The organism is Clostridium sp. MD294 (assembly GCF_000364165.2).
Taxonomy (GTDB): Bacteria; Bacillota; Clostridia; order Lachnospirales; family Anaerotignaceae; genus Coprocola.
Genome location: NZ_CP097810.1, coordinates 692,058 through 749,728, shown reverse-complemented (window position 1 = coordinate 749,728; position 57,671 = coordinate 692,058). Strand labels below are relative to the sequence as shown.

Here is a 57,671-nt window from a genome sequence, read left to right as displayed (position 1 = left end):
CAAAGTGCTTGTATTTTATCTGAACGTAAAATTGTTGTAACAAAATCTGATATGCAGCAGCGTATCGTTTATGAATTTGACAATCGTCCTTGTGGTGAAGTATATGCTGAAGTGATTGGTGTACCAAAAGAACAAATTCAAAATTATTTTGTGTCAAATCCTTTGGGTATTGTAGCAGAAGGTGAAATCTTTGTTCGTACATTTGATCAAATAAAACAAGATGGTATTACACTTCATTGTGGTCTTCCAGAAGGTGCTGAAATTAATGTTTTAAAAATTGGTGATATTGTAGCAGATACTAAAAAAGCATTAGATAGCACAATTACATATTCTCCAGCAGGTGTTATTAATTTTAATTGTTTATATCGTACATTTGAAATGCTTAATAAAGAATTAACAAAACAGTATTGTTCTTTGTTTGGACGCTATAATAGCATTGGTTTTTCTACTGCTGGTGAAGCATTTTTAGGACATATCAATGAAACATCTACTATATTAGTAATTAAATAATTTTATTTATAGTACAAATAAAAAGTGTCTGAATAAATATATTCAGACACTTTTTATTATTGATTTAATTGTTGTTTTAAAAACTCTATATCTATAGATGGTTTTTGTGACATAATCTGTTGAAATGTCAGTTCTTGAGCACTTGCTTTTTCTTCTTGTTCTTTTATTTTTTGTTCTGTTGTTTTTTCTTCTAATTCTTCTTGTTGTTGCTCTTCTGTTTCTACTTCTTTTGTTTCTACTGCTTCTACTTCCTCTATTTCTTCTGCTTCTACTTCTTCTGTTTCTATTTCTACTGCTTCTACTTCTTCTGCTTCTATTTCTTCTACTCGTACTTCTTCTGTTTCTACTTCTTCTGTTTCTACTTCTTCTGTTTCTACTTCTTCTGTTTCTACTTCCTCTATTTCTACTTCTTCTGTTTCTACTTCCTCTATTTCTATTTCTTCTGTTTCTACTTCTTCTATTTCCTCTAATGCTCTTTGTTCTATAGTTTTCTGTTCTTCTATTACTCTTTGTTCTACTGCTTGCTGCATTGCTTGCTGATGTTTTATAATACTGCGATTTTTGCGAGTCCCTACAGAGAGTACTTGTGCCATACTATTACCTTGTTTTGCTGCTTTTTCAAACCATTGTATCGCCAATGTTTCATCTGGCTCTACACCAATACCGTTTTCATAGCAACAACCTAAATTGATTTGTGCTATATCATCGCCCTGTTCTGCAGCCTTTTGATACCATTCAAATGCTTTTGTATCATCTTTTTCCACACCATTTCCATTTTCATAACAAAATCCTAAACGGTTTTGTGCTTCAGAATTACCTTGCTCTGCGGCTTTTTCATACCATTGTGCTGCATCATTTTGATTTTTTTCTACACCTTCACCATAATAATAACAGCAACCTAAATTAGTTTGTGCCATATCATTACCTTGCTCTGCAGCCTTTTGATACCATTCAAATGCTTTTGTGTCACTTTGTTCTACACCATTTCCATAATAATAGCAACAGCCTAAATTGGTTTGTGCTTTGACATTGCCTTGTTCTGCCGCTTTTTGATACCATTCTACTGCTTTCGCATCATTTTTTTCTACACCTCTACCTTTTTCATAGCAATAAGCTAAATGAAATTGTGGTTCAGGCTGTCCCTGCTCTGCTGCTTTTTCATACCATTCAAATGCTTTTGAAGCATCTTTTTCTATACCAACACCATTTTTATAACATTCTCCTAAACGGTTTTGTGCTTCAGAATTACCTTGTTCTGCTGCTTTTTCATACCATACTACTGCTGTTGCTGCATCTTTTTCTACACCAATACCATTTTCATAACAACAGCCTAAATAATATTGTGCTTTGTCATTGTCTTGTTCTGCCGCTCTTGTATACCATTCTACTGCTTTCATAGCATTTTTTTCTATACCCTCGCCATAGTAATAGCAGCAAGCTAATTCTGTTTGTGCTTCTATTTTATCCTTTTCTGCAGCCTTTTGGTACCATTCAAATGCTTTCTGTTCATTTCTTTCTATACCTATACCATTTTTATAACATTCTGCTAAATTATATTGTGCTTCTATATGGCCATTCTCTGCTGCTTTTTCATACCACTGTACAGCTTTTATATTATTTTGTTCTACACCAATACCATTTTTATAATATTCTGCTAAATTGTATTGTGACTCTGTATGTCCCTGTTCTGCCGCCTTGATATACCATTCTAACGCTTTCGCATTATCTTTTCTTGTGCCTATACCATTTTTATGACATTGAGCTAAACAATATTGTGCTTCCGCATTGCACTGTTCAGCGGCCTTTTGATACCATTTGAATGCTTTTGATTTATCTTTTCTTGTGCCTATACCATTTTCATAGCAATATCCTAAATGATATTGTGATACAACATGACCCTTTTCAGCTACTTTTTGATACCACAAAAACGCATTTTTATCATCTTGTTCTACTCCTATACCCTTTTCATAATAATATGCTAATTTGTGCTGTGCTTCTGTATAGTCTTGTTCTGCAGCTTGTTCATACCATTCAAATGCGTCATTACTATTTTTTAAAACACCAATACCATTTTCATAACAACAAGCTAAACAATATTGTGCTTTGATGTGTCTTTGTTCCGCAGCCTTTTGATACCATTGAAATGCCTCTGTATCATTTTGTTCTACACCCTTGCCATTACTGTAACACTCTGCTAAACAATATTGTGCTTCTATATAATTTTGCTCAGCAGCCTTTTGATACCATTGTGCCGCTTGTACTACATCATTTTCTACAGAAATCGCTTTAATATAATAATATTCTCCTAAATATTTCTGTGCTTCACTTTCTCCATGTTGAGCTGCTTTTTCATACCATTCAAGTGCTTTTTGTTTATCTTGTTCTATTCCAATACCATTATTATAGCACTCTGCTACAATGCTTTGTGATGCACTATCATCTTGCTGAGCTGCTTTTTCATAATATTCAAATGCCTTTTTTTTGTCTTCTTTTACGCCATCGCCATAATAATAGCACTCTCCTAAATATCTTTGTGTATCTACATGGCCTTGTTGAGCTGCTTTTTCATACCATTCAAATGCCTTGTCCCAGTTTTTTCTTACTACAATACCTTTTTCATAATGTCTACCTACAGTATATTGTGCCTGTGCATTTCCTTGTGCTGCTGCTTTCTTATACCAATCCAATGCAATTCTTGCACTTTTTTCTACACCATTACCTTTATCATAACATTCCCCTAAATGATATTGTGCCGCAAGTTCTCCCTGTTCCGCAGCTTTTTGATACCATTCTACTGCCTTTTTGGTATCTTTTTTAACACCTATACCATTATCATAACACAATCCTAAATAATATTGTGCTTCACTATCATACTGTTCTGCTGCTTTTTGGTACCATTGTATTGCTTTTTCTTCGTCTTTTTCAACGCCTCTACCGTTTTCATAACAAAGTCCCATTTTAGTTTGTGCAGAAATTTCTCCTTGTTCCGCAGCCTTTTGATACCATTCTACTGCTTTTGTAAAATCCTGTTCTACACCATTACCATTATAATAGCACCAACCTAAATTGGTTTGTGCAGAAATCTCTCCTTGCTCTGCCGCTTTTTGATACCATTGTATTGCCTGCGTATAATCTTGTTCTATACCATCACCATTATAATAGCATAGTCCTAAATAAAATGCAGCTTTACTATTTCTTTGTTCTGCCGCTTTTAAAAACCATTCTACTGCTAATGTATCATCTTTTTCTGTACCTTCTCCATTATAATAACACAATGCTAAATTAGTTTGTGCTTCAGAATGTCCCTTATCAGCAGCCTTTCGATACCATTCTACTGCTTGTGATTTATCTTGTTCTACACCATTGCCTTTATCATAGCAAACTCCTAAACAATACTCTGCATTTTTATTTCCTTGTTCTGCTGCCTTTTTAAACCACTCTACGGATTGAGCATAGTTCTGAGCAATACCATCTCCTTTATAACAACACAGTCCTAAATAATATTGTGCTGTACTTTCTCCTTGCTTTGCCGCTTTTAAAAACCACTCTACTGCTTTTGTTTTTTCCTTTTCAATACCATCACCTTTATAATAGCATAATCCTAAATAGTATTGTGCAGCACTTTCACATTGTTCTGCGGCTTTTGTCCACCATTCTACCGCTTTTATTTTATCCTTTTCAACACCATTACCTTTATAGTAGCACAATCCTAAATTAGTTTGTGCTTCAGAATGTCCCTGTATTGCAGCCTTTGTCCACCATTCTGCAGCCTTTGTAGGAGATTTTTCTACTCCTTCTCCTTTGTAATAGCATAATCCCATATAATATTGTGCAGAAATTTCCCCCTGTTCTGCAGCCTTTTGATACCACTCCATTGCCTTAGCATAGTCTTGTTCTATACCATTGCCTTTATAGTAGCATATTCCTAAATTGGTCTGAGCTTCTCTATAGTTCTGTTTTGTTGCTTTTTGATACCATTGTATTGCTTGTATGTAATCTTGTTCTACACCATTACCATTATAATAGCAAAGTCCTAAACCATTTTGTGCTTCAAAATTATCTTTCTCTGCCGCCTTTTCAAACCATTCTATGGCTTTTTGATAATCTTGTGTTACACCATTGCCTTTATAATAGCACATAGCTAAACGGCTCTGTGCTTTGTGATAATACTGTTCTGCGGCTTTTGTATACCATTCTACTGCCTTTTCATAGCTTTGTTGTATTCCTTTACCTTGCTCATAGCATAAAGCAATATGATATTGTGCTTTTATATGGTTTTGTTCTGCAGCTTTTTCATACCACTTTGCAGCATTTTCTGCATCATCAATAGAGTTATAATACTTTCCTACAGCATATTGTGCCTCTATGTGGTCTTGTTCTGCAGCTTTTCTGTACCATTCAAATGCTGTTTTATCATTTCCTATAGAAGTATAATGTTTTCCTACAGCATATTGTGCTTCTATATGTCCTTGTTCTGCAGCTTTTTCAAACCACTCTATTGCACTTTTATTATCTTGTTCCACTCCTTCACCGCTGTGATAACATTCTCCTAAACTATATTGTGCTTCCATATGTCCTTGTTCTGCGGCTTTTATCCACCATTGTACTGCTTCTGGTTTATTTTCTTCTATGCCTTCGCCATAGTAGTAGTATTCTCCCAAGTGGTACTGTACTTCACTATCCCCTTGTTCCGCCAGCTTTTTCATCCACTCTACTGTCTTTGTTATGTCCTTTTTCATATATCTGTACCTCCATAAATAACACAGGTCTTATGTACATTACTATCTCTATATTATGTACTGTTACCTTTTCGGTAATTACTTTGATTATCTCCCTCTACAAAATTTTTTTATAAAATAAATTACTACTGTATCAAATATACTTTGCTTATTGTAATATTCCTTTTATTTTTATTTCGGTCTAAAACAAAATATACTTAACCCCCTATTATCGAAAGACGCACATAAGCAGTAAAAATTATTATATGTAAAATACTACCAAATATCCATAAATGTTTTATTTTCTTTATATATATATAACAAAAAAATGCCCCCTCTATTAATACTCCTTTTTTCAGTATAAAAAGATACCCCTTTCCTCATAATAGTATATTGTATTTATTACTGTATATCAATATATTTTATATTTATAAATCAAATTTCATACTTATAAAATACTTTTTGATTATAAATAATGTTAATATTACTATAGTGTTAAAATCTTCCATATATTTTAGTACTTTCATAATTACGTCAATATATACTTATTCTACTATATTATTTAATAAAATTATCCTTCTTTCATTATTATACAAAAATATAAGCCTTAGAAGTGTTACTTTCTAAAGCTTCTTTAAAATTATATTATCTATATTTCATTTAGCTTCATTAAAATGTTAGTATAAAATATTTTACTTTTTTCATCAAATTATTTTAAAAAAACAACTCCATACCACAATGAATTGATACTAATTTCTCTCCCATAATTGGCTTCATTATGTCAATAGCTTTTTGTCCTGTACAATGTCCTGTATAAAAAACAATATCTTTTTGACATAGATGTTGTGCTGTTTGATAAATTATTTCTTTTTCTTGCTTTGTATAATCTGTTTTTTTCATCATATGAAAGCCACTTAATACAATATCTGGATATTCTCCATAATTTTGTTGATATTTATCAAGTATATTTAATATTCCATTATGAGCACAGCCAGAAAGAAGTATTTTTTTCTTTCCTTCTATTACTAAACATTGCTCATGATGAAATTCATCTTGTACTTTATGTCCTCTTTCTATCATAGATAATGCTAAATTACTCTGAGGCCAAAACTTTCTTCCTATGATATTTGTAAAAAGAGATAGTTCTTCGTCAATTTGAAAATCTCCTTCCAATAATTTTATATTTGGCAATTCTGCAATTGTTTTGTCTATTCCAATATAACGCTGCCCATGAAAGTAATCTCCTAAAGCACTCTTCTGCATATAAATAACTGCATTTTGATTGATTTTACGAAAAGCAAGTATTCCTCCAGAATGGTCATAATGTCCATGACTTAATATTACTGTATCTATTTCCAGTAAATTAATACCTAATTTTTTTGCATTGTATAATGTTTTTTCACTCGCACCAGTATCCATAAGTAATTTATGCTTTTCTGTTTTTATATAAATACTTAGCCCATGTTCATATTCATACTGTGAATTATCGCAACTGTCCTCCATTAAGACAATACTTTTCATCACTTTTTCTCCTTTATTATCATAGTATATTTACTTTAATTTAGTATACTCTAGGATTTTTAGAAAAACATACCGTTTTCTACATAATTAAAATATTTTTCAATACATTTATTTTTTATATCTTTATTTATAAAATTATATCATTTACATTAATAAAATTCAATAATCTCCACTTTGTATATCTATTTAAAAATATGATAATATCATTATATTTGTAATCTAATTTATACCAAAAATCATAAATAGTTAAAAAATAATTTGCATAGTACTTTTGGGATAAAAATACAAAAAAAATATTTTATAAAAAAGCTCTAGAATTTTCACATTCTAAAGCTTTTTTCACATTTTAGGGGCTGTATATAAGCTAATAATCTTTTGGTTATGAGTTTAGAAATTTATGTTTTATAATATTTTATTTGCAACACTATATTGTTTTGTTTAAACTTAAATTTTAATTTTTTAATGCAACCTTTTTGAGTTGAACCTAAATTTTAACTTTTTGCAACATTGCAACTTTTTTATTTCTGTTGACACTATTTACCCACTAAATACCCACCGTAAATATTTATAGTTCGCTTTCTTTTTCCATTGCTTGATTGATAGCTCTATTGATAAAGGCGTTTAGGCTTTCCCCTTTAGAAGCTGCATAATTTTGGATATTTTCTTTTAACCCTTTTTGTACTCTAAGAGTTATGTTATTATATGCTTTTTCATTATATTTATCCTTTACTATACTTGATGTTTTGCTCACTATCTCACCGCCTTATATTTAATTATATCACATTTTTCATACTGAAGTCAGTATCCTATAATAAAATCATAAAAGATAGCAGCTATTTAATAAGCCCCTTTTAGTAGACTTTTCCAAAAAAAGGTTCACTCTGAACAATAGCAATCACATCAAACACTTTACTAGTAAAGTTCACTTCTTAAAATACATATTGATGAAAAAGAAAGGAGCTAATGCAATGGTAAAAGCGTGGGTATTAATAAAAATGCAGACAATAGAAACAAAAGCAACTGGTGTAACATATGGTAAAAGACAAAAAGCATTAGAGCATTTAAGACGTTACAAAAATACTGATATTGCATTGCACTTGAAAAGAGAAAAAGACAATATACATGATAACAATGCAATAGCTGTCATTGCTATAGTAAAAAATAAAGGTTCTTACTGTATAGGTTATATTTCCCATATTCTTGCTGGATTTCTTGCACCTTTAATTGATAGTGGGAAAAGCGTACAAAGCATTTTTAAAGAAATTAGAGGGGGCTATGAACCTTATATGAATTATAGTATTGCTATGCAAATAACAATATAAATATTATATTTTCTTATCATGATTTTCAATAAAAAAAGCTCAGTTTATTACAACTGAACTTTTCTTTGTTCTCATTTAGTTTCAAGTGGTACAACTGCAAGTGTTTTCCCTAATGGGAGCAATACCTTTAAAATTGTGTCGATTTGTGGGCTTGTATTACCTTTTTCCATTCTTGCTATAATTGGCTGTTTTACTCCGCTAAGTTCTTCTAGTTTCTTTTGACTAATTCCTTTTTCTTGTCTAGCCTTTATAATTTCCCCTATAATAGCAACTCTTAAATCACTTTCTGCTATTTCTTCTGGTGTAAAAAGTGTATCCATAAATTCTAGTACATCACCTCCAATGGCAGAAGCTCCACGTTCTTTTAAGTCTGTTAAATTTTCTTTTGCCTGTGTGATTGCCTGTTGATATTTCTTATTTTCACTCATTCTCTTTACTCCTTTCCCTATAATCGGTTAAATTTCTTTTCGCTTGCTCTATTTCTCGCTTTGGTGTTTTTTGTGTTTTCTTTACAAAATGGTGTAAGAGTACAAAACTTTTTCCATCCCAAGCTGCAAATAATATTCTGTCTTTTATTGGTCTAATTTCCTATATTTCACCATCAATATGTTTTATATAGGGTTCTCTTGCCTGTGTTCTGTACTCACTTAATGCTTTTAAATAATCTCTTATTTTATTTAATTTTATACGACTGTTTTTGTCTTGTTTATTTGCCAATTCTTGTAAATATTCCTGTATGGAGCTTTTACCGTTTCTGTCCTCATAAAAATATGTATGATACAAATAATTCTCCCACTTTTACTATATAGTATACTTTAAAGTTATTAAAATAGCAATCACTTTTTCAGTATTATTTTTTGATTTTCTATTTACAAATACATCATTTTGCCATAAAATAAATAATGTATCATATTTTCCCCTCACTTTGGTTGGTGGTAGGGGAATTTTTTTTTAATACTAATTGTTTAATTACTTTTTGCTTGAGTTGCTCCATTTGTTTTAAATCCTTTGCCTCAATAAATATTTTTGCTATCAATCTTTTTATTGCTACCACACCATTTTCAAATGGCAATAAATATCCCTTTGCTATCAGTAACTTCAAGTCATCATTACTAGCATTGATTAACTTTGTTATTTTCTTTGGACAAGCAATAAAACCATCATCATCGGCTCTCATTCCCAAATGAAAATATAATCCTTGTGCAGATAGAGGCATATCTAAAAAGTTATCCGTATCTATTACATCAGGGCTAAATATTCTCCTATTTTCCATATACTCACCTCTTTACATCTTGCTTTCTAATTCCTTGTTGCTTTTGTTTTTTCTCTACAACAATACCTGTAACATCTTGTAAAAACTTGTCTACATCATCAAGCTTTAATAATATTCTACTACCTATCGAAAACGTTGGTATTAAACCACCTTTTACAATTCTTCTGAATGCACTTTCTGTTAATGCAGTTTCGCTGTCTTGCTGTTTTATGTACAAGTATGCTTATTTGATATTTCTTACTCTTACCGCCAATATCACACCACCCCTTTTTGGCCTTTTTTTCTAAAGAGAAACTCACTTCTACAGACATAACACATTGAGAGGATAAATTACACCTTAAAGTGTTGTTTACCTTTTTTTATTGAGTTTTTTTGCCAAATAGGATTTTTTTTGCACCTTTCACTTTGTTGCTTTTGGAGCTACACCTTACACCTTATATCAGTAGCCCTCAATTCAAGGGTTAATCTAAAGGCGTTTATATCGCTTTCATCTATTGGCATTACTGACGCCAGTTTAAAAGTCAATAATACTGACTTTTGATTATCTGTACTAAACAATATTGAGTTTAGCTACCGTCGCAAAATACGACGCTATCTAATGGTAATATTGTTCCTATCAGCCTACCACCTGTCAATCCTCTAGTAGCTCCTTGACGTCACAATTTAATACCTTGGCTATTTTGCCTACTGTTGCAGGTTTGCAATTATCACCCTTTGCTACACGTCGGTAAGTCTGATATTGCATACCAATATCTTTGCACAAATCATAAGGATTTTTACATGCTTGTGCTAATGTTATTTCTAGCTTTTGTTTGTTTAAGTTCATATAATCACCTTCTTTTAGTATTATTTTCAATTTTAAGTATGAATATAGCATTATTTTATCATGCTGTAAATATATAAAATTATATTTTTTATATTTACTTTTTTATTTTTATATGTTATTATAAAATTGTATTATATAGTATTAAAATAATATATGTCATTAACATTTTTTATTCTTTTATAGTATACTAATTTAAAACGATAAAAGGTGGTGAGAATTTGGGAGAATTTGAAATACTCGGAACAAGACTAAAACTTTTGCGAAAACGCTTAAAAGTAAATCAAATAGAATTTTCAAAAATGATAGGTATTTCCTCTGCTACACTTTCAGCATATGAAACAGGTGTCAAAAATCCGTCTTTAGCTGTACTAAAAAATATTGCAGAAACTTGTAATGTTTCTATTGACTGGCTTTGCGGTTTAAGTGATAAAGAAAGCCTTTCTAACAATGATAGTATAAAAACATATAGTGACATTATTAAAATGCTAGTTGAAATAGAAAAACATATACGAACTAACTGTAATATTCTTTTTTATGATAATCCTGATGGTAGACATGCTGCTGGTGAAATTATATTCTATGACGAAATAATGGCTCATTTTGTTGAAAATTGGGAAAAAATGATAAATTTGCATTTATCTAATACTATTGATGATAATTTATATTCATTATGGACTAATCAACAATTAGATTTATATAGATTTGATTTACCAAATAGAAATTCTAGTATTTCTAATCACAAAATTGATGATGATGAAATTGATGATGATGATTTACCATTCTAATCCATTCGCCCTACAAGACGAATACCTTTTTCAACATCAATATTGAAAACTTCATCACAATCAAGAAAGGGTTGTTGATATGTTAAGACCAAAACCAATAGAAGTAACACCTTTAAATAACTACAAGCTATCCCTTGTATTTGACAATGGAGAACATAAAATATTTGATGTAAAACCGCTTATTAGTGGGAAATGGTTCGGGGATAAGTATATTTAAAACAGTCAAAATAACAGGCAATACTGTTGAATGGATAAACGGTCAAGATGTTTGCCCTGATGATTTGTATTATTTGAGTAAAGCAACTGTTATGCAGCAATAAAGTTATTAAAGGGTGTCGTATTCTGTTACCCCCTCAAGTAGCAATTAAGCACTCTAAGCAATACTTATACAGCTCTAACAATTTGTTATAGCCCTCAACATCAATGTTGAGCATTAAGGGCTACTGTATTTTAGGGTATCCGTTTCAAACGTAACTCTTTTGCTTCTCCATTTGGAGAAGTTGGAGAAACACTGATTGAATTTAGCGATTTCAAATCGAGAAAATACTTATCCCAAAGTTGAAGCAAGTAAAAACTACAAAAGGGGGCGGTGTTTCATATCCCCCTTAAAGCTAATACAAACAATATTTATTTGTATCAGCCTTGAAAGGTGTCGGTACTTTAACAACCCCTAAAATGTATATTATACATTTCAGCTTCTGCTCAAAAATGAGCAAAAGTCTTTATTCCATTTTTGGAAAAAAGGTTTGTATAAAATCTAAAAGGGTGTAAGCATTATTTACCCTCTTGCAATAATATCACTAGGGTACAAATATTATTTGTATCCGCTTGATAGGCGGAAGGTGTGTCCATTTCAGACATACCTAATATATTTACAAAACACATTAGCTTTTACTTAAAAATAAGTAAAGGGGTATGAACATTATTCACAACTATACTTTTGCGTTTTTAAAACTCATAAGTCAACAAGTAGTTTAGCGATTTCAAATCGCTAAACCTATATTCTATTTTTGGAAAAAAAGGTTTCTCACGAATTTGTTAAAAACTAGAGTTGTAAATGTTGTTTATACTCTTAAATATAATTCGTTGATATTTTTAACGGTAATTTTTAGCGTAAGCACTATTTACGCATTTCAAATACTAAAATAAAAAAATGCCCCTGTATTACAAGTACAAGGACATTTCTATAAACGGGGTATCTGATACACCCAAAAACCAAATATAGTATATCAGAATACCCCTTATTTTTTTATACCTAATTTTGAAAAATAGGAGTTTTTTTTATGGCTACAATCAAAAAAAGAGGGAACAATTATTCTATTAGAGTATCTTGTGGCTACGATATGCAGGGAAAACAAATTATAAAAAGCATGACATGGAAACCAGAAAAAGACATGACAGTAAAACAGATGGAGAAGGAAGTACAAAGACAAGCAATATTGTTTGAAGAAAAATGCAGACAAGGCTTGTGCTTCTCCAATAACATTCGCTTTGCTGATTTTGCTGAAAAGTGGTTTACAGATTATGCAGAAAAACAGCTAAAAGCAAAAACAATCGCACGCTATAAAGATTTACTCAAAAGAGTTAATCAAGCAATAGGACACATTAAACTGAACCAGCTACAGCCTATACATCTCTTACACTTCTATGACAATCTAGCAGAAAACGGAATAAATATAAGCCTACTATACACATTACAGAAGCGATTGACAATGTCAGTATTACTAAAACTGCTTTAGCAAAAAAAGCTAATATTTCTGTTAATACTCTTAATCAAACATACAAGGGTAAAAATATTTCTGCTACATCTGCTAGTACAATATCTAAAGCATTAGGTTATCAAATGGATTTTCTTTTTCAACAAGATACACAACATACAACATTACAAAATATTTTTAAAAAAGTACAGTGATAAAGAACAAATAAAGAACAAATCATAGTAATATCTTTGTAAGTATAAAAAATAAAAGCCCTAGAACTGTTGAATTCTAAGGCTTTTTTAAAATTGCGGGGGCTGGATTTGAACCAACGACCTTCGGGTTATGAGCCCGACGAGCTACCGAACTGCTCCACCCCGCGTTAGAATGAAACTGGATGGGGAAGGATTCGAACCTTCGAAGCTATCGCAACAGATTTACAGTCTGCCCCCTTTGGCCACTCGGGAACCCATCCATATAAAAAATAAGCCGATGAACGGACTCGAACCGTTAACCTGCTGATTACAAGTCAGCTGCTCTGCCAATTGAGCCACATCGGCAAATTTACACCTTCAAAACTGAATACAAGCTATCATCAAAAATCTTTTTCTTACTAGGTCAAGCCCTCGGTCTATTAGTATTGGTCAGCTTAATACATTACTGCACTTACACCTCCAACCTATCTACCTTGTTGTCTTCAAGGGACCTTACTCACTTGCGTTTTGGGATATCTTATCTTGAGGGTGGCTTCACGCTTAGATGCCTTCAGCGTTTATCCAGTCCATACTTAGCTACCCAGCTATGCATTTGGTATGCAACTGGTACACCATTGGTATGTCCATTCCGGTCCTCTCGTACTAAGAACAGCTCCTCTCAAATATCCTTCGCCCACAACGGATAGGGACCGAACTGTCTCACGACGTTCTGAACCCAGCTCGCGTACCGCTTTAATGGGCGAACAGCCCAACCCTTGGGACCTACTTCAGCCCCAGGATGCGATGAGCCGACATCGAGGTGCCAAACCTCCCCGTCGATGTGAACTCTTGGGGGAGATAAGCCTGTTATCCCCAGGGTAGCTTTTATCCGTTGAGCGATGGCATTCCCACTTATTACCACCGGATCACTAAGTCCTACTTTCGTACCTGCTCGAACCGTCGCTCTCGCAGTTAAGCCACCTTTTGCCTTTACACTCTTTGAATGGTTTCCAATCATTCTGAGGTGACCTTCGAGCGCCTCCGTTACTCTTTTGGAGGCGACCGCCCCAGTCAAACTGCCCGCCTGACATTGTCCTTCATCTGGTTCACAGATGCAAGTTAGAAATCCAATGATATAAGAGAGGTATCCCACCAGCGGCTCCACGAATACTAGCGTACTCGCTTCCTAGCCTCCCTCCTATCCTGTACATATATCATCGAATCCCAGTATCAGGCTGCAGTAAAGCTCCATGGGGTCTTTCCGTCCTGTTGCGGGTAACCAGTATCTTCACTGGTTCTTCAATTTCACCGGGCGTGTTGTTGAGACAGTGCTCAAATCGTTACACCTTTCGTGCGGGTCAGAACTTACCTGACAAGGAATTTCGCTACCTTAGGACCGTTATAGTTACGGCCGCCGTTTACTGGGGCTTGAATTCAAAGCTTCAGCTTACGCCTTACCTCTCCTTTTAACCTTCCAGCACCGGGCAGGTGTCAGCCCCTATACTTCACCTCTCGGTTTCGCAGAGACCTGTGTTTTTGCTAAACAGTCGCTTGAGCCTCTTTTCTGCGGCCAGCTCTCACTGGCTCCCCTTCTCCCTAAGTTACGGGGTCTTTTTGCCGAGTTCCTTAACAACACTTCTCCCGTCAGCCTGTGGATTTTCTCCTCATCTACCTGTGTCGGTTTACGGTACGGGTACAAATAATGCTATAGCGGCTTTTCTTGACAGTGTGGATTTAGTAACTTCCTTACTCTTTTTCAGTCCTCATCACATTTCAGCTCAGTCTGACGGTTTTTCCTATCTGACATACCTTTATGCTTGACCGGGTTTTTCCTTTCCCCGGTTTACCTATCCTCCTGCGTCCCCACAGTTCTGATTATTTGTAGTACTGGAATTTCTACCAGTTATCCATCGACTACGACCTTCGTCCTCGCCTTAGGCCCCGACTTACCCTGGGAAGTTTAGCTTTACCCAGGAACCCTTAGATATTCGGCCTAGAAGTTTCTTTCTTCTATCTCGCTACTCATTCCGGCATTCTCTCTACTGCTTCGTCCATCATTGCTCTCGCTTTGACTTCTTCCTTTTGCACTATGCTCCTCTACCACTCCCTACATCCGTAGGAAATCCGTAGCTTCGGTGGTATGTTTTAGCCCCGTTTATTTTCGGCGCAGGTTCTCTCGACTAGTGAGCTGTTACGCACTCTTTTAATGTATGGCTGCTTCTAAGCCAACATCCTAGTTGTCTTTGAAATCCCACATCCTTTCCCACTTAACATACACTTCGGGACCTTAGCTGTCGGTCTGGGCTCTTTCCCTTTTGACCACGAGACTTATCTCACGTAGTCTGACTCCTGAGGATATCTTGACGGCATTCTTAGTTTGATATGAGTTGGTATCCTTTTTGGGACCCGCGTCAGTTCAGTGCTTTACCTCCGTTAGACTTCTCTCAAGGCTAGCCCTAAAGCTATTTCGAGGAGAACCAGCTATCTCCGAGTTCGATTGGAATTTCTCCGCTATCCACACCTCATCACCACCTTTTTCAACAGATGTGTGTTCGGTCCTCCAAAACCTTTTACGGTTCCTTCAACCTGGACATGGATAGGTCACCCGGTTTCGGGTCTACTATCACTAACTATATCGCCCTCTTCAGACTTGGTTTCCCTTCGGCTTCCTGCCTTATTAACAGTTAACCTCGCTAGTAATTGTAACTCGCCGGACCGTTCTACAAAAAGTACGCCATCAGTTTCCCTCTGGCTGTTTGTAAGCACGGGGTTTCAGGTTCTCTTTCACTCCCCTCCCGGGGTCCTTTTCACCTTTCCTTCACAGTACTGCTTCTCTATCGGTCACTGGGGAGTATTTAGGCTTGGGGGGTGGTCCCCCCGGCTTCCTACAGGGTTTCTCGTGTCCCGTAGTACTCTGGATACTGTCGGCTGAATTTCAATTTCGTTTACCGGACTTTCACCTTCTTTGGTGTGCTTTCCCAAAACACTTCAACTATCTCTATTCAATACCTTACACAGTCCTCAACCCCAGAAAACTATGTCTTCTGGTTTGGCCTCTTTCCCTTTCGCTCGCCGCTACTTAGGAAATCGATTTTTCTTTCTCCTCCTACTGCTACTTAGATGTTTCAGTTCGCAGCGTTCCCTTCTGTATGCTATGGATTTACATACAGATACCTAAGGTTTTCTTAGGCAGGTTCCCCCATTCGGACATCTTCGGCTCAATGGCTATGTGCGCCTCCCCGAAGCTTTTCGCAGCTTATCACGTCCTTCATCGGCTCCCAGTGCCAAGGCATTCACCTCGTGCTCTTTCTTGCTTGACCTTAAATGTAATAGCGTTATTACTTTATTTCTTTAAATAGAAGTTTGTTTCAAAAATTTATTATTGCTCGATTTTTGACTCTTTTTTCTTGTATTCAGTTTTCAAGGTGCATTATTTTGAAAGATTTTATCAATCCTTCAAAACTGAACAGTTAATCTATTTCACAACTTTGTCTCCTTAGAAAGGAGGTGATCCAGCCGCACCTTCCGATACGGCTACCTTGTTACGACTTCACCCCAGTCACTGGCTTCACCTTCGGCGACTCCTCCCTCGCGGTTAGGTCATCGACTTCGGGCGCTTCCAACTCCCATGGTGTGACGGGCGGTGTGTACAAGGCCCGGGAACGTATTCACCGCAACATTCTGATTTGCGATTACTAGCGATTCCAGCTTCATGTACTCGAGTTGCAGACTACAATCCGAACTGGGACTAGGTTTTTGTGCTTTGCTTAACGTCACCGTCTCGCTTCACTTTGTTTCTAGCCATTGTAGCACGTGTGTTGCCCAAGACATAAGGGGCATGATGATTTGACGTCATCCCCACCTTCCTCCGTGTTATCCACGGCAGTCTCTCCAGAGTGCCCAGCTCTACCTGCTGGCTACTGAAGATAAGGGTTGCGCTCGTTGCGGGACTTAACCCAACATCTCACGACACGAGCTGACGACAACCATGCACCACCTGTCTCCCTTGTTCCGAAGAAAAAATGTATCTCTACATTCGTCAAGAGGATGTCAAGCCTTGGTAAGGTTCTTCGCGTTGCTTCGAATTAAACCACATGCTCCACCGCTTGTGCGGGCCCCCGTCAATTCCTTTGAGTTTCAACCTTGCGGTCGTACTCCCCAGGTGGAGTGCTTATTGCGTTTGCTCCGGCACCGGGAATTCCTCCCCGACACCTAGCACTCATCGTTTACAGCGTGGACTACCAGGGTATCTAATCCTGTTCGCTCCCCACGCTTTCGAGCCTCAGCGTCAGTTTCAGTCCAGAAAGCCGCCTTCGCCACTGGTGTTCTTCCTAATATCTACGCATTTCACCGCTACACTAGGAATTCCGCTTTCCTCTCCTGTACTCTAGCTAGATAGTTCGTTATGCTATCCTTAAGTTAAGCTTAAGGCTTTCACATATCGCTTACCTTGCCGCCTACTCTCCCTTTACACCCAGTAATTCCGGATAACGCTTGCCCCCTACGTATTACCGCGGCTGCTGGCACGTAGTTAGCCGGGGCTTCTTATTTAGGTACCGTCATTTCTTTCTTCCCTATTGATAGAAGTTTACAATCCGAAAACCGTCTTCCTTCACGCGGCGTTGCTGCATCAGGCTTTCGCCCATTGTGCAATATTCCCCACTGCTGCCTCCCGTAGGAGTTTGGGCCGTGTCTCAGTCCCAATGTGGCCGGTCACCCTCTCAGGTCGGCTACTGATCGTTGCCTTGGTGGGCTATTATCTCACCAACTAGCTAATCAGATGCGGGCCCATCTTTTACCGAATAAATCCTTTCTTTCTTAGAAGATGCCTCCTAAGAACCGTATGCGGTATTAGTCACCGTTTCCAGTGATTATTCCACAGTAAAAGGCAGGTTGCCCACACGTTACTCACCCGTCCGCCGCTAAAATAATTAAAAGCAAGCTCCTAATTATTTTCGCTCGACTTGCATGTGTTAAGCACGCCGCCAGCGTTCATCCTGAGCCAGGATCAAACTCTTATATTAAAATCCTTTTACTCAGATTACTCTGACTTTTTATATTAGATTTTTTTAACTAAAAATCTACAAAAACTTTGAATAGACTTGGGTTGTGTTTATTTCTTAACTGTTCAGTTTTCAAGGATCAATTCTTTCCTTTTTTTTACTTTGTTTTTTATTTCCTTTTTTCGACTTCTTTCGAAATCGACATTAAACATTTTATCATTGATGTTTTGTTTTGTCAAGCACTTTTTTTATTTTTTTTAAATATTTTTCAGTGCTTTTTTACTGCTTTTGTGGCAGTCACAAGTATTTATTATACACTCTTTTTCTTACTTGTCAAGCATTTTTTTACTTTATTTTTAAAATATTTTTTTACTCTCTCAGCAAGAACGTTTTATACTATACCATATCTTTTTTTATTTTGCAACACTTTTTTTCATTTTTTTTATTTTTTTTATTTACTATAATTATTATGCACATTTCTTTCTATTGTAATACATTTTTCTCAAAAAATATCATAAAATCTTTTTCTACTTCCTTCAAAGGCATATCATTTTGATACACTACATCATATTGATATTGTTCTGCCATATCATCTGCTTCATTACCATATACCTTATGTTGTTCTTGTTTTCTTGTAACAAGAAGTGTTTTACACATCACGTCCTTACTAACAACATACTCTAAAAACTTTTTAATTTCTTCTATCTCTCTAATATGTACAAAAAGTATCTCTTGTTCTTTTTGCAAAAATAAATTCATTTCTTCCTTCAAATATTCAAATGGCAAGTCATTATATTCCACAAACAATTTTTTTAAATCTGCTAAAAACTTTCTATCTTTATTTTCTTTTCCACCTTTCCAGCCCCCTATTTGAGCAATTTGCTTTATTGGTGTAATAGAAGATACATTTTTGACACAATATCTTTTAGAAACAATATCGCACAATGTATCTTTTCCTACACCACCCTTTCCATTGATAATCACAACATACTTTTTCATGACACTTTTCCTTTTTCATTTTAATAAAAATATTTCCGCCTCTTTTTCTACATATCTTAAATTTGTTTCTAATTTTTCTACTAATTTAAAATACATACTATCCTTTACTTCTCTTGCCTTTTTAGTACAGCCTTTTACACAAGCAAAACAACTAATACATTTTTTATTATCTGTTAAAAATGTTTTTTCATCAATCGCTCCTACAGGACATTTTCTTACACAGCTTCCACACTGGCTACATCTTTCATTAGGTTGTGGTATAAGTGGTATTGCTTTATGTTCACAATAGTTTTCATTTCCTTTTACTTCTAATTTTTCTCCTTCAAAAACACCTTTTGAAATACCATTTTGAATATATTTTGATAATTCTTCTATTTTTAAATCATCTTGTTCATTTGGTCTATCTGCCCCTACATATTCACTATAAGTATGTTCTCCTATAAAAGCTGCTGCTGCAACTACTTGAAATCCTTTTTGTTCACATATATTTTTTAATTCCAAAAGGGCATCATCATATTCTCTATTTCCATATGTTACAATACAAACAGCATATGCACCATTTCCTTTTACATTATCAAATAAATTAATATCTGGCAACCTTCCTGCATACACTGGTGCAGAAAACAATACAACATTTTCTTTTGAAAACACAATTTCTTTTTTTCTATTTTCTTTTTTTGTAAAATCTAATGTATCAAATGGCATATTCAATTTATCTGCCAACAATGTTACATATTTTTTAGAATTTCCTGTAGGACTAAAATAAACTGTAACCACTTTTTCCATATATCTTTCTCCTTTATAATTTATTTTTTAAGTTTTTTTAATTCCTCTTTTTCTTCTTTTGATACTCTATTTGACTCACAAATTTTTTGTATTGCTTTATTAAATGTCCATTTGTCTAATGTAGATTTCTTAAAATACAACTGCGTTTGTTCTTTACATTTTACATATGCTTCCGCTATCAGCCATGCTTGTGCTATTTTTACATAATAAAAATCGCTTTTTACACTTTCACAACGTTTTAGCACTTTTTTAATATAGTCGTCTTCTAAATAGTATTGCAGCATACTAACTAATGCAACTCTTACTATCCAATCATTTTTAGAACGCAAATACAATGTCATATCATTCCAAAACTCTTTTTTATTTTGTTTGATATGCTTTTTGATACTACTACAAAATGTATCACAAGCTGCCCAATTTTCTATTCTTTTTAAAAAGTCATTCATTTCCATTTTAAAATCATCATATTTCATATCACTTATTGCAATAACAATGCCTAACAGCAACAACTCCTCATGATATATAGGAATACAAGTTTTTATAAATTCTTTAAAATTTCCTTTTGTTATTTCTTTTGCTATTTTTCTTAATATGGGTATTCTAATACCCAACATTTCCAATTTTCCTTTTACAACTTTTTCATTAAATTCTTTATATTTCTGTTCTGCCATTTGTTGTAACACACATCTTAACTCTTTTTGTTCTTTGCTTGTCCAATTTTGTTTTACATAATCCATAATAACATTTACTCCTCATCATTTGTCATATGCAATTTATCAAGCACATGAAACAACAAACTCAATATCATACCTACTATACACGCCAATATCATACCACTTAGCTGTACATTTCCTAAATTTACTATAACGCCAGAAAGTCCTGTTACAAATATAACAGAAGTCAATACTAAATTTCGTGATTTTGAAAAATCTACATGAGAGTCTACTAATATACGTATACCTGATGTACCTATCATACCATACAGTAAAAAAGAAATACCCCCTATTACTGCACCAGGTACTGTACCAATGAGTGCGGACAATTTCCCTATAAATGAGCATACAATAGAAAGTACTGCTGCTCCTGCTATTACATATACACTATATACTCTTGTCACCGCCATAACGCCTATATTTTCTCCATATGTTGTAGTGGGTACAGAGCCTATCAAACCTGAAATCATTGTAGAAAAATTATCTGCAAAAAGAGAACGATGCAATCCAGGTTCTTTGAGTAAATTTCTTCCTATCACTTTTCCTGTTACAATTTGATGTCCTATATGTTCTGAACTAATCACTAACAGCACAGGAAGCATTATCATAATAGCATTAATATCAAATTTTGCTGTAGTAAAATGAGGTAATGCAAATATTGGTGCTTGTTTTACTGCTTCAAAATCTACAATATGTGTTACGACCGCTGCACCATATCCACACAGCATTGCTATCAATATGGGTATTACTGACAAAAACTTTTTAAACATAACAGAACCAAATACTGCTACACCCAATGTTACAAAAAATACTATAACATTACTATAAGAAATGCTTTCTCCCTCTACTGGCAAAAGCCCTGCATTACTCGCTGCTGTAGCTGCCAACTCTAATCCTATCAGTGCTACAACAGGTCCCATTGCTGCCGGAGGTAGCACAACATCTATCCAATCAGAACCAAATTTGTATATAATAAAAGACAATATACAGCCACAAAATCCCACTACTACAAATGCTCCTAAGGCATATGAATAACCAAACTGTTCAATCACTACTGCTCCTGGTGCTAAAAATGCAAAACTTGAACCCAAATAAGCAGGCGATTTTCCTTTTGTTATAAATAGAAAAAGCAATGTTCCTACACCATTCATAAATAATACTATAGCAGAATGAATGCCAAAAAGAAAAGGTACTAACACCGATGCTCCAAACATAGCAAACATATGCTGTATGCTTAATGGTATTAGCAACGATACTGGAACCTTTTGTTCTACCTGAATGATATGTCTTTTTTCCAATTTGATATCCTCCTGTATTTGTTTCGTAAAGAAAGTATAACCACCTTTGGAAAATTATATCATTTCTATTTGTGCTATGCAATGCTTTTTCAATGGCATTTGTGTTTTGTACAGTATCGTTTTGCTTGAAATAAGCAATAAAGTAAAAGTAAAGTAAAGTTATTGTTAGTATAGAAGCAGTAAAGTCTCAAAAAGTCTCATATTCAAAAACACACTCCCAGTCACCCGACTGGGCTTTCTTTTTCTTTTTATATATTTTTCTTTTTCTTTTTTTCTTTTTTCTTTTTGGTTCTTTTTCTTTTTTCTTTTTTTGTTTTTCTCCACACAAAGAGATTTTTATTGTTTATTTTTTGATTGTTTGTATAGCCTCAAAGTGTTGTTTTTTATAGCAATAATGGCATTTTTGTTTTTATTTTGTATTATATTTTGACAATTTTTCTGCATACATTTTTTAAGAAAATGTTTACAGTTTTTCTATTTCTGCGTACATTTTTATCATTTCTGCATACATACTGTTTATCATATTTTATTATTTGACAAATACAATTTTATACTATATTTTTTATATTTTATTTACATAATTACTTTGACTACTTTATTATTTTACTATATATATTACATAAATAAATTATTCAAAATAAAATTTTATTTATATTATATTTCACATAAAAAAAATATTTTTTATTTTATTCTGCTATTTTTTATAAAAAAATAAACAAATTTTCTACAAATATTATCATTTTATTATTTAATATATAGTGCATTTTTAACATATTATAATATTGTTTATGGTAAAAAACAGTTTTCATTTTTATGCAATTTTGAACTTGAAAAATTGTTTTTAGAGTACTATACTTTAGCACGACAGTGAGGTACTTTCTTTCAGTAGTAAAAATAAAGAAATTATATTATAACGTACATAACATTATTTATACTGAAAAATTTCAAAAGGTACTCACTTAATAAAAGAAAGGAGAGTATTTTTATGGTTACATTTTTAATCGGTTTAGTAATACTTTTTGTAGGTGGCTTTTTTTATGGAAAATACTGTGACAAAGTATTCGGACCAGATGACAGAGAAACCCCTGCCATCACTATGAACGATGGTGTGGACTTCGTTCCTATGAACAAATGGAAAAACTCATTGATTGAACTACTCAACATTGCAGGCACAGGTCCAATATTAGGGCCAATACAAGGTATACTATTTGGACCTATTGCATTTTTGCTTATTCCTATTGGTTGTGTACTTTCTGGCTCTTTGCACGATTATATGTGCGGTATGGTATGTTTACGTGAAGACGGAAAACAAATGCCTGCTCTAATACATAAGTATTTAGGCAACAAAACATTCAATGTATACAATATTTTCGTTTGTTTACTTATGCTTTTAGTTGGTGCTGTATTTGTTTATACACCAGGTGATTTAATTGTTGGTTTAATAGGTACAGAAAATGTTGTTACAAATCCTATAGTATGGATAGTATATGCTGTTATTTTTATTTATTATTTAATTGCAACATTATTCCCTATTGATGCCATTATAGGTAGAGTTTATCCTATATTTGGTATTATACTTTTACTTTCTGCTGTAGGTGTATTTTTTGGTATATTTGCACAGGGATATGAATTGACAGCATTAAGCTCAGAAACATTATCATTTTTCTCATTACATGACGGTTCTCCAATATTGCCTATATTCTTTGTAACAGTAGCTTGTGGTATTACTTCTGGTTTTCATGCTACACAGGCAACATTGATTGCACGCTCTGTAACAAGTGAAAGAGAAGGCAGAATGACATTTTACAACATGATGATATTAGAAGGTTTTATTGCTATGATTTGGGCAGCCGCTTCTATGGGTATTTACGCCAAAATACAAAATGGTGTTATTGCTGGTGTAGATATGAGTGTAGCAGGTACTGCTTCTGTTATCACTCTTGTTGCAAGAGATTTACTTGGTTCTATAGGTGGTGTTATTGCTATTGTTGGTATTATTGTATTACCAATTACATCTGGAGATACTGCACTCCGTTCTCTCAGATTAATGGTAGCAGAATATTTACATTATGACCAATCCAAAAAGTCAAATCGTGTTACATTGTCTGGTATTATATTTATTATTTGTGCTGCAATATTGGTATTTGCAAAAGTCAGTGCAAGCGGTTTCAACATTTTATGGAGATATTTTGCATTCGCAAATCAAACAATAGCTATATTTGCATTTGCTATGATAACAGTCTATCTTTATGAAAGAGGTAAAAACTATATTATCAGTTTAATACCAGGTATGTTTTATGCTTTCATTATATCTACATTCATCATTAATGCTAAAATTGGTTTGAATGTACCTATTAACATCGCCTATGTTTGTGGAATTATATTTACAATCGTTTGGGCTATATTAACACTAAAATGTGCTAAAAATAGAAAAGCGAAAGCAGAAAACGGCACAGCTAACAATGTTGGCAACAGTGTCGCATAACAATTTTTCGTCATATTGTCTAAAAAAACTGTTTCTTATTTTCAAAAAGAAGCAGTTTTTTTCTATTTTTTATAAAAAAATCAGTGTGGAAAAAAATGTCATATTTCTATTTGCAAAAGTGTGCAATATATAGTAGAATGTATATAAAATTTTTGTTTTATCTATCATACTGTCGAAAAACAATCACAATAAAAAGGGTCAAATACTATAATTCCCTAATTTTTATTTACAAAAATAATTATCTGTTTTCGACTTATCGTTCTAAATAATACAGAACGTTTAAACGATTTCAACTGAAAAATCTACAAATCAAAAGGTGGGGATTATCATGCAAAAAGACATATTATTAGAAAACGTAGATTTCTTGAAATCAGATTTAGGGAAAAACATCTCTCAAAATCTTTTTCAAAAATTTAAAGAATTAATTTTAACTGGAAAATTACCAGAAGGATATATGTTACCTAATGAAAATGTCGTCAGCAGTGCATTAGGTATAGGACGTAGTACATTAAGAGAAGCCTATACTGCACTAGCTGTATTTGGTTTTATTAGACGTTCTAAAGCAGGTACTTTTATAAATAATATTGATAATATTGATAATATTGTTAACATTGCACCTTTTAGCATTACAGTAGAAAATTCAGACTTAAACGATTTATTAGAATTTCGTTTTATGTTAGAAGCTGAAACAGCAAGCTATGCTGCAAAACGTGCTACACCAGAAGATATAGAAAAAATATCTGAAAGTTATCAGCACATGATAGAATATAAAGATGATGTCAATTTATTTGTAGATTATGACTCTCAATTTCATATGTTTCTTTCTGATGCCACACATAATAAATTACTTATTAGCACAATGATTGCAGCAAAAGAGTCTTTTGAACGTTGTATTCGTGTTGCTATGCGTCAGTCTTTAACAAAAAATCCTCGTGTTATTGATGTTACTATAGACTTACATGGTAAAATATTAGAAGCAATTAAAAGACAAGATTACCAAACAGCTTATTCTACTATGAGAGAACACATTTCCTATGTTAATTTAACTGTAAAATATGGCTAATATTATCTATTCCACTCCCCTTCTTTATTTTATACGAGAAGGGGAGTTCTATATTGATAACAGTTGTTATTTTATTTCATTTTTTGTATAATGGTATTAAGAGGTGCAAAACTTATGAAAACAAATAAAAAATACAAAGACTCTCTATTTACAACTTTTTTTTCGGAGGAACATAAATTACGTTCCCTTTATAATGCACTAGAAGGTACAAATTACAATGAACAAACAGAAGTACATATTATTACACTGGAAGATGTACTTTTTATGAATTTAAAAAATGATATTTGTTTTACAATAGATAATAAATTTATTATATTGATAGAACATCAAAGCACTATAAACAACAATATGCCTTTACGTTGTTTACTTTATATTGCCAGAGAATACGAAAAACTAATTGACAAAAATATCATTTACAGAAGTACCCTTTTTAAAATACCTACTCCTTATTGTTATGTATTATACAATGGTACTGCAAAATATCCTAAAGAAAAAATATTAAAATTATCTGACGCTTTTTTAGTGCAAAACCATTCCACAGAATTGGAATTGAATGTCAAAGTTATCAACATTAATTATGAACAAAATCATAATATTGTAATGCAATGTCAATATTTAAAAGAGTACAGTTATTTTATATCTGTTGTAAGAACTTATTTAAAAAAGGGCTTTAATAATAATGATGCTATTGTTAATGCAGTAAAAACTTGTGTGAATGAAAACATTATGAGGGATTTTTTAGAAAAAAATTCAAGTGAGGTGCTTAATATGTTATTTACTGAATTTGATATTAATACTGCAAAAAAAATTTGGAAAGAAGAAGCAAAAGAAGAAGGTCGAGAGGAAGGCAGAAAAGAAGGTCGAAAAGAAGGCAGAAAAGAAGAAAAATTTAAACTTGCTCAAAATTTAATTAATGTATTAAATATTAGCGATATTGGCACAATATCTAAAGTTACTGGGCTTTCTTATGATGAAATTGAAAAATTGCTATAGACAAAACAAAAGAGCCACAAATACAAACAGTGGCTCTTTTTATATTTATTCTTTATTATATTTCGCAGGTTCCGTTTCATACAAATTGTTTCCTTCACTATCTATAATGACAATAACTGGAAAATCCTTTACAACCAATTTTCTAATGGCTTCTGCTCCCAAATCTTCATAAGCAATTATTTCTACACTTTCAATATGTTTTGCAAGTAATGCACCAGCTCCTCCTGTTGCACCAAAATATACTCCTGTATACTGTTTCATTGCCTGTATTACGTCATTATTTCGTATACCTTTACCAATCATACCTCTCAATCCAAAACGTAGTAATACAGGGGAATATGCGTCCATACGATATGACGTAGTAGGACCTACAGAGCCTATTATTTCATTTGGTTTTGCAGGTGCTGGTCCTGCATAATATACTATTTGATTTTGTATATCAAAAGGAAATTTTCCCGTTTTATCATATTCTTCTAACATTCTTTTATGTGCTGCATCTCTTGCTGTATATATTACACCGCTAATTGTTACAACATCACCTGCTTTTAATTTTTTTGCCTGTTCGGCTGTAAATGGCACTGAAACATTCAATTTTATTTTCCCCTTTCATATTACTTTATGGCAATGTCTTGTTACATGACAGCTAATATTGATTGCAATAGGCATACCTGCAATATGTGTTGCATAACTTTCTATATTGACACCTAATACTGTGGTATTTCCTCCCAAACCTTGAGGACCTATACCTGTATTATTCATTTTCTGTAATAGTTCTTGTTCCATTTGTCTAATATGTTCTTTATCAGAGTGGCTTCCAATGGGGCGAAGAAGTGCTTTTTTTGCCAAATATGCACTATATTCAAAACTACCTCCACACCCTACACCTACTACCATAGGAGGGCAAGGGTTTGCTCCTGCCTGTTTTACTGTTTCTAATATTGCCTTTTTTGCTCCTTCTATGCCATCAGAAGGCTTGAGCATATAGATACGACTCATATTTTCGCTACCAAAGCCCTTTGGTGCTACTGTAATATCTATGTTATCTCCTGCTACTATTTTTGTATACAATATAGCAGGTGTATTATCTTTTGTATTTACTCTTAAAAAGGGGTCTTCTACTACTGACTTCCTCAAATATCCCTTTTCATATCCCCTTCTAACACCTTCATTTACTGCCTCTTCTAAAAGCCCTCCTGTAATATGTACTTCTTGTCCTATTTCTAAAAATACAATTGCCATACCTGTATCTTGACAAATAGGCATATTCTTTTGCAATGCAATATCTGCATTTTCTGTTAGTTGACAAAGTATTTCTTTACCTATAGGGGAACTTTCTTTGTGTTTTGCTTTTTCTAATGCAGTATATACATCTTTATTTAAATGACAATTTGCTTCTATACACATCTCTGCAATACTATTTGCAATCAATTCTGTTGATATTTCTCTCATTTTTATTTTCTCCTATATTTTTGATAAAACTCATTGCAATTTTATTATATATCTCAACTATTATATCTATTGGTTCTGTTATAATACTTATTTTTTATCACCACACTATTTATAAAAAGGGTATATAAAAATATAGTTTATAATTGATTTCAAAAGATATATTTTAATGTTAATTATTTGGTAAAGAGAATGCTATTTCAAAAAAGTCTTTTTCACCAAAAAAACGCTTTCTAATACTTTTTATTTCATCTGATTTTAATAATAATTTTAACTGTTCTGATACTTTATACAAGTATTCAAATAATTCTTCTTCTGTATCAGCTTTTTGTTTTACTTCTAATTTTTTACACCTATCTAATATATCTCCTAATTCTACAAATAATTGCAGTTCTTTATTTGTAAGAATGTTTTCAACTACAAGATCATCACGAGAATGTTCTTTACTAAATGCCCAATCAGCACATATTATCATATAATTATAATACTTGTTTAAATAGTCTTCTGCAATTAAAATATTTTTTGCATAATCATAGCTTGTAATCAAGTGGAAATGTAATACTAAATCAAATCTAGTAATCATTTTTCTATGTTGTTCTATGAAAGAAACAAATTTCTCATTGTTTTTACCTACTTTACATTTATCTATTTCAGGTAATTTTGAAAATAGGTGAATAAACACATCATTACGATATATTTTTATACATTCTGTAACTATAATTTCTAATGAAATTCCTAAATTTAAAAAATAATATAATGTATTTACAACATCAGCACCATATCCACTTTGTAAAGTTTTTAAATACAAATAAAACAAATGTTTTATTTCTATATCTTTTATTTCAAATTCATTTTCATATATAACACCTGCTAAAAAACTTATAATATCAGCTTTTTCATAAATGTCCTCTATAAAATCTACTTTGCTTAACATATATTCAATCCAAGTTATATCAATATATTGATATAAATATCTATTATTTTTTGAATTATTTATTAAACTAAAAAATAATATTTTTTTAGTATCTTCATCACCATTTTCCAAAATATTGTATAAAAAATCAAAATTTAAAATATCCATATTTTTTAATCCTCCATTATACAAACAGTGAAATAGTAAAATTCATTACAATATTTTTATGTTTTTCAAAACAATTAAAAATCTTACAGTATATTGATATTTTTAGTAATGTCTAAAAAAGTAGATTAAAAAATGTTTATTCAACTACTTCCTATTTATAAATAATATTGACAACACATTTAAAAAGTGCTTTACTTAGTCTAATAATATAGAAAGGAGTTATATATATGTTAACACATTTTTTACCTGTTATTATAGTTGTTTTATCAAACACTTTTTATCACATTTCATCTAAATCTACAGCACAAGAGGCAAATCCTTTTGCTTCTCTTTTTGTAACTTATTCTGTAGCTGCTATTATTACATTTTTATTATTACTTATCAACACCCATTTTAAATCTGTTTTACACACATTTACTCAGCTTAACTGGGCTAGTTTTATATTAGGTATTGCAATTATTGGTTTAGAATTTGGTTATATACAAGCCTATCGTTTTGGTTGGAATATTAGTATTTGTTCTCTTATTTGTAGTATATTATTAGGCATCATACTCTTGTTTATTGGTGTTTTGGTTTATCGTGAGCAAGTGACAAAGCAACAGTTCCTCGGTATTATTTTGTGTTTGGTTGGTATCTTTTTTATTAACAAAAAATAAACTTGTATTTACTTGTCCACAATTTCCACAATTTTGTCCACAAATGTGTTTTTTTTTGGGGATAACTGCTCCCATTCTTCCACAACACCTCTTATAGATTGCATTTCTATATCTGTTGCAGCAATAATATCAGCACACTTTTTCAATCTTTCTGTAATTTCTTCTGATGTGACATCTGTTTCTTTATAATACAATTTATGCTCTAAACTTGCCCAAAAATCCATTGCAATCGTTCTAATTTGCACCTCTACTTTTACATACTGCTTTTTTTGAGAAAAAAACACAGGTATTTCCAAAACCATATGGTAACTCCTATATCCATTTGGTTTTGGATTTTTAATATAGTCTTTTTCTAATATTACTGTAATATCATCTTGTTTTTTTAACATATTTGCTACACTATAAATATCATCTATAAAAGAACATATTACTCTAATTCCTGCAATGTCATGTAGATGTTTCATAGCATTTTCTACAGAAAGTGCATACCCTTTTTTATGTAATTTCATAACAATACTTTCTAACGATTTTACACGGCTTTTTAAATATTCAATAGGATTTCTTTCTTTCTGTATTTGAAATTCATTATTTAATATTTCTAATTTTGTTTTTACTTCTTTTATGCCACAATCATACATTAACATCATTTCTTTTGTTTCTCTAACATGACTGTTTATAATTTCTGGATTTAATTTTTTGAAGTCAAAAGGAAGGTTTTCTCCTATTGTTAAGTCTTTCATAAAACATCTCCTTTCCATACATTACCATATATAAATTATTTTTTATACTATATTATTTATAACGCAAAAGCAAGTAACAAAGTCTTAAAAAGTATTAAAATTATTTTAATATAAAATATCCCTCAGTAAAATATACTGAGGGACAATTTATAAACAAATTTTTGTTTATAGCTTAAAAAATTTACTTTGATTTTAATGCGTTATTTTATTATTGTTCTACTTGTTCTGTTTCTTCTATTTGTTCTTCTTCCATTTGTATATCTTGTTCTGAAATTTTTGCTACACCTACAACACTCACATTTTCATTCAGATTAATCAGTTTTACACCTTGTGATACTCTACCAAGTGATGAAATTTCATTTCCTCTCAAACGTATTATAACACCTTCAGAAGTAATCAACATTAATTCCTCTTTTTCGTCTATCACTAAAACACCTGTCAAAAGTCCTGTTTTTTCTGTCAGTTGATGTATTTTGACGCCTTTTCCACCTCTATATTGTACATTAAAATCTTCTGAATTTGTTCTTTTACCATACCCTTTTTCTGTGACATTTAAAACTTGTGTACCTTCTGTAATTTTAACAGAAGAAACAACATAGTCATTTTGTTTGAGTGTAATTGCTTTTACCCCCATTGCCTGTCTACTCATAGGGCGAACATCTTTTTCATGGAACTTAATTCCCATACCATTTTTTGTAGCAACAAGTATTTCATCATTACCATTTGTTACAAGTACTGCAATTAAATTATCTTCTTCTTTTAAGCTAAGTGCTGTTAAACCACCTTTTCTAATATTGCTAAAACTCATCATATCTGTTTTCTTTATAATACCCTCTTTTGTTATCATTACTAAATAACTATCTTGTGTAAACTCTTTTACAGGTATCATAGCAGTAATAGTTTCTTCATTCGAAATTTCAATTAAATTTACAATAGCATTACCTCTTGCAGTCCTTCCTGCTTCTGGTACTTCATATCCTTTTAAGCGATACACTCTGCCTTTATTTGTAAAAAACAATATATAATCATGTGTAGAACCTAAAAACAAGTCTTTTACAAAGTCTTCTTCTCTTGTATTCATACCCATAATACCTCTGCCACCTCTTTTTTGACTTTTATATGTCATAAGAGGCGTTCTTTTAATGTAATTCAAATGAGATAATGTAAATACACTTGTTTCTTCATCAATTAAATCTTCATCTTCTATAACTTCTACGTGCTGCATAATTTGAGTACGTCTTACATCACCATATTTTGCTTTTACTATCAATATTTCTTCTTTTATAACACCATATAAAAGTGTTTCATCTGACAATATAGCTTTATACTCTTTTATTTTTTCTGTCAATTCTCTATATTCTTTATCAATTTTTTCATATTCTAATCCTTGCAAACGACGTAGCTGCATTTCTAATATTGCCTGTGTCTGTATTTCAGATAGTCCAAATTTCTCCATCAGTTTTGACTTTGCATCATCATAACTACTTCGAATAATACGTATCACTTCATCAATATTATCTAATGCAATGCGTAAGCCTTCTAGTAAATGTGCTCTTTTTTCTGCTTTATCTAATTCAAATTGTGTACGTCTTGTAACAACTTCTTTTTGATGTTTTAAGTATTGTTCTAGTACCTGTTTTAAATTTAATACTTCAGGCTTATTATTCACTAGTGCAATCATAATAACACCAAAACTGTCTTCTAATTGTGTATATTTATACAAATTATTTAATACTACACCTGTGTTTGCATCTTTTTTTAATTCAATGACAATTCTCATACCTTTTCGGTTGGACTCATCTCTTATATCACTAATACCATCTACTCTTTTTTCTTTTACTAAATCAGCAATTTTTTCTATCAATCTTGCTTTATTGACTTGATAAGGAATTTCTGTTACAACAATACGTTCTCTACCATTTGGCATAGCTTCTATTTCAGAAACTGCTCTTACACGTATTTTGCCTCTACCTGTACGATAAGCAGAACGTATACCATTTTTCCCCATAATAATACCACCTGTTGGAAAATCAGGTGCTTTTATTACTTCCATCAATTCTTCTACAGAAGTTTCTCTCTTTTGCTGTACATAGTTGTCAATCATTTTCACAACACCATCAATTACTTCTGATAAATTGTGAGGTGGTATATTTGTTGCCATACCTACAGCAATACCAGAAGAACCATTGATTAAAAGATTGGGCACTCTTGCAGGCAATACAGTAGGTTCTTTGACTTCTTCGCTATAATTTGGTATAAAATCCACTGTATTTTTATCAATGTCTGCAAGCATCTCCAATGAAATACGTGACATTCTTGCCTCTGTATAACGCTGTGCTGCTGCTCCGTCGCCATCTACAGAACCAAAATTTCCATGACCGTCTACTAATACATATCGCATAGAAAAGTTTTGAGCCATACGAACCATTGCTTGATAAATAGAACTATCGCCATGAGGATGATATTTACCCATAGTATCCCCTACAATACGTGCTGACTTTTTATAGGGTTTATTAGGTTCTAAGTTCATCTCTTCCATAGAATACAATATTCTTCTTTGCACTGGCTTCAATCCATCACGAACATCTGGCAAAGCTCGAGATACGATAACACTCATAGCATAGTCGATATAACAATTTTTCATTTCATCTTCTATGTTAATGCCAACTATTTTATCCATTTTATTTGCATTATCCATAACAATATTAACGTCCTTTCTGCATTATGTTACAAAATTTAAGTCATTAAAAATAGAGAACCATTCTATTCCATTTTATTATTGTCGTCTTTTTTACAATAAAACAATTATATATCTAAATTTTGTACTTTTTCTGCATATTCCTGTATAAATTCTCGTCTTGGCTCTACTTTATCGCCCATTAGTCTTGTAAATATTTCATCAGCAGAAACAGCATCTTCTAAATCAACACGTTTCAATATTCTATGTTCTGGGTCCATTGTAGTATCCCAAAGTTGTTCTGCGTCCATTTCTCCTAAACCCTTATAACGTTGTACTTCTTTTATACCTTCTCGTCCTATTCTGGTATAAAGATTTTCTAGTTCTTTATCATCATATACATAATAATGCTCTTTATTCTTCTCTACACGATACAAAGGGGGTTGAGCGATATAAATATGCCCTGCTTTGATTAATTGGGGCATATGGCGGTAAAACAGCGTTAAAAGTAGTGTTCTAATATGGGCACCGTCTACGTCAGCATCTGTCATAATAACTATTTTGTGGTACCTTAATTTTGTAATATCAAAATCGGTATCTACTCCTGTGCCAAATGCTGTAATCATATTTTTAATTTCATCACTGTTTAATATTTTATCCATACGTGCTTTTTCTACATTGAGTATTTTTCCTCTTAGCGGTAATATTGCCTGTATTCTCTGGTCTCTTGCTCCTTTTGCAGAGCCACCAGCAGAATCTCCTTCTACAATGTATATTTCACAATTTACAGGGTCTTTATCAGAACAATCTGCTAATTTTCCAGGCAGTCGTGAAGTTTCTAAAACACTCTTTCTTCTCACCAATTCTCTTGCTCTTTTTGCTGCTTCTCTCGCCCTGGAAGCAAGTATTCCTTTTTCTACAATCAGTCTTCCTATTGCTGGATTTTCTTCTAAAAAATAACTTAAATACTCATTAACAATACTTTCTACAGCACCTTTTGCTTCACTGTTTCCTAGTTTTGATTTTGTTTGTCCTTCAAATTGAGGCTCTGCAACTTTAATACTCACAATAGCTGCTAAACCTTCTCTTACATCATCACCAGTTAAGTTTTTATCACTTTCTTTCAATATACCTGCTTTTCTACTATAATCATTTATTGTTTTTGTCATACCAGACTTAAAACCTATTAAGTGTGTACCACCATCTGAAGTATTGATGTTATTTACAAATGTGTGTATATTTTCATCAGCACTATCATTATGCTGAAATGCTACTTCTATCAATATACCATCTTTTTCTCCTTCTGCATAAAAAATATTGTCATAAAGTGTATCTCTATATTGATTGATATAAGCAACAAATTCTTTAATACCACCTTCATAGTGAAATGATTTTTGTTGTTTTTTTCCTTCTCTTTGGTCTGTTATACTAATTTTTAGTCCCTTTGTTAAAAAAGCTGTTTCTCTCAATCTTTTTTTCAAAATATCAAATTGGAAAACAGTATCCTCAAATATTTCTGTATCTGGCTTAAAACGAATATAAGTTCCATGTTCTTGTGTTTTTCCAATTTCCTGTAATTTTGTTACAACATGACCTCTAGCATATTTTTGCTCATATATTTTACCATCTATATAAATTTGCACTTCTAGCCATTCAGACAAAGCATTTACAACAGAAGCACCAACACCATGTAAACCGCCAGAAACTTTATATCCTCCTCCACCAAATTTACCACCAGCATGAAGTATTGTAAAAACAACTTCTACTGCTGGTATTCCTTTTTGTGCTTGTATTCCTATAGGAATACCTCGTCCATTATCTTTTACAGAAATCGTATTATCTTCGTGTATTATAACAGAAATTTCATCACAATATCCAGCTAGTGCCTCATCTACTGCATTATCTACAATTTCATATACAAGATGATGCAGCCCTTGTGTACTGGTAGAACCAATGTACATACCAGGACGTTTTCTTACAGCTTCTAAGCCTTCTAAAACTTGTATTTGATTTTCGTTGTACTCTGATGACATATTCATTCTCTCCTTAAAAATAACAGGCTGTAAAAAGCCTGTAGGGTACTAAAACACTCCCTAATATTTCATAGTCCATATTGGCATATTGTAACAATATAAATATAATTGCCATTATTTTACAGTAAATTACTTATTATCTAAAATAAAAAAATAGTTTTATAGTTGTATTACTTCGAAAACACCTGTAAATTTGTTATATAAGTTTAGGAATAATAAAAAACATTTGATATCATTTTGTTGCGTTGTGGGAGCTTGTACTTTTCATAGTAATCTCTCTCATTTTATAAAGAAAGAGAGAGATTACCACTATTTGATAAAAATATTATACCATTTTTTTAACTTTTTCACAAGCAAAAAAAAGCCTTTTATTTCAAGGCTTTTAGTGAATGGGAAACAATTCGACAGAATAATTATTTTATTTTTTTAATTTCTCCTTTTTCTACATGAAAAAGGTATGCTTGTTTGATATATCCCTTTATTGCATCTTCTATTCCAGTACAAGTAAGTATTGTTTGTAAATGTCCTATGCTTTCCATTAAAAAATTTTGACGATTTTTGTCTAATTCAGAAAGTACATCATCTAAAAGCAGTATAGGTTTTTGTGCTGTTTGTTGTTCTATTAAATCAATTTCTGCTAATTTTGCTGAGAGTGCTGTTGTTCTTTGTTGACCTTGTGAACCATATTGTTTGACGTCTCTGCCATTTATTAAAAATAATATATCATCTTTGTGGGGACCCGATTGTGTCGTTCCCAGTAAAATATCTCTTTGATGATTTTTTACAAGCTTTTGTTCTAATAATTGTATTGTGCTGTTTGGTTTATATAGGATTTCTAGGGCATCTTTGCCACCTGTAAGCGTATTTTGCTTTTCGCTTGCTATTTTATTCAATTGACTTAAAAAATTGTTTCTAGTGTCAATAATGCGTTTTCCTGTATCTACTAACTGTTTATCCCACACAAAAAGAGTATCCTTTAGTAAAGGATTTTTTTGTATTTCTTTTAACAAATGATTTCTTTGTTTTAGTATTTTATAATATTTTTGTAAATTATAGTAATATACTGCATTTATTTGACAAATTTCCATATCTATGAAGCGACGTCTTTCTATAGGACCATTTTTAACTAAATTCAAATCTTCTGGTGAAAATATGACAGCATGACAAGTACCAAACAACTCCCCTAATTTTTTTAATGGAATGCCATTGACAGCAATTCCTTTTTTTGCATCTCTTTTTAGGTGAATATCTACTTTGTTCATGCTATTTTGTTTTTGTATTAACATTTGTATATGGCTTTCTTTCGATTTAAATTCTATAAGTTGGTTATCACTCTTTGTACGTAAAGAGCGACCAGAAGCACATAAATATAATGCTTCTAAAAAGTTTGTTTTTCCTTGTGCATTCTCTCCATAAAAAATATTAACACCATTTTTTAAAAATAATGTTGTATCTTTTAGATTTCTATAGCCTGTTAATGATACTTTTTGTATATACATCAATTCACTTCCTAAATGCGAAAACAATTTTATTTTGAGGTCATCATTATTTTCAAAATGAAATGATGCCCCATAAGTAAAACTTTTTATAGAATACATTTTTAATTTATCGTTTTTGTAGTACTTTAAATTGTCCTATATTTTGTACTGTTACAATGTCGCCAGAACGCACTTTTTTACCCCTTTCTATTGCAATAATGCCATTTACTTTTACTTCACCATTGTTAATATATAATTTTGCATCAGAACCCTGTCCTACTATTCCTGCCAACTTTAGTAACTGTTGCAATTTTATAAATTCTGTTTTAATTATAATTTCATTCATATTATTTCCTCCTATCATTTTATAAACGTAAAGGCAATATTAAATAGCGAAATGCTTCTGATTGTAATGATCTAATAATACAAGGACTTAACGATGTTGTGAATTGTATAGAAATTCTTTGCTCATCTACTACACGTAATACATCTATTAAATATTTAGGATTAAATGCAATTTGTAATGTTTCTCCTTCTAATTCTATTTCAATTTCTTCATATGCTGTACCAATTTCAGCTTGTGCCTTTACACTTAATTTTTTCTGTGTAATATCAAGTCTTACAGGTGTTTTTCTGCTATCTTTTGAAACTAGAGAAGCTCTTTCTAATGTTTGTAAAAAATCATTTGTATTAACATAAAACTTAGTTTTATAATCATCAGAAAAACTTTGCTCATATTTTATATATTCTCCCTCTAAAAGACGAGAAATAACAATATTTCCATCAATATCAAATAGTATATGTTTTTCTGTTATATATAGCAAAACCTCTTTTTGTTCTGAGCTTAAAATTTTATTAATTTCTGAAAGTGTTTTTCCTGGGACAACTACTTTTGTTTCTTTTGTACTTTCAGACAAATTTTCTTTTCTAAAAGAAATACGATAACCATCTACAGATACCATTTGTATGCAGTCTTTTTTTAATTCTAGTAATTCTCCTGTTAATATAGGTTTAGACTCATCTTGTGCAATAGAAAAAATTGTTTGTCTAATCATATTTTTTAAATCAGATTGTAATAGTTTATATCTTTGATTTTTTTCTACTTCAGGTAATATTGGAAAGTCTTCTCCATTCTGTCCCATAATTTTGAAATCTGAGAAACCACAGGAAATAGATGTTTCATATTTTGCATTAGTTTGTATTAAAACATTATCACCATTTACTTTTCTAATAATTTCAGTAAAGAGATGTGCGTCAAGGGCAATTATTCCTTCTTCTTCTATTGTAGCTTCAATAGGAGCTGACTGTATGCCTATTTCTAAATCTGTTGCTGTTACAATAAATTTTCCATTCATTGCCGTTAATAAAACACTCTTTAGTATTTCTAAAGTTGTTTTATTAGAAATCGCTTTATTAGCAATTGTAAGAGCATTAAGTAATAACTCTCTTGAACAATATAATTTCATAATTGTGAACAACTCCTTTATATAAAGTTTAATAAATAAATAATTAATATTAATTAGTAGTAGTAGTAGGGGCTGTGGATAATGTGGATAACCCGTATAAACCATGTAATTACAATAAAAACAGCTGTGGATAACATTGTGAATAATTGTGGATAAGCTGTGGATAAACTACCTAGTTATCCACAGAATTTATAATATAGAATATTAGTATAAAGTTATCCACAAAATAACAAGAGTTATCCACAGATTAATACTCTTTAATCTGTTCTTCTAACTCAGATACTTCTTGTTGTAAAAGAGCATCTTTTTTTAAAGATTTTTCTATTTTTGAAACAGCATAGATTACTGTTGTATGGTCACGACCACCAAATTGTTCTCCTATTTTAGGTAAGGAAATATCTAAAAATTTTCGACAAAGATACATGGCAATTTGTCTTGGAAAAGCAATTGCTTTTGTTTTTTTACTTCCTTGAATATCTTCTATATGAATATTATAATAGTTTGAAACAATTTGCTGTATTAAATTTGCTGTAATTTGTGTAGAGGCATTTTCATTGAAAATATCTTTTAATGCAGTTTCAGCTAATTTAATAGAAACTATTTGATTTGTTAATGCAGCATAGGCTACAATACGTGTTAAAGCCCCTTCTAGTTCTCTAATATTTGAAACAATGCTTTTAGCAATAAAAGCAAGTACATCATTTCCTACTGGTAAATGTTCTGCATCTACTTTTTTACGTAATATGGCAATGCGTGTTTCATAATCAGGTGCTTGTATATCAGCAATTAATCCCCATTCAAAACGAGTTCTTAAACGGTCTTCTAATATTTTAATTTCTTTAGGAGGCCTATCACTAGATATAATAATTTGCTTATTTGATTCATGAAGAGCATTAAAAGTATGAAAAAATTCTTCTTGTGTTCCTTCTTTTTTAGATATAAATTGGATATCGTCTATTAGTAAAACATCAATATTACGATATTTATTACGAAATTCTTCATTTTTATTGTTTTGAATAGCAGTAATAAATTCATTCATAAATGTTTCGCTTGTAACATATAACACTTTAGTAGAAGGATTTTTGTCTAGAATATAATGTGCAATGGAGTGCATTAAATGAGTTTTGCCAAGTCCTGAATTACCATATAAAAATAAAGGGTTATATGCCTCAGCAGGGGCTTCTGCTACTGCTAAAGAAGCAGCATGTGCCATACGATTACTGTTTCCTACAACAAAAGAACTAAAAATATAACGAGGATTTAAGTTACTTTCAACAAAAACTGTTTCAGTTGTGGTTATAACATTATTTTGAGGCATAGATACTAATTGTTTGGAAACTTCTGCATTTGTTATCATTTTAATTTCATAATCTATTTTTGTTGCAGTTTGTATAGCACTACGAATTAAAGATAAATATCGTTTTTGTATCATATCACGATAAAAATCATCTTTTATTTTTAATATAAAAGAATTATCTTCAATTTTATAAGGAACAATAGGTAAAATCCAAGTTTCAAAACTGACAGGAGAAGAACTTTCTTCTTCTAATATTTTTAAAGCATTGTCCCAATATTGTTTTATTTCGTCCATGGTCTTCCCCCTGTAAATTATTTCATAGTTGTGGATAAGTTAATAAAATACTGTGGATAAATTGTGGATAACTTTTTTATATAAGAAAAATATATAAGTTATCCACACTATCCACAGGTAGATTGTCTTATTTTTCCACAAGCAATAACTATTGAAAAATCAATAAATAAAAATAATACTGTGGATAAATTGTGGATAACTCTTAAGTTATCCACAGAATTATCCACAATTTTTATCTGCTGTATATAGTGTGGATAAAATAAGCTGTGGATAATGTGGAAATGTGGATAACTTAGTATATCAAAAGAATAAAAAGTTATCAACAGCTTTTACATAGTATTTAAAAAAAATAAAAAAATTTGAATTTTGAGATTAAAAAAATAATATAGAAGATTAATATAAAGTTGTACAATGATAATAAATAACTAAATAATATTATTATACTAAATAAATATAGTATAATGTATGATAAAAACTTTAGATATTTTATAAACAATATTAAATAATAATTTTTTTAATATTAATGTTATTATTGACAAGTCCAAAAATACTTGGCATAATTGAAAAAAGCTATTTTTTTCTTGACGTGATTACTATTTTTTTATATAATATTTTCAGTGCTTGCCTGTGTGCAGGGATAGGTATGTAATATAAAGGAGGTGCAAGTTACTATGAAAATGACATTTCAGCCAAAAAAAAGACAAAGAAGTAAAGTTCATGGCTTTAGAAAAAGAATGAGTACAGCAAATGGTAGAAGAGTATTAGCTGCTAGAAGAAGAAAAGGAAGAAAAGTATTATCTGCATAATGTTAATTAGAATTATACCTGCAGTAGCATGAGGCCGCAAATTGTGGCCTTTTATTGTATGTAGCGTAATTCTTTTTTTAGAAGGAGATAAAAAAGTGAAGCAGACACAATCGTTAAAAAAGAAATTTCAATTTCGCTATGTATATAACAAAGGCAAGTCATTAGCAAATCGCCATTTGGTGATATATGTTTTAAAAACAGGTAAGCAAATAAACCACATAGGTATTTCTGTTAGCAAAAAAGTAGGAAAAAGTGTAGTACGTTCTCGTGTGACAAGATTAATACGAGAGAGTTATCGTTTGAGAGAAGAACAGATTGCAAAAGGATATGATATTATAATAATTGCTCGTGTTTTTGCAAATACTGCTTCTTTCCAAGAAATAGACCATTCTTTAAAACATTTATTAAAAAAGCATAATCTGTTATTACCAAAAACAGCAGAGAAAGAAGCATAAAAATGAATAATAGAATAAGCGATATATTAAAAAAACTATGTTTAATTAGTATCAAATTTTATCAAATAACTATTTCTCCTTATATTGGTGCTCATTGTCGTTTTATACCTACTTGTTCAGAATATGCTTATGTTTCTATTTGTCGTTTTGGCGTGTTAAAAGGTGTATATTTATCTATCAGACGTATATTAAAATGTCACCCTTTTCATGAGGGAGGATATGACCCTGTTCCAGAAAAAAAGAATAAAAATTGAAGTTAGAAACTTTATTTCGAAGTGTAATTTTCGCTATATTGCTTCTCGCTAAGGAGGAAAAACTGTTTATGAATACTGGAGTATTGCTGGTGCTGAGAAAACCGAATTTTGTTTTTGGTGCCATTGCAAACGTTTTAGGCATTGTTTATAATGCTTTATTTAATTTTATATATGGTATTTCTACAAATGGTAGTTTGGGAATTGCTATTATATTGTTTACGATTATTGTGAAATTTATATTATTTCCTTTGATGATTAAACAACAACGTTCATCATTTAAACTGCAACAATTACAACCAGAAATGAATAAAATCAGAGCAAAATATAAAGATAAAAAGGATCAGCTTTCACAACAAAAAATGGCTTTAGAATTACAAGAATTTCAGAAAAAAAATGGCATTAGTATGTTAAGTGGTTGTTTACCTTTATTGATACAATTGCCTATATTATATGCGTTATTTTATATTTTCCAACAAGCATATTTATATGTAGATGTCATTGCACAAAATTATACAGAAATTACAAATGTATTAAATAGTGCACCAGAAACGGTTAGAACTGCGGTATTCCAGCCATATTTAGAATTTTGGCAAAGTGATATGTTAACAAAGGCATTAGAAGGCTTTTCAAAAGCAGGTTATGATGCAAATATGATACAAAATTTTGCACTTATTGATAGTTTTAAATCTGCTGACTGGACATATGTACTAGACACATTGGGAGAGCATATACAAAATTTACCAAATTTATTACAGCAAAAAAATGAAATTGAAATGTTTTTAGGTATTTCATTAATTAATAATCCAGGATTATCATTTCCTGGTATCATTGTACCTATATTGGCAGCAGCTACAACATGGGGACAATCTAAAATTATGCAACAATTAACAAATAATACAACAGACCCTAACGACCCAGCTGCGGCTATGACAAATTCTATGACAAATACAATGCTTTATGTTATGCCAATTATGATGGGAGTTATGACAATTAGTGTTCCAGCCGCTTTGGGGCTTTATTGGGTGGTTAGTAACTTAATTTCTATTGTGCAGCAATTATTGTTGAAGAAGTATTTTAGGAAGAAGTTTGAAGGGGAGGCACAGCAGAATGGATAAAATAACAAAAAGTGGAAAAACAGTTGATGACGCATTACAGGAAGCACTAAAAGAACTTCATACCTCCAGAGATGAAGTAGAAGTTACTGTAATTGATGAAGGTACAAAAGGTTTTTTAGGTGTATTCGGTGCAAAAGATGCTGTAATACAAGTTGTTAAAAAATTTAATCCAGAAAAAATTGCTGTTACTTTTTTACAAGAGATGTTTCAAGCTATGAATATGAATGTTTTGATTGAAACAAATTTAAAAGAGAGGCAACTCGCTATTGAATTAAGCGGTGATGAAATGGGTGTTTTGATTGGAAAAAGAGGACAAACACTAGACTCTATACAATATTTAGTAAGCCTTGTTGTAAATAAGGGAAATTCACCTTATGTTAGTATATTGTTAGATACAGAAAATTATAGACAAAGAAGAAAAGAAACATTAGAAAGTTTAGCTTATAATTTAGCAAAGAAAGTAAAACAAACAAAAAGGAATGTTGTTTTGGAGCCCATGAACCCTTATGAGAGAAGGATTATACATTCCACATTACAAAATGACCGCTATGTAACAACATATAGTGAAGGAGAAGAACCTTATCGTAATGTAGTAATTACATTAAAATAATTGATGTTTAAACCGATATATTACTATATCGGTTTTTTCAATAGAAAGGATTGATAACAAAAATGAAAGTAATAGGATTAGAAGATACTATTGCAGCAATATCTACAGGTGCTACAGGTGGTATAGGTATTGTACGTATAAGCGGAGAAAATAGCATTTCTATTGTAGATAAATTATTTCAATCTAAAAATAAAATTTCTTTGCTAGAAAAAAAAAGTCATACATTGTCTTATGGTTATATTGTGGATAACAAAACAGATAATATTATTGATGAAGTATTAGTTACAGTAATGAAAGCACCAAACACATATACCAAAGAGAATATTGTAGAAATTAACTGTCATGGTGGTATAATAGTACTTCAAAAAGTGCTAGAACTAGTGTTGAACAATGGGGCTCGTTTGGCTGAACCAGGAGAATTTACAAAAAGAAGTTTTTTAAATGGCAGAATTGACTTATCACAGGCAGAAGCTGTAATTGATTTAATACAGTCAAAAACAGATATATCCAGACAATCTGCAGTAAATCAATTAGGAGGAAGGCTTCAACAAAAAGTAACACAAATGCGTTCTAAATTGTTGGATATGATTGCCTCTATAGAAGCAGTAATTGATTATCCAGAGCACGATATAGAACAGGATACTTATAATGATATGGAAAGAAAAACAACAGAAATTATTTCAGAAATGGAACAACTTTTAAAAAATGCAGATAGAGGAAAAATTATAAGAGAAGGAATACAAACAGTTATTATAGGAAAACCAAATGTAGGGAAATCTTCATTATTAAATTGGTTTTTAGAAGAGGAAAGAGCTATTGTAACAGATGTGGCAGGTACAACAAGAGATACTGTAGAGGAATATGTCAATATAGAGGGTATTGCTATGAAAATAGTGGATACTGCTGGTATACGACAGACAGGAGATATTGTAGAAAAAATTGGTGTTGAAAAATCAAAAAGTTATGCAGAAAAAGCAGATTTGATATTACTTTTATTGGATAGTTCTCATGATTTAGAAAAAGAAGACAAAGAAATACTTTCTTTTATCAAAAATAAAAAAACGATTATACTTTTAAATAAATCAGATTTAGAACAAAAAATCACAGCAGAAAGTTTAAAAGAATACACACAAAATGCTGCAATATTATCTGTGTCTGTAAAACAGAATAAGGGACTAGAGCAATTAATACAGCAATTAAAAAATTTATTTTTTAATGGAGAAATGATTACTGCTGATGACGGTATATTAGGAAATGTTCGTCATACAAATGCACTTTATAGAGCGGAACAAGCCATGCAAAGAGCATTAACAACGATTACAACACATATGCCTGAAGATTTTATCTCTATGGATTTACAGCAAGCAAATGCAGCTTTAGGAGAAATTACAGGTGATACAGTAGATGAGGAAATTATAGATAGAATATTTACAAAATTTTGTTTAGGAAAGTAATAAAGGAGGAATAGTGTTGTCCTATATAATAGATGAATTTGATGTAGCAGTAATAGGCGGGGGGCATGCAGGCTGTGAAGCAGCACTTGCAGCAGCACGTATGGGTATGAAAACAGTATTATTTGCAATTAGTTTAGACAGTATTGCTATGATGCCATGTAATCCTAGTATTGGAGGAAGTTCCAAAGGGCATATTGTAAAAGAAATTGATGCACTTGGCGGCGAAATGGGTAAAAATATTGATAAAACATACATTCAAACAAAAATGCTCAACACAGCAAAGGGCCCTGCTGTATATTCTTTGAGAGCACAGGCAGATAAAATACGTTATCAATCAGAAATGAAACATACATTAGAAAAAACACCTAATTTGCAAATTAGGCAGTATGAAATTGTAGATTTGTTAGTAGAAGATGGTACTATAAAAGGGGTCAAAACAAATGGCAATACTTTATATAAGTGTAAAGCAGTAGTTCTCTGCACAGGAACATATTTAAAAGCACGTTGCTTATATGGTGATGTTATTACAGAATGTGGCCCTAATCATTTAATGGCAGCTACAAAACTAAGCCAATGTTTAAAAGATTTAGGTATTCGCTTATATCGCTTTAAAACAGGTACGCCTGCACGTATGAACAAAAATTCTATTGATTTTTCAAAAATGCAGCCACAATACGGTGACGAAAATATTGTACCTTTTTCATTTGAAAATAAATCAGAAGACATCAAAAGAGAACAGGTTCTCTGTTGGCTAACATATACAAATGAACAAACACATGATATTATAAAACAAAATTTACATCGTTCTCCGTTGTATTCTGGTGTGATTGAAGGCACTGGTCCTAGATACTGTCCATCTATAGAAGATAAAGTAGTTCGTTTTTCTGATAAACAAAGACATCAACTCTTTATAGAGCCTGAAGGAGAAAATACAGAAGAAATGTATATACAGGGAATGTCTTCTTCTTTGCCTGAAGATGTACAGATTGCTATGTACAGAACAATAGCAGGACTTGAAAATTGTCAAATAACTAGAAATGCTTATGCTATAGAATATGATTGTATTGATGCGACACAATTAAAAATTAGTTTAGAATTTAAAAATATAAAGGGTTTGTTTAGTGCTGGACAATTAAATGGTAGTTCTGGTTATGAAGAAGCAGCAGCACAGGGATTAATTGCAGGTATTAATGCAGTAAAATATATTAAAAAAGAAGTTCCAGTGATATTGAAACGTTCTGATGCTTATATAGGCGTATTGATAGATGATTTGGTTACAAAAGGTACAAAAGAGCCATATAGAATGATGACATCTCGTGCAGAATATAGGTTGTTATTAAGACAAGATAATGCTGACCAAAGATTGACTCCTTTAGGGTATGAATTAGGTCTGATTTCACAAAAGAGATATGATGCACTTTTACAAAAGCAATATGAAATTGAAAAGGAAATGAAAAGGGTTTCTTCTATTATAGTAGCACCTTCTGAACAAGTACAACAATTGCTTGAAAAATATCATAGTACAGAAATTCATACAGGAGTAAGACTTTCAGAACTCATAAAACGTCCTGAATTAGATTATGAAAAATTATCTATATTGGATATAAAACGCCCTGAATTACCTTTTGAAATAAAAGAGCAAGTAAATATACAAATCAAATATGAAGGATATATTAAACAACAAATGAAACAAGTAGAACAATTTCAAAAAATGGAAAACAAAAAATTACCTGAAAATATAGATTATACTACTATAAAAGGATTAAGAATTGAAGCACAGCAAAAATTGAATGATATTAGACCGATTTCTATAGGACACGCTTCTCGTATTACAGGAGTTTCTCCAGCAGATATTTCAGTACTTTTGATTTATATGGAGCAAAATAAAAGACAAAAAACAGAAACTATTTAAAATAAAAAGTATTATTGTAACTTTACTTATTTTTATATTATTTTACTAAATACTATAAAAATGATATTTTTGTTTTAAGTGCATAAAATATTTTTTTACAATGTTTTAATTACTGAAAATACCAAAATAAATAGTAATAATGAATGTATTATGATTTTATGTAAGGGGGAAAATATTTGGAAAAATTATTATATCAGAGCTGCAAAAAAATGGGTATTATATTAAATAATATGCAGATACAACAGTTTATGCTCTATCAGAAATTGTTATTGGAATGGAATAAAAATATAAATTTGACAGCAATTACAGAAGAAAGAGAAGTTGTATTAAAACATTTTGTAGATTGTATCAGTGTTGTATCCCATATTACTATATCTGAAGAAGCATCTGTAATAGATGTAGGTACAGGAGCAGGATTTCCGGGTATTCCTATTAAAATTGTATGTCCTTCTATTTCTTTAACACTTTTGGACTCCCTTCAAAAAAGAGTAACATTTTTAAAAGAAGTAGTTGACCAGCTTTCTTTAAAAAATGTAAATTGTATTCATGAAAGAGCAGAATGTGCTGCAAAAGAAAATAGCTATAGACAACAGTATGACTATTGTTTTTCTCGTGCTGTAGCAAATATGAATGTATTACTGGAGTATTGCTTGCCTTTTGTAAAAGTAGGAGGTATGTTTGTTGCACTCAAAGGACGAGAGGCTCAAAAAGAAGTAGAACAATCTCAAAAGGCAATACAGTTATTAGGAGGAGAACTGATTGAAGTAAAACAAATTGAAATACCAAATACAGAATTAGAGCATAAAGTTGTATTGATTAAAAAAATAGCACAAACACCAACAAAATATCCTAGAAAAGCAGGAAAACCAGTAAAAAACCCTATACAATAAATAATATTAATATATCATTGCAATTTTAGATAATAATAGCTTAGTATATCAAAAATATAATAATATAATGTTGTTTTATTAGTAGTGTAGTATAGTTAGGTTAAGGAATACATTGTATAATAGTATGCAATGTATTCTATTTTTTTGTCAACAAATCGAATTTTTTGCGTTCAAAAAAATAGCGTTAATGCTGTATTGTATGGTATAATCTGGAAAATAAAATATATTTGTTGTAATAAAAGGGGGCTTCTTTATGGAAGTTTTGAAACTTGCTGATATGACATTTTTCAAAAAAGATACAAAAATACAAACACTCCCTATTAATAAAATTAGACCTAATCCTTATCAAACAAGGAAGTATTTTAATTTTAATGCTTTGGAAGAATTATCAGCTTCTATTAGACAATATGGTTTGTTACAGCCTATTATAGTAAGAAAAGTAGGAAGTGTTTATTATGAATTAATAGCAGGGGAAAGACGTTTGAGAGCTTGTGAATTAGCAGGATATAGCACAATATCTGCTGTAATATTAAATGTAAATGATGTACAAAGTGCTTTTATTAGTATGACAGAAAATTTACAAAGACAAGAATTACATTTTTTGGAACAAGCAGAAGGTTATCAAAATATTATGCAGTATTATAATATGACATTAGAAGAATTGTCAAACAAAATAGATAAAGGGCAGTGTTCTATTTCAAATAAAGTACGTTTATTAAAATTAAGCGACAAAGTCAAAAATAAAATAATACAATATCAGCTAACAGAAAAATATGGTAAAGCAATATCAAAAATACCAGAAGAAGCAATACAGTTAGAATTGCTAGAACATATTGTACAAAAAGAATTGACAATAAAACAGACAGAAGAACTAGTAACGGAAGCAATGGAACAAATGTGTCAACCAAAACAACAAAGACACATTCAAAAAGAAAAAAGATATATTACAGATATAAGGCTTTTTACAAATTCTATTAGGCAATCTATTAATATTATAAAAAAATCAGGTATGACTGTTTTTTATGAGAATACGCCAAAAGAAGATGGTTTTGAAATTACAATACGTGTTAAAAAATAGTGTACAAGCATATTTTAATAGTATTTTGTAATAATTTGAATAATAATAAAAAACATTAGTAAATATCCTGTACTTAAAAGGTAGAAGGATATTACTAATGTTTTATAAATAAGAATATAGCAAATGATACTGTTTATTTAGGTAATATGTCTACAAATTTTTGTTCTAATCTCATAAAAGAAGTAGAAGCAGTTGCCAAAAGTAAATTTGTTTCACAAGAACGTGCTTCTGCTGTCATAGAAGTAATGGTTCGTCCTACATGATTTGCTTTTACTATAATACAATATTTGCAGTTTTCTGGTATAGGTTTTAAAAATGTGGCACTAATTTCTATAGTATTAATCATGTTTTGTTTGCTGTAGTAATGACAAAGTAACCCAAATACAGTATCAAATGCTGTAACAAGCATACCTCCATGTAGTATACCCTCTGGATTTAATTGCCATTTTTGTACCACAAATTCTATTGTAAGTGTTTTTTGTTCATAGCTGCATTGTACAAATTTAGGGTTCATACTAGCTACAATTCCTCTTTTGAGTACATAGGCCTCAGGTTCTAAAACTTTTTGAAACCAGTACTCCATATCTTTTTGTGTTTCTGTTTTCCATAGAGCTTCCATAATGTTTTTCCTTTCTTTTTGTTATTGTAAAAAACTGTGTATATTTTCATTAAATACTTTACTGTTTTCAAAATGAGGTAATATTCTTGTATTTTCAAATAAAAAATAAGTGTCATATGGTCTAATACTTTTTATATTGTCCATTTGTTCTGGTGGATTACATCTGTTTTGTTTTCCCCATACTATACAGAGAGGTATTTTCATTTCCTTTAATGTTTTTTGTATATCTGCATATAAAAATTGTGACTGTACAGAGGCAAATGAAAAACGAGCGATTTCATTTCCTCTATGTGCCATAGTATAATAGTTTTCTATTAATTGTTTTGTAACGATTTCTTTGCTAAAAAATAAGTTTTCTGTTAAATTTTTTTTGATTGCTTTTTTAGAAGCAGATAATATAAAAATTTGTGTTCCTATTAAAGGTAATTGATATAATATTCTTTTTCGGTTCTCTCTTTCTGTTGGTATAGTATTTTGAAATGCTGTAGGAGAAATTAATACTAACTTTCTAATATTATCATGATTTAAAGCATATGCCATTACTGCAAAATCAGCAGAAGCAGAAGATGCTACAACAAAAGCAGAACGTTGTATTATATCTGTTATAAAGTGATTGATAAATAGTGCATACTGATAAGCAGTATAGGTAATTTTAGATTTTTGAGAATTTCCAAAACCAGGTAAATCTGGTACAAATACCTGATACATACGACTAAGGCTTTCTATATTATTTTGCCATTCTAAACTACTTGCACCAATTTCTGTATTGTGCAACAATAAAAGAGGACGTCCTGTACCATATACGCTATAAGTTATAGCACCTTCTTTACTTTGATATATTTTTTGAGAAATTTGTTGTGTGTTTTGTTTTTTATTTGCAATGTAAAACAGTATATGCTGTACTGCACTTAATGTACAAGTGCATACTGCCATTACAGCACAAAATAACGAAACTCTTTTTTTGCTTTGCTTCATTTTTTTCACTCCTTTTTTTATAATGCTGTTTTTGTTATCAGTTATTGTATTTTAATATTGTTATAAGTATATTATGATACAAAAACAGTTCTTTGAAAAGGAAAATATTCATAAATTTTAAAAAGGGAGTGAAAAATATGCAGGATTTTTTGAGGTTATCAGCTGAAATATTTATGATTATTTGTATACAATCTATATTAGATGTATTACTTTCTGGCAAAAGAGATAATTATTATTCTAAAGTAATTTTTTTTGCTGGATATGTTACATCTTTAATGCTGGTGTTGAATTTTGCATATGAGCATTTTAGAAAGCTGCTTTTTCTATTTCCTTTTTAAAAAAATGTTTCACGTGGAACATTACTATTTATTAACAACTTGTATATTGCATTTTCTTCATTGCTGTGATAAATTGTTTAAAGTAAATATTGCAAAATATACAGCAATAATACCATAAAAATATATCATGATATTGTGTTAATATATTTTTAATAGTTTATATTTGGAGGGAAAAAATAAATGAATTTTAAATTAGAAATTGCTTATTTATTAGAACAAGTAACAGGTGTGCAGCAGCAGGAAATTGTAAATGCTATAGAAACACCACCTAATAAAGATATGGGAGATTTTGCATATCCTTGTTTTAAACTAGCAAAACAGTTTAAAAAAGCACCTGCACTTATTGCACAGGAATTAAGCGAAAAGATTGTAAAACCAGATTTTATACAAGAAATTAAAATACAAAATGCTTATATCAATTTTTTTGTATCAAAAGATGTATATGTCAAAGAAGTACTTGAAAAAGTACTTTGTCAAAATGAAAAATATGGAAATAGTACTCTAGGAGAAGGAAAAACAATTGTTATTGACTATTCTTCTCCTAATATTGCAAAACCATTTCATGTAGGTCATTTGCGTTCTACTGTAATAGGAAATGCTTTATATCAAATATTTGAAACGTTAGGTTATCACTGTGAGGGTGTCAATCACTTAGGAGATTGGGGCACACAGTTTGGAAAGCTGATTGTTGCCTATCAAAAATGGGGTTGTAAAGAAGCTGTGGAACAATATGGTATACAAGAACTTATGAGAATTTATGTAAAATTTCATGATGAAGCAGAAAAAGATGCAGCATTAGAAGAAGAAGCAAGAAGCTGGTTTGTTAAAATGCAGAATGGAGAAGAAGAAGCTCTTTCTTTGTGGAAATGGTTTTACAATATTAGTATAAAAGAATTTAATAGAGTTTATGATATGTTGGGGGTACATTTTGATGCCTATACAGGAGAAAGCTTTTATAATGATAAAATGGCAGCAGTTGTAGAAGAATTAAAACAAAAAAATCTTTTACAACAAAGCGAAGGAGCTATGATAGTAGATTTAGAAGAAGAAAAAATGACTCCTTGTTTAATTATTAGAAAAGATGGTGGAACATTATATGCTACTCGTGACATCACAGCAGCACTTTATAGAAAAAATACGTATCATTTTGATAAATGTATTTATTTAACTGCACTTGACCAAAATTTACATTTTTCACAATGGTTTACAGTTATTAAAAAAATGGGATATGATTGGTGGAAGGATTTAATTCATGTACCTTTTGGATTAGTAAGTTTGGATAGTGGAAAACTTTCTACAAGACATGGTAATGTGGTGCTTATGGAAGAACTTTTAAATCAAGCAATATCAGAAACACAAAAAATTATAGAACAAAAAAATCCAGATTTGCCAAACAAAAAAGAGGTTGCAGAACAGGTAGGCATTGGTGCTGTAATATTTAATGATTTATATAATAGTAGAATAAAAGATGTTGTATTCTCTTGGGAAAGAATGTTAAATTTTGACGGAGAAACAGGTCCTTATGTACAATATACGCACGCTCGTGCTTGTAGTATATTGCGTAAAGGAGAATGTAGTTTAGCACAAAATATTGATTATAGTAAATTAACAGATGATGCTTCTATGGAAGTGTGTAAGATATTAGAGCAGTTTCCTAAAAAAATACAAGAAGCAGCAGATAAATTAGAACCTTATATTTTGACAAGACAACTTGTTAGTTTGTCACAGGCGTTTAACAAATTTTATCATGACAACAATATATTGACAAGTGAAGAGCAAATAAAACAAGCACGTATTGCATTGGTAATTGCAGTAAAAACAGTATTGAAAAAAGGACTAGCTTTATTAGGAATAAAAGCTCCTGAACAAATGTAATATAAATTTGTTTTCTTTTTACTGTTTTATATGGAACAAATTGCAAAAAAAAGGAGAAGAATATTCTATGAAAAAGTGCAAACTGATATATAATCCCCATTCAGGAAGCAAAACGTTTAAATTTGATTTAGATATTTGTTTTTCTATATTTCAGCAAGCAGGGTATGAAGTGCATATTTTTCGCAGTATACTAAATGGAGATATTAGACAGCATATATTAAATATGGATATTAATTATGATTTAATTGTGGTATCAGGGGGAGATGGCACAATTAACATTGTTGTAAATGCAATGATAGAAAGAGAAATTGACATTCCATTGGGTGTCATTCCTTCTGGTACAGCAAATGACTTTGCTACATTTTTAGGTTTAAAAACGGGAGATGTAGAAGAAGCCTGTCATATTATTGTAACAGAAAAACCTAAAAAAATCGATGTTGGTGTTGCAAATGGACAGTGTTTTATAAATGTTTGTGCTGGTGGTCTTTTTACAAATGTTTCTCAAAATGTAGATAAGGATTTAAAATCTGCTTTAGGGAGTTTATCGTATTATATTAAAGGTATTGAACAGCTTGCTAATTTTAGAAAAATACCATTTCGTATTACTACAGAAAATAAAGTACTTCAAGAAGATTTATATTTATTTTTAGTACTCAATAGTGCAGGAACAGGTGGGTTTAACCATATTGCTCCTTCTGCCTCTATTACAGATGGTATGTTTGATTTTGTAGGAATTAAAGCAAAACCAGTAATTGAATTACCTATATTGTTTTTAAAGATATTCAATGGAGAATTTGTAAAGGATAGTGGTGTTGTTTATTTAAAAGAAAAAAGTTTTAAAATTGAATGTTTAGATACAGAACATTCTCAATTTCATGAAACAACAGTAGATGGAGAAAGAGGTCCTAATATGCCTTTAGATATTTCTGTATTGTCAAGAAGACTTTCTATATTTGGAAAATTTTAAAATAGTTTTTTCAATAGAAATAAGGTACACCTATAAAAGGTGTACCTTATTTTTGTTATGTTTCACGTGGAACAAAAAGAAATATCATTTTGAGAAATGTTCCACGTGGAACATTATTGCAATTATTTTATTTTATTAGTATAATAAAATAAAATGTAAATTTATTAGACTGTCAATACTCCTTTTGTTCATAAACAAAAAGTCAGACAGCCAAAAGCGATGACTAAAACAGCAACAACAAAAAATTTTTTTGATGTACTGTAATTTTTTATTGATAGTGCATACTGAGTTAGGAGTGGCAAATACATATGAGTAAAGTGAGAGTAATATCCATTACCAATCAAAAAGGTGGCGTAGGGAAAACAACAACAGCAATTAATTTATCTGCATGGCTTGCAAATAAAGGAAAAAAGGTACTTGCTATTGATGCTGACCAACAGGGAAATACAACAAGCGGCATTGGATTAGACAAAAATGACATTGAAAGTACTATTTATGATGTAATGTTAGAAGAATGTTCTCTTTCTGATGTAAAACTTTCGACTTGTGTAAAGGGATTAGAAGTAGTACCTGCAAATATCAATTTAACAGGTGCAGAAATTGAACTAATTGGAAAAGAAGGCAGAGAATATATATTAAAAAAAGAAATAGACAATATAAAAGAACAATATGATTTTATTATAATTGATTGTCCTCCTTCTTTAAATATTATTACTGTTAATGCCTTAACGGCTTCTGATACTGTACTCGTGCCTATACAATGTGAATATTTTGCATTAGAAGGATTACAGCAGTTAATATATACCATTGATTTAGTTCAAAAAAGTTTAAATAAGTATTTGAAATTAGAGGGTATTGTATTTACAATGTATGATGCTAGAACAAATTTATCACCAGAAGTAGTAGAAGCGGTAAAAGACATTGTAAGAGAATTGAAAATAGAAGTAGATTATTATGCTATAATACCAAGAAATGTACGTTTAGGAGAAGCACCAAGTCATGGTTTGCCTATTCATTTATATGACCCAAAATCAAAAGGTTCAGAAAGTTATGAACTACTAGCACAACAGGTATTAGAAAGGGAGTGAGGGTAGTATGGCATCTGTAAAAAAGGGACTTGGGTCTAAAGGAAAAGGACTAGAAGCTCTTATTAATACCAAAGCAATAAATTATGGAAAAGGAAGTTTTTCACAAGAGAATTTGTTGGAAATCGACATAAATAAAATTGAACCAAATAAAAATCAGCCTCGTAGATATTTTGATGAAGAAAGCCTTCTAGAATTAGCAGAGTCTTTAAAAAGTTATGGTATGATACAGCCTGTTATTGTTAAAAAGATACAAGACTATTATGAACTGATTGCAGGAGAAAGGAGATTTCGTGCAGCAAAAATTGCAGGATTAAAAACAATACCTGCTATTGTCAAAAATTTAGATGAAATTGCGGCATTTGAAGTAGCTCTGATAGAAAATTTACAAAGAAAAGATTTAAATCCTATTGAAGAAGCAGAAAGTTTTTACAGACTGCAAACAGAATTTTCATTGACACAAGAAGAAATTTCTAATAAAGTAGTAAAAAGTCGTTCTACTATTTCAAATTCTATGCGTTTGTTAAATTTAGACAGCAGAGTAATTGAGCTAGTGAGAGAAAATAAATTATCTGCTGGACATGCTAAAACATTATTGCCTATTTCAGACAATGCTGTACAATATGAATTAGCAGAAAAAATTATTGACGAAGATTTAAGTGTTAGAACAGTAGAAAAAATAGTAAAATCTTTGCAGCAAAATGAAAATATAACAGAACAGATAGAACAAAAAACAGTTTTTTTTGATACAAGTGCCTATCATTCTATTGAGAATGATTTAAAAACACTTTTTGCAACAAAAGTAAAATTAAGTAATAAAAAAAATAAAGGAAAAATTGAAATTGAATACTATTCTAATGATGATTTAGACAGGATACTCGCTTTATTTAAAGCAATACAAAGATAACGAGGTGTGTGATGCGTGGAAGTAATCAATGAAATAATACAATTTTATTTACCTTTTATATTAGCTGGCTTAATTGTAGCAGTAATAATACTTTTTTCAATGTGTATTGTATTGTTTTTAAAAATTGGGCGAGAAAGAAAACGATATGATATTTTTATGGGTACAAATCGTAGGCCTGATTTGAATTTAGAAATGAAAATAAATGCTTATTTTGAAAGTGTAAAAGAAATAGAACAAAAATATGGAAAGTTGCTTGATATGGTTACAGATATGGACGCAATTATGTCTGAAAACATACAAAAAGTAGGTATTGTCAGATATAATCCTTTTGATGAAATGGGAGGAAATCTTTGTTTTGCATTGGCTTTATTAGATGCCAAAGATAATGGTGTTGTGCTAAATGGTATTCATAGTAGGACAGGCTCTTTTACATATGCAAAACCCATTGAAATGGGTGTCAGCACTTATGTGCTTTCTACAGAAGAATTACAGGCAGTAGAAATAGCACAACAGAATGCTTATAAAAGAAAAGCAGAGAAAGTAGTAAAAGTAAAACCGAAAAAAATATTTAAGTGGAAAGATAAGCCTCTTTTTGAACCAAAACAAAAGGTAGAACAACAAAAAGAAAAAATTGAAATGATAGGCGATGTAACAACGAATGAAAAAGCTTCTATTATGGCAGAAGAAGAAATAGCACAACAAATTTCTGAAAATACAGTTATCATAAAAAAGAAGGCAGAAATTGAAAATATCAAAGAAACAGTAAAAGAATTGGTAAAAGAAACGATACAAATGGAAAAAGAAACACAACAAAGTGAAACAGAAGAAAAAGTTCGTAGATTAGAAGAACAAGTTTTGTTATTAACGGAGAAAAGTACAACAGAAAATAAAGTAAAAAAATATCATAGACCAGAGCCATTTCAAACAGAACAATTTAAAATTATATCAGAAATAGAAAAAATATCTTCTGATACAGTGGAAAACGAACAAGAAAAAAATATTGATGTTATTTCTAATTCTGTAGAAGATATTATTGAAAGAATTGCTCAAAAAACAGAACAACAGCAAAAACAATTTAATCAAACAACGAACAAACAAATTGATGAAGAACAAATGGTAATTTCAGCAGAACAAGAAATTAAAACAGCAGTACAAAAGGCAATTAAAAATGCAGCGGCAATTACAAAAGAAGATACTTCTTTGAATGAAAAGTCGAATAAAAATTCACTAGGAAGTTAATAGAAAAAGACATTGAGTATTGTTCTCAATGTCTTTTTGTTCCACGTGGAACATTAACCTAATATTTTTTGAGCATAATATACCGTGGCCATAGCATCTTTAGCATAGTGGTCAGCACCAATACTGTCTGCATATTCTTGTGTAAGTACTGCACCACCTACAACAATTTTACAATCAGGCTTTTTCTGTTTTAATTGTTTTATAGTTTCTTCCATATTTGTTACAGTGGTTGTCATTAAAGCACTCAGTCCTACCAGTTTGATATTTTGAGAAATTGCTGTTTCTACTATTTTTTCTGGAGGAACATCTTTTCCTAAATCTACAACATCATAACTATAATTTTCTAAAAGCACCTTTACAATATTTTTTCCAATATCATGTATATCTCCTTTTACTGTAGCAAGTATAATTTTGTCTTTTTTATTTTGCACAACACCGCTTTTGTTCATATGCAATTTAATAGCTTCAAAAGCAAATTTTGCAGCTTCTGCACTCATTAAAAGCTGAGGTAAAAATACAGTACCTTTTTCAAATCCTTTTCCAACATGGTCTAATGCAGGAATAAGTTCTTCATTTATAATAGTTAAAGGTTCTGTATTTTCAAGTTTTTGTTCTGCTGCTTGTTTTGCCCTTTCTTTTAATCCTTTTTCTATTGCTGTGCCTAATGAAATATCATCTGAAGAAGTATTTGCTGCTGTTTTTATAGTAGGTGCTTGTCCTCCATATTGACTGATATAGTCCATACAGTTATCATCTAAACCAGCTAGAGCCTTATAAGCATAATAAGACTGCATAATCATATCAGAATTTGTATTGATAATACCAGCGTCAAGACCATTTTGCAAAGCCATAGTATAAAAGTTTGCTGTAATAATTTCTCTTTGAGGTAAACCAAATGAAATATTAGAAACTCCCAATACTGTTTTTACATTTAGCTTTTGTTTTACCATATTTAATGCTTTTAATGTTTCTAATGCAGAATGTTGGTCAGAACTAATTGTCATAGCCAACACATCTATCATAATATCTTTGCTGGAAATACCATAGCTTTCTGCAGTTGTTACAATTTTTTTTGCAATTTCAAAACGTTCTTCTGCTGTGGCAGGAATACCATTTTCATCTAATGTAAGACCAATGACAACACCACCATATTTTTTAACAAGAGGGAATACTGCTTCCATAGACTCCTTTTTACCATTTACAGAATTGATAACTGCTTTACCATTATAAATACGTAATGCTTTTTCCATAGCAACTATGTTTGAAGTATCTATTTGTAAAGGCAAATCAATAACACTTTGCAGTTGCTTTATAACAGTAACAAGCATATCTGTTTCATCAATGTCAGGCAGACCTACATTGACATCTAATATATGTGCTCCTTTTTGCTGCTGTGAAAATCCTTCTCTTAATATATAATCAAAATCTTTTTCTCTAAGTGCTTGTTTAAAACGAGATTTTCCAGTAGGATTAATACGTTCTCCTACAACAACAGGTATTTTACCAATTTCAACAGCATTTGTATAAGAAGCAGCAAGTGTTTTATTTTTAGGTACAATAGGTAAAGGCTTTTTGTCTTTGCAGAGTTGATAAAGTGAGTTGATATGAGCTGGTGTAGTACCACAGCAGCCACCTACAATACAAGCACCTTTATCCACTATTTTTACCATTTCTTTTGCAAATTCTTCAGGTGTTACATCAAATACTGTTTTACCGTTTTCACTTCTAGGAAGTCCTG

At 31.3% G+C, this 57,671-nt stretch carries 51 protein-coding genes, 3 tRNA genes and 2 rRNA genes (2 of these 56 cut by a window edge); 25 read left to right on the top strand and 31 right to left on the bottom strand.

The window, feature by feature from the left end; translation table 11 throughout:
- A protein-coding gene (locus tag C820_RS03635) for an FIST signal transduction protein (protein ID WP_004038245.1) crosses the window boundary here: on the top strand, window positions 1-510 show its 3' end. Its footprint begins 597 nt before the window's first position; the window shows 510 of its 1,107 coding nt (coding positions 598-1,107); its start codon lies beyond the left edge, outside the window; its stop codon occupies window positions 508-510.
- A gap of 56 nt (window positions 511-566) precedes the next feature.
- On the opposite strand, the gene C820_RS03630 is transcribed toward C820_RS03635, so the two are convergent.
- The 3 genes from C820_RS03630 to C820_RS03620 form a co-directional block, all read right to left on the bottom strand.
- Complete coding sequence (locus tag C820_RS03630; protein WP_004038247.1) at window positions 567-5,249, bottom strand: SEL1-like repeat protein; 4,683 nt, start codon at window positions 5,247-5,249, stop codon at window positions 567-569.
- Between the two features lie 693 nt (window positions 5,250-5,942).
- Window positions 5,943-6,749, bottom strand: coding sequence for an MBL fold metallo-hydrolase (locus tag C820_RS03625; protein WP_004038251.1), 807 nt, complete (start codon window positions 6,747-6,749; stop codon window positions 5,943-5,945).
- 565 nt (window positions 6,750-7,314) lie between these two features.
- Entirely contained in the window at window positions 7,315-7,500 is a 186-nt protein-coding gene (locus C820_RS03620) for a toxin-antitoxin system HicB family antitoxin (protein WP_004038253.1), read from the bottom strand.
- Window positions 7,501-7,717: 217 nt separating this feature from the next.
- On the opposite strand from C820_RS03620, the gene C820_RS03615 reads away from it, so the two are divergent.
- The gene (locus tag C820_RS03615; protein WP_004038254.1) at window positions 7,718-8,071 is read left to right on the top strand and encodes an HIRAN domain-containing protein; all 354 of its coding nucleotides are present in this window, start codon (window positions 7,718-7,720) and stop codon (window positions 8,069-8,071) included.
- Window positions 8,072-8,142: 71 nt separating this feature from the next.
- Here C820_RS03615 and C820_RS03610 read toward each other — a convergent pair whose 3' ends face one another.
- The 6 genes from C820_RS03610 to C820_RS03590 all read right to left on the bottom strand — a co-directional run bounded on the left by C820_RS03610 (window position 8,143) and on the right by C820_RS03590 (window position 10,170).
- On the bottom strand, window positions 8,143-8,499 hold the full coding sequence (locus C820_RS03610) for a helix-turn-helix domain-containing protein (protein ID WP_004038255.1): 357 nt from the start codon (window positions 8,497-8,499) through the stop codon (window positions 8,143-8,145).
- Window positions 8,492-8,647 (bottom strand): type II toxin-antitoxin system RelE/ParE family toxin, encoded by a 156-nt coding sequence (locus tag C820_RS14560; RefSeq protein WP_502799877.1) that lies wholly within the window; start codon window positions 8,645-8,647, stop codon window positions 8,492-8,494. Before C820_RS14560 ends, C820_RS03610 begins: the two co-directional genes overlap by 8 nt.
- A gap of 12 nt (window positions 8,648-8,659) precedes the next feature.
- Window positions 8,660-8,854 carry a hypothetical protein gene (locus tag C820_RS14555; protein WP_004038256.1) on the bottom strand — a complete coding sequence of 65 codons (195 nt, stop codon included), beginning with the start codon at window positions 8,852-8,854 and terminating at the stop codon, window positions 8,660-8,662.
- Between the two features lie 124 nt (window positions 8,855-8,978).
- Complete coding sequence (locus C820_RS14550) at window positions 8,979-9,344, bottom strand: hypothetical protein (protein ID WP_004038257.1); 366 nt, start codon at window positions 9,342-9,344, stop codon at window positions 8,979-8,981.
- Between the two features lie 4 nt (window positions 9,345-9,348).
- Window positions 9,349-9,561, bottom strand: coding sequence for a hypothetical protein (locus C820_RS03595; protein ID WP_035296966.1), 213 nt, complete (start codon window positions 9,559-9,561; stop codon window positions 9,349-9,351).
- A gap of 414 nt (window positions 9,562-9,975) precedes the next feature.
- A complete protein-coding gene (locus C820_RS03590) occupies window positions 9,976-10,170 on the bottom strand; it encodes a helix-turn-helix domain-containing protein (protein WP_004038259.1) in 195 nt (64 codons plus the stop codon).
- A gap of 218 nt (window positions 10,171-10,388) precedes the next feature.
- Between C820_RS03590 and C820_RS03585 the strand changes: the two genes are divergently transcribed.
- The 4 genes from C820_RS03585 (at window position 10,389) to C820_RS14545 (ending at window position 12,867) form a co-directional block, all read left to right on the top strand.
- Entirely contained in the window at window positions 10,389-10,955 is a 567-nt protein-coding gene (locus C820_RS03585; protein WP_004038261.1) for a helix-turn-helix domain-containing protein, read from the top strand.
- Window positions 10,956-11,034: 79 nt separating this feature from the next.
- Window positions 11,035-11,172 carry a DUF2442 domain-containing protein gene (locus C820_RS03580; RefSeq protein ID WP_004038262.1) on the top strand — a complete coding sequence of 46 codons (138 nt, stop codon included), beginning with the start codon at window positions 11,035-11,037 and terminating at the stop codon, window positions 11,170-11,172.
- Window positions 11,173-12,238: 1,066 nt separating this feature from the next.
- On the top strand, window positions 12,239-12,694 hold the full coding sequence (locus C820_RS03575; RefSeq protein WP_004038264.1) for a tyrosine-type recombinase/integrase: 456 nt from the start codon (window positions 12,239-12,241) through the stop codon (window positions 12,692-12,694).
- Complete coding sequence (locus tag C820_RS14545) at window positions 12,643-12,867, top strand: helix-turn-helix domain-containing protein (protein WP_083863980.1); 225 nt, start codon at window positions 12,643-12,645, stop codon at window positions 12,865-12,867. The genes C820_RS03575 and C820_RS14545 overlap by 52 nt, the downstream gene beginning before the upstream one ends.
- 93 nt (window positions 12,868-12,960) lie before the next feature.
- Here C820_RS14545 and C820_RS03570 read toward each other — a convergent pair.
- From C820_RS03570 to uraA, 9 genes are all read right to left on the bottom strand, one after another.
- Window positions 12,961-13,034: transfer RNA gene (locus tag C820_RS03570), tRNA-Met, on the bottom strand.
- Between the two features lie 12 nt (window positions 13,035-13,046).
- Window positions 13,047-13,127 (bottom strand) — tRNA-Tyr (locus tag C820_RS03565).
- Between the two features lie 12 nt (window positions 13,128-13,139).
- Window positions 13,140-13,212: transfer RNA gene (locus tag C820_RS03560), tRNA-Thr, on the bottom strand.
- 54 nt (window positions 13,213-13,266) lie between these two features.
- Window positions 13,267-16,166 (bottom strand): 23S ribosomal RNA (locus C820_RS03555).
- Between the two features lie 180 nt (window positions 16,167-16,346).
- Window positions 16,347-17,870 (bottom strand): 16S ribosomal RNA (locus C820_RS03550).
- The 16S and 23S rRNA genes sit together here with 3 tRNA genes alongside, the layout of an rRNA operon.
- A 462-nt stretch (window positions 17,871-18,332) precedes the next feature.
- The gene (locus C820_RS03545; protein WP_004035217.1) at window positions 18,333-18,848 is read right to left on the bottom strand and encodes a hypothetical protein; all 516 of its coding nucleotides are present in this window, start codon (window positions 18,846-18,848) and stop codon (window positions 18,333-18,335) included.
- Between the two features lie 15 nt (window positions 18,849-18,863).
- Entirely contained in the window at window positions 18,864-19,634 is a 771-nt protein-coding gene (locus tag C820_RS03540; protein WP_004035219.1) for an EFR1 family ferrodoxin, read from the bottom strand.
- A 20-nt stretch (window positions 19,635-19,654) separates the two neighbouring features.
- A complete protein-coding gene (locus C820_RS03535) occupies window positions 19,655-20,371 on the bottom strand; it encodes a DNA alkylation repair protein (RefSeq protein WP_004035220.1) in 717 nt (238 codons plus the stop codon).
- An 8-nt stretch (window positions 20,372-20,379) separates the two neighbouring features.
- A complete protein-coding gene (gene uraA / locus C820_RS03530; protein WP_004035221.1) occupies window positions 20,380-21,645 on the bottom strand; it encodes a uracil permease in 1,266 nt (421 codons plus the stop codon).
- 985 nt (window positions 21,646-22,630) lie between these two features.
- Here uraA and C820_RS03525 point away from each other — a divergent pair.
- The 3 genes from C820_RS03525 to C820_RS03515 all read left to right on the top strand — a co-directional run bounded on the left by C820_RS03525 (window position 22,631) and on the right by C820_RS03515 (window position 26,186).
- Complete coding sequence (locus C820_RS03525; RefSeq protein ID WP_004035222.1) at window positions 22,631-24,130, top strand: carbon starvation CstA family protein; 1,500 nt, start codon at window positions 22,631-22,633, stop codon at window positions 24,128-24,130.
- 328 nt (window positions 24,131-24,458) lie between these two features.
- On the top strand, window positions 24,459-25,193 hold the full coding sequence (locus C820_RS03520) for a FadR/GntR family transcriptional regulator (RefSeq protein ID WP_004035223.1): 735 nt from the start codon (window positions 24,459-24,461) through the stop codon (window positions 25,191-25,193).
- A 114-nt stretch (window positions 25,194-25,307) separates the two neighbouring features.
- On the top strand, window positions 25,308-26,186 hold the full coding sequence (locus tag C820_RS03515) for an RpnC/YadD family protein (protein WP_004035224.1): 879 nt from the start codon (window positions 25,308-25,310) through the stop codon (window positions 26,184-26,186).
- 45 nt (window positions 26,187-26,231) lie between these two features.
- On the opposite strand, the gene C820_RS03510 is transcribed toward C820_RS03515, so the two are convergent.
- The 3 genes from C820_RS03510 to C820_RS03500 all read right to left on the bottom strand — a co-directional run bounded on the left by C820_RS03510 (window position 26,232) and on the right by C820_RS03500 (window position 28,713).
- Window positions 26,232-26,777, bottom strand: coding sequence for a Fe-S-containing hydro-lyase (locus C820_RS03510; protein WP_004035226.1), 546 nt, complete (start codon window positions 26,775-26,777; stop codon window positions 26,232-26,234).
- Window positions 26,778-26,792: 15 nt separating this feature from the next.
- Complete coding sequence (locus C820_RS03505) at window positions 26,793-27,635, bottom strand: fumarate hydratase (RefSeq protein ID WP_004035228.1); 843 nt, start codon at window positions 27,633-27,635, stop codon at window positions 26,793-26,795.
- 169 nt (window positions 27,636-27,804) lie between these two features.
- Window positions 27,805-28,713, bottom strand: a complete 909-nt coding sequence (locus C820_RS03500) for a hypothetical protein (protein ID WP_004035230.1) — start codon at window positions 28,711-28,713, stop codon at window positions 27,805-27,807.
- A gap of 227 nt (window positions 28,714-28,940) precedes the next feature.
- Here C820_RS03500 and C820_RS03495 point away from each other — a divergent pair, with 227 nt between their 5' ends.
- Window positions 28,941-29,369: an EamA family transporter gene (locus tag C820_RS03495; protein ID WP_004035231.1), complete on the top strand. Its 429-nt coding sequence runs from the start codon at window positions 28,941-28,943 to the stop codon at window positions 29,367-29,369.
- 8 nt (window positions 29,370-29,377) lie between these two features.
- On the opposite strand, the gene C820_RS03490 is transcribed toward C820_RS03495, so the two are convergent.
- The 7 genes from C820_RS03490 to dnaA form a co-directional block, all read right to left on the bottom strand.
- A complete protein-coding gene (locus C820_RS03490) occupies window positions 29,378-30,109 on the bottom strand; it encodes a GTP pyrophosphokinase (RefSeq protein WP_004035233.1) in 732 nt (243 codons plus the stop codon).
- A gap of 208 nt (window positions 30,110-30,317) precedes the next feature.
- Window positions 30,318-32,807, bottom strand: a complete 2,490-nt coding sequence (gene gyrA, locus C820_RS03485) for a DNA gyrase subunit A (protein ID WP_004035235.1) — start codon at window positions 32,805-32,807, stop codon at window positions 30,318-30,320.
- Between the two features lie 107 nt (window positions 32,808-32,914).
- Window positions 32,915-34,819: a DNA topoisomerase (ATP-hydrolyzing) subunit B gene (gene gyrB / locus C820_RS03480; protein ID WP_004035237.1), complete on the bottom strand. Its 1,905-nt coding sequence runs from the start codon at window positions 34,817-34,819 to the stop codon at window positions 32,915-32,917.
- 413 nt (window positions 34,820-35,232) lie between these two features.
- Window positions 35,233-36,318, bottom strand: coding sequence for a DNA replication/repair protein RecF (recF, locus tag C820_RS03475; protein ID WP_035296135.1), 1,086 nt, complete (start codon window positions 36,316-36,318; stop codon window positions 35,233-35,235).
- Window positions 36,319-36,424: 106 nt separating this feature from the next.
- Complete coding sequence (locus tag C820_RS03470) at window positions 36,425-36,643, bottom strand: RNA-binding S4 domain-containing protein (RefSeq protein WP_004035240.1); 219 nt, start codon at window positions 36,641-36,643, stop codon at window positions 36,425-36,427.
- Window positions 36,644-36,662: 19 nt separating this feature from the next.
- Window positions 36,663-37,763 carry a DNA polymerase III subunit beta gene (gene dnaN, locus C820_RS03465; protein ID WP_004035242.1) on the bottom strand — a complete coding sequence of 367 codons (1,101 nt, stop codon included), beginning with the start codon at window positions 37,761-37,763 and terminating at the stop codon, window positions 36,663-36,665.
- A 247-nt stretch (window positions 37,764-38,010) separates the two neighbouring features.
- Window positions 38,011-39,354: a chromosomal replication initiator protein DnaA gene (gene dnaA / locus C820_RS03460; RefSeq protein WP_004035243.1), complete on the bottom strand. Its 1,344-nt coding sequence runs from the start codon at window positions 39,352-39,354 to the stop codon at window positions 38,011-38,013.
- Window positions 39,355-40,025: 671 nt separating this feature from the next.
- Between dnaA and rpmH the strand changes: the two genes are divergently transcribed.
- The 9 genes from rpmH (at window position 40,026) to C820_RS03415 (ending at window position 47,928) form a co-directional block, all read left to right on the top strand.
- The gene (gene rpmH / locus C820_RS03455; protein ID WP_004035249.1) at window positions 40,026-40,160 is read left to right on the top strand and encodes a 50S ribosomal protein L34; all 135 of its coding nucleotides are present in this window, start codon (window positions 40,026-40,028) and stop codon (window positions 40,158-40,160) included.
- Between the two features lie 95 nt (window positions 40,161-40,255).
- Window positions 40,256-40,615: a ribonuclease P protein component gene (gene rnpA, locus C820_RS03450; RefSeq protein WP_035296334.1), complete on the top strand. Its 360-nt coding sequence runs from the start codon at window positions 40,256-40,258 to the stop codon at window positions 40,613-40,615.
- A 2-nt stretch (window positions 40,616-40,617) separates the two neighbouring features.
- The gene (gene yidD / locus C820_RS03445; RefSeq protein ID WP_004035253.1) at window positions 40,618-40,869 is read left to right on the top strand and encodes a membrane protein insertion efficiency factor YidD; all 252 of its coding nucleotides are present in this window, start codon (window positions 40,618-40,620) and stop codon (window positions 40,867-40,869) included.
- A gap of 68 nt (window positions 40,870-40,937) precedes the next feature.
- Window positions 40,938-41,984, top strand: a complete 1,047-nt coding sequence (locus C820_RS03440; protein WP_004035255.1) for a YidC/Oxa1 family membrane protein insertase — start codon at window positions 40,938-40,940, stop codon at window positions 41,982-41,984.
- Window positions 41,977-42,594, top strand: coding sequence for an RNA-binding cell elongation regulator Jag/EloR (gene jag / locus C820_RS03435; protein WP_004035257.1), 618 nt, complete (start codon window positions 41,977-41,979; stop codon window positions 42,592-42,594). The genes C820_RS03440 and jag overlap by 8 nt, the downstream gene beginning before the upstream one ends.
- 62 nt (window positions 42,595-42,656) lie before the next feature.
- Window positions 42,657-44,048: a tRNA uridine-5-carboxymethylaminomethyl(34) synthesis GTPase MnmE gene (gene mnmE, locus C820_RS03430; RefSeq protein WP_004035259.1), complete on the top strand. Its 1,392-nt coding sequence runs from the start codon at window positions 42,657-42,659 to the stop codon at window positions 44,046-44,048.
- A gap of 16 nt (window positions 44,049-44,064) precedes the next feature.
- Window positions 44,065-45,960: a tRNA uridine-5-carboxymethylaminomethyl(34) synthesis enzyme MnmG gene (gene mnmG, locus C820_RS03425; protein WP_035296136.1), complete on the top strand. Its 1,896-nt coding sequence runs from the start codon at window positions 44,065-44,067 to the stop codon at window positions 45,958-45,960.
- Window positions 45,961-46,136: 176 nt separating this feature from the next.
- On the top strand, window positions 46,137-46,850 hold the full coding sequence (gene rsmG, locus C820_RS03420; protein WP_004035263.1) for a 16S rRNA (guanine(527)-N(7))-methyltransferase RsmG: 714 nt from the start codon (window positions 46,137-46,139) through the stop codon (window positions 46,848-46,850).
- A gap of 253 nt (window positions 46,851-47,103) precedes the next feature.
- On the top strand, window positions 47,104-47,928 hold the full coding sequence (locus tag C820_RS03415; protein WP_004035266.1) for a ParB/RepB/Spo0J family partition protein: 825 nt from the start codon (window positions 47,104-47,106) through the stop codon (window positions 47,926-47,928).
- Window positions 47,929-48,061: 133 nt separating this feature from the next.
- Here the strand turns inward: C820_RS03415 and C820_RS03410 are convergent, their stop codons facing one another.
- Both C820_RS03410 and C820_RS03405 read right to left on the bottom strand, forming a co-directional pair.
- Complete coding sequence (locus C820_RS03410; protein ID WP_004035268.1) at window positions 48,062-48,547, bottom strand: PaaI family thioesterase; 486 nt, start codon at window positions 48,545-48,547, stop codon at window positions 48,062-48,064.
- Between the two features lie 21 nt (window positions 48,548-48,568).
- Window positions 48,569-49,522, bottom strand: coding sequence for an alpha/beta fold hydrolase (locus tag C820_RS03405; protein WP_004035270.1), 954 nt, complete (start codon window positions 49,520-49,522; stop codon window positions 48,569-48,571).
- A gap of 137 nt (window positions 49,523-49,659) precedes the next feature.
- Here C820_RS03405 and C820_RS03400 point away from each other — a divergent pair, with 137 nt between their 5' ends.
- The 6 genes from C820_RS03400 (at window position 49,660) to C820_RS03375 (ending at window position 55,933) form a co-directional block, all read left to right on the top strand.
- Window positions 49,660-49,860: a hypothetical protein gene (locus C820_RS03400; RefSeq protein ID WP_004035272.1), complete on the top strand. Its 201-nt coding sequence runs from the start codon at window positions 49,660-49,662 to the stop codon at window positions 49,858-49,860.
- 180 nt (window positions 49,861-50,040) lie between these two features.
- A complete protein-coding gene (argS, locus tag C820_RS03395; RefSeq protein ID WP_004035274.1) occupies window positions 50,041-51,735 on the top strand; it encodes an arginine--tRNA ligase in 1,695 nt (564 codons plus the stop codon).
- A 67-nt stretch (window positions 51,736-51,802) separates the two neighbouring features.
- Window positions 51,803-52,702, top strand: coding sequence for a YegS/Rv2252/BmrU family lipid kinase (locus tag C820_RS03390; protein ID WP_004035276.1), 900 nt, complete (start codon window positions 51,803-51,805; stop codon window positions 52,700-52,702).
- Between the two features lie 308 nt (window positions 52,703-53,010).
- Window positions 53,011-53,790 (top strand): ParA family protein, encoded by a 780-nt coding sequence (locus C820_RS03385; RefSeq protein WP_004035278.1) that lies wholly within the window; start codon window positions 53,011-53,013, stop codon window positions 53,788-53,790.
- A 7-nt stretch (window positions 53,791-53,797) separates the two neighbouring features.
- A complete protein-coding gene (locus C820_RS03380; protein ID WP_004035280.1) occupies window positions 53,798-54,694 on the top strand; it encodes a ParB/RepB/Spo0J family partition protein in 897 nt (298 codons plus the stop codon).
- A 15-nt stretch (window positions 54,695-54,709) separates the two neighbouring features.
- Complete coding sequence (locus tag C820_RS03375) at window positions 54,710-55,933, top strand: DUF4446 family protein (RefSeq protein WP_004035281.1); 1,224 nt, start codon at window positions 54,710-54,712, stop codon at window positions 55,931-55,933.
- 53 nt (window positions 55,934-55,986) lie between these two features.
- Here C820_RS03375 and C820_RS03370 read toward each other — a convergent pair whose 3' ends face one another.
- Window positions 55,987-57,671 carry the 3' portion of a homocysteine S-methyltransferase family protein gene (locus C820_RS03370; protein WP_004035283.1) on the bottom strand. 706 nt of this gene lie beyond the right edge of the window, so 1,685 of the gene's 2,391 nt are visible here — the last part of the coding sequence; its start codon lies beyond the right edge, outside the window; the stop codon is at window positions 55,987-55,989.

Excerpts from the sequence above, each read along its gene's own strand:
- C820_RS03630 (WP_004038247.1), bottom strand. The coding sequence starts at position 5,249 with ATGAAAAAGGACATAACAAAGACAGTAGAGTGGATGAAAAAGCTGGCG.
- C820_RS03625 (WP_004038251.1), bottom strand. The coding sequence starts at position 6,749 with ATGAAAAGTATTGTCTTAATGGAGGACAGTTGCGATAATTCACAGTAT.
- C820_RS03615 (WP_004038254.1), top strand. The coding sequence starts at position 7,718 with ATGGTAAAAGCGTGGGTATTAATAAAAATGCAGACAATAGAAACAAAA.
- C820_RS03610 (WP_004038255.1), bottom strand. The coding sequence starts at position 8,499 with ATGAGTGAAAATAAGAAATATCAACAGGCAATCACACAGGCAAAAGAA.
- C820_RS14550 (WP_004038257.1), bottom strand. The coding sequence starts at position 9,344 with ATGGAAAATAGGAGAATATTTAGCCCTGATGTAATAGATACGGATAAC.
- C820_RS03590 (WP_004038259.1), bottom strand. The coding sequence starts at position 10,170 with ATGAACTTAAACAAACAAAAGCTAGAAATAACATTAGCACAAGCATGT.
- C820_RS03580 (WP_004038262.1), top strand. The coding sequence starts at position 11,035 with ATGTTAAGACCAAAACCAATAGAAGTAACACCTTTAAATAACTACAAG.
- C820_RS03575 (WP_004038264.1), top strand. The coding sequence starts at position 12,239 with ATGGCTACAATCAAAAAAAGAGGGAACAATTATTCTATTAGAGTATCT.
- C820_RS03545 (WP_004035217.1), bottom strand. The coding sequence starts at position 18,848 with ATGAAAAAGTATGTTGTGATTATCAATGGAAAGGGTGGTGTAGGAAAA.
- C820_RS03540 (WP_004035219.1), bottom strand. The coding sequence starts at position 19,634 with ATGGAAAAAGTGGTTACAGTTTATTTTAGTCCTACAGGAAATTCTAAA.
- C820_RS03535 (WP_004035220.1), bottom strand. The coding sequence starts at position 20,371 with ATGGATTATGTAAAACAAAATTGGACAAGCAAAGAACAAAAAGAGTTA.
- C820_RS03525 (WP_004035222.1), top strand. The coding sequence starts at position 22,631 with ATGGTTACATTTTTAATCGGTTTAGTAATACTTTTTGTAGGTGGCTTT.
- C820_RS03520 (WP_004035223.1), top strand. The coding sequence starts at position 24,459 with ATGCAAAAAGACATATTATTAGAAAACGTAGATTTCTTGAAATCAGAT.
- C820_RS03515 (WP_004035224.1), top strand. The coding sequence starts at position 25,308 with ATGAAAACAAATAAAAAATACAAAGACTCTCTATTTACAACTTTTTTT.
- C820_RS03505 (WP_004035228.1), bottom strand. The coding sequence starts at position 27,635 with ATGAGAGAAATATCAACAGAATTGATTGCAAATAGTATTGCAGAGATG.
- C820_RS03500 (WP_004035230.1), bottom strand. The coding sequence starts at position 28,713 with ATGGATATTTTAAATTTTGATTTTTTATACAATATTTTGGAAAATGGT.
- C820_RS03495 (WP_004035231.1), top strand. The coding sequence starts at position 28,941 with ATGTTAACACATTTTTTACCTGTTATTATAGTTGTTTTATCAAACACT.
- C820_RS03490 (WP_004035233.1), bottom strand. The coding sequence starts at position 30,109 with ATGAAAGACTTAACAATAGGAGAAAACCTTCCTTTTGACTTCAAAAAA.
- gyrA (WP_004035235.1), bottom strand. The coding sequence starts at position 32,807 with ATGGATAATGCAAATAAAATGGATAAAATAGTTGGCATTAACATAGAA.
- gyrB (WP_004035237.1), bottom strand. The coding sequence starts at position 34,819 with ATGTCATCAGAGTACAACGAAAATCAAATACAAGTTTTAGAAGGCTTA.
- recF (WP_035296135.1), bottom strand. The coding sequence starts at position 36,318 with ATGTATATACAAAAAGTATCATTAACAGGCTATAGAAATCTAAAAGAT.
- C820_RS03470 (WP_004035240.1), bottom strand. The coding sequence starts at position 36,643 with ATGAATGAAATTATAATTAAAACAGAATTTATAAAATTGCAACAGTTA.
- dnaN (WP_004035242.1), bottom strand. The coding sequence starts at position 37,763 with ATGAAATTATATTGTTCAAGAGAGTTATTACTTAATGCTCTTACAATT.
- dnaA (WP_004035243.1), bottom strand. The coding sequence starts at position 39,354 with ATGGACGAAATAAAACAATATTGGGACAATGCTTTAAAAATATTAGAA.
- rpmH (WP_004035249.1), top strand. The coding sequence starts at position 40,026 with ATGAAAATGACATTTCAGCCAAAAAAAAGACAAAGAAGTAAAGTTCAT.
- yidD (WP_004035253.1), top strand. The coding sequence starts at position 40,618 with ATGAATAATAGAATAAGCGATATATTAAAAAAACTATGTTTAATTAGT.
- C820_RS03440 (WP_004035255.1), top strand. The coding sequence starts at position 40,938 with ATGAATACTGGAGTATTGCTGGTGCTGAGAAAACCGAATTTTGTTTTT.
- jag (WP_004035257.1), top strand. The coding sequence starts at position 41,977 with ATGGATAAAATAACAAAAAGTGGAAAAACAGTTGATGACGCATTACAG.
- mnmE (WP_004035259.1), top strand. The coding sequence starts at position 42,657 with ATGAAAGTAATAGGATTAGAAGATACTATTGCAGCAATATCTACAGGT.
- C820_RS03415 (WP_004035266.1), top strand. The coding sequence starts at position 47,104 with ATGGAAGTTTTGAAACTTGCTGATATGACATTTTTCAAAAAAGATACA.
- C820_RS03410 (WP_004035268.1), bottom strand. The coding sequence starts at position 48,547 with ATGGAAGCTCTATGGAAAACAGAAACACAAAAAGATATGGAGTACTGG.
- C820_RS03405 (WP_004035270.1), bottom strand. The coding sequence starts at position 49,522 with ATGAAGCAAAGCAAAAAAAGAGTTTCGTTATTTTGTGCTGTAATGGCA.
- C820_RS03400 (WP_004035272.1), top strand. The coding sequence starts at position 49,660 with ATGCAGGATTTTTTGAGGTTATCAGCTGAAATATTTATGATTATTTGT.
- argS (WP_004035274.1), top strand. The coding sequence starts at position 50,041 with ATGAATTTTAAATTAGAAATTGCTTATTTATTAGAACAAGTAACAGGT.
- C820_RS03390 (WP_004035276.1), top strand. The coding sequence starts at position 51,803 with ATGAAAAAGTGCAAACTGATATATAATCCCCATTCAGGAAGCAAAACG.
- C820_RS03385 (WP_004035278.1), top strand. The coding sequence starts at position 53,011 with ATGAGTAAAGTGAGAGTAATATCCATTACCAATCAAAAAGGTGGCGTA.
- C820_RS03380 (WP_004035280.1), top strand. The coding sequence starts at position 53,798 with ATGGCATCTGTAAAAAAGGGACTTGGGTCTAAAGGAAAAGGACTAGAA.